Consider the following 57671-nt stretch of genomic DNA (forward strand, 5'->3'; position numbering starts at 1 on the left):
TTCAAATTTGTAGAACAATTATATGATTATGGAAGTGATGTACGACGTATTATGTATACCACTAACGCGATAGAGTCGATCAATTCAAGTTTTCGCAAAGTAACGAAAAAAGGCGCCTTTCCAAATGAAAACGCCTTATTCAAATTATTATACTTACGCTGTATAGAGCTAGAAAAGAAATGGAATAACGGAACCATTCACGATTGGTCAAAAGTGTTGAATCAACTTATGGTTAATGAAATTTTTACATCTCGTATTGAAAAATATCTTAAATAGATGTCTTAATCAATTTTACTTACACACTTTTCTTGACAAACCCAAACAATACAAAACGTAAAAAGCGCCCTATCTAAAGGCGCTTTTCTTCATAGTACACTATTCAAACTCTCCATTGCAATCATTATATTAAACTCATTTGTTTAATATTTTATGTATTTTATTCCTTTTTCTTTATTATTTTATGTCTATCTTTTATATTATACAACCAATTGGTATCAATTTGGTATCACAATATGGTATCAATTTTAAACCTTTTTTTGCTTCAAAAGTTATTCAACTACATCAACAGAATTATGTATTGAGTAAATAAGCTTCATAAATTTTACTTACTATTTTTTGTTGTAAATTATTAAAACCTGCCAAAAAATCCAACGCCAAAACTTCCATAAAACCGAATAATTATTCACTATTTTATCGTTATAGAAAAATTTCTATTTGCGACAGCATTATATGATTTTATAAAATTCTTTTTAAATTCTTCTACAAGTTCTTTATTATCGGTAGCCCAAAAATCATACAACTTCGTTGAATCAAAAATTGCCTGATGATCCTCAAACCACTTTTTATACTTTTCTCTATCCTTTTCTAGGTTATATCTTGATGAATCAGGGCCATTCTCTTTAAAATAAATCCAGTTCATATCAACTTTAGCAGCATTCTCCCAATATGGATGCTCTGGATCTAGTGCCGTTATATAATTATATATTACTTCCTCTGGTCTTACATCTCCTGGTAACTTAATTATATTATTTAAACGCTTTCTTAATTGTTCAGGGACGATTTGTAATTTTTTATCTCTCACGTCACCATCAAGTACAATCAATACATTTCCAAAATAAGATATGTCACCTGTATACAAACTTAATAATTGATCACAACCGATTTTAATATCTAGTATATCCACATATGGTATATATTCTGGCACTAGTTTCCTTATAAACCACCTATTTTCTGCATCTTCTGAATATACTTTTACTTTATTTGAATTTTGCAACATAGATTCCACCAACAAATCATTTTCAATTGTTGAATAATCGGGATTTCGTTTCATTTCTAAACGTCTATTTCCATTTGTAAAATAATACAATTCAACATCATTAATCTTATTGTCATTATTATACATAGTCTTTTTGCAAATATGCTTCAATAAATCAGAGCTATGCGTTGTAACTACAACTTGTATATCATTTATCTTAGCTTCCTTTATTAATAAATCGACCAATCTTTTCTGTGCAGCTGGATGAAGAGTTGCATCAATCTCATCAATTAGTAAAAGGCCTCCTGTCCACTCTTCTCTTTGCTTTTTTAATCTTTTGAAAGAAAGAATAGACATTAAAATCTGCCCTAAATTATCCTGTCCAGATGAATTTGTAAGGTAGTCATATTTATCGGTTTCTATTCCTACGCCCTTTTTCTTATCTGTTTCTCCAATTGAATAATTGCTAATATCCGCAACAGTATCATACAACGATAGTATTTTGGTGTATTGTTCAACGAACCATTTCTTTTGTTCATCATCCATAAACTTTATCTTATTTTCAGTTATATTATCTTCATTTGCTTCACCTATAGGAAACAATCTAGATAGTCCTAAATAAATTACTGGTATTTGCATTTTCGCTTCTGTTTTTTTACCATCGTCAAACTGTTTTAATGGGATAACTCTAAACCGGTTCTTTCCATTGTCGTTTTGCCAGGCAGTTCTAAATTTTCTATAATCTATTCTATTATCATTTTCATCAACTATATCGATTTGTATTCTATCTGAACCTGATGCATCATATTTTTTACTTCCATGAAAAATCTCGCTAAATTCTGCTCTGAATTTTCCATCTGAATATGTAGTTCCATCTTTTTTCTTCAGTTCACCACTATTGGCCAGAATACCTAAAATTGTAGATTTGCCTGTTGAATTTCGTCCAGCTAAGCCAGTTAATCTTTTCCCTAGTAAAATTTCCATATTTTTAAATTGTCTAAAATCATTCAATTTTAATAGCTTATACATCTCCGTTCTCCTTTATCGTAAATTCACACAAACTCCACTACGTTGCATCTGGCTTTTTGTTGGTATCATATCCTGACTTCTAAATATTATAATCTCACTTGCTTTTCTCTTTACAGAAGCACTATAATTCAAATCAAATCTTCTCAAAATATGATTTTGGTAAATATCTGCAATTTCTTGAACATCATCATATGTAATAACCCAATCGCAATTAACTTGATTGTTTATCATCCTTTCGATCCTTACATGATCATCATATGAAAAGAAATTTAAATACAATTGCTTACCTTTACCAAAATACGGTGGATCAAAATACACAAATGCGTTTTGCTGATACTTCGGCAAGTAATGTAGAATAAAAGAATTAACATCCTTATTGTATAAATGAATATTTTTTTTTCTTTTTTTAATTTTTATGATACGCTCAATTAAGACTTCTCTATTAAACCTCGCATCCATTCTCCAATTACCTGACTGTTCAGTACCGCCAATTACTCCTCCCTTTATTATTCCTGATCTATTCGTCCTATTCAAATAAAAAGTTGCAAACCCAAGTTCATAGCTATATCGATTACAATTATCAATTACTTGCCGCTGCCTATCCCATTCGTTAATTGATAGTTCCACATTTCGTATATCTTCTATAAATCTATCTGTTTCTGTAAGAATTGCTCGCCAAAATGAATAAATGCCTTTATCCAAATCGTTGATAACTATATCATTCACAATTTCTTTTTCCAATAATTCTAACGCGATTCCTGCACCACCAGCAAAAGGTTCCACATAAGTTCCACCCAAATGTCCTGTTTGCCTAATCAATAATTCCATAAACGGCTCCAATTTTCCTTTACCACCTGGATATCTCAATGGAGAATAAAACATATACTTTCTCCTTCCCAAGCATATTGTTAAAGTTTTCTTCAAACAACAGCTACTCTCATCTCACTTATAAGTATACAACATCTTTCCAATAACTTCTACCTCTATAAAAAAGCCAATAACAATGATTACAAAAAATATTTAAATTTAACACTTTTCAATATTTCTCTTCATATTAGTATCTTTATTTGAAGCGTTCATTATCTTTTTTTATATTATACAAGATATTGATATCATAACATGGTATCAATACTAAGCTTTTTTTTATGTTTTGAAAGCTATTCAACCACATCAACTGAATCAATAAGATTCTGTATCGAGTAAATAAGTTTCATGAATTTTACCTTTCTACCATCACTCAACCTCTCATAAAAGCTTATGATTTCATCTATATTACTATCGCCTGTCTTATTAGCATAATACTCCCCATAATCATACATCTTCATGCTTATATGTTTTGCAATACCTAGCAGATTAGAAATAATGCACTCTACATCATCATCTTCCTCTACATCTAATCTTTCACACACCCTTCGGTTTGCATCATATACTTCATTATAGGCACTATCACAATACATGCCTTCTTCAAATTCATTTGTCACAACTTCGCTTTCTTTCACTGGATAATCTTCCAAATTCCTTGAACCCATCATTAAATCATAAATCAAACATTTGAATTGTTCTTTATCTTTTTTCATACAACCTTCATCCTCCTTGAATAATCAATATGGTTTTAGCACAAAATGTTCTAAAATATAATAGAACATAGTGTTCTAATATATAATTTTTGAGGTGATGGAAGTGACATATAAAAGACTACGAGATTTACGAGAAGATCATGACCTTTCTCAAGCGGAACTTGCTAAATTTCTAAATGTTTCACAAAGAACATACTCCTATTATGAAACTGGAGATAGAAGTGTTCCAGTAGAAATCTTAGCAAAATTAGCCAAATTTTATAATACAACAATCGAATACCTTATAGATAACAAGAACTCAAATTAAATACAGACCACATTAGAACAATATGTTCTATAAGCGATATCAATCACTCTTTTCATTTTATAATTTTTAAGAGGTGATATAAATGGTGTTTGTAAGATTGAAAAATTTAAGAGAAGATCATGATTTATCCCAAAGTGATATTGCCAAATACCTAAATATATCACAAAGAACATACTCTTATTATGAAACAGGTGGTAGAGATATTCCAATTCAAATACTAATTAAACTTGCCGATTATTATAATACCTCTATTGATTATTTAGTTAATCGAACAAATTCCAAATGACCTATCTGAGTCATTTTTTTATTGCCCACCATAACGAAAAAAAGAGCTTGTTTGCTCTTAATTGTAAATATATTCATCATAGATAATTTCATTAATACAGGCATCGATATTATTCATCTCCTGTATCCATAACATTTGATTTTCTTCTTTTAATTCTTCTGTAATATTTCTTTGCCTTTTCATATCAACCAACAGCTTATCATATAATGCATTTGCTTGATGATCAATCGTTTCAACATATTCATACAAACCACCACTTGTAAGCAAATTTGTATAAAGTATTTTTTGATATTTCTTCATATACTGCAACTTCATTCTGCCATATTTTGATAAATTTATTTTCTTTTCCTTTACCGTTAAATTTGGAAAATAATATTCGCCTACTTTATCATATTCTATTTTCATGCTTGCTCCTCCATTATCTTTATTTTTTTAACAGGGTATTAGGGATTGCCCTAAATCTTGGATTGGCTATCCAAATCCAGTGCTTGCTGGTACTGTGTATCAGCAACAAGCGAATTGTGTCCCCACAATTCAGTGCTTGCTACCATACAAGACATAGTCTTTAATGACGGTATGACGATTATAACGTATCATCCTCAAACACTTCCTCAATCGTCATTACCAACATACACCATCTCAATTAATCTTGCCATTGCTTTTCTAGGGGGATAACTTATTTTAATAAAATTATCATCAAACACGCTCTTGTATTTCTTTATTTTACTTGATAGTTTTCTACTTGTAATTTTCAAGTTTAAAACTGCACATAAGTTTTCATGCGTTCCAGAATATTTCTTTTTCTTAACAATGTAATGAATAACTTTAGTAATATCTTCATCATCTGCTTTTTCATGTTCATCATTTTCAACAACAAAATACGTTAAGTGATTGTCTTGTTTTAAAGATAATTTTTCTTCAGGAATATCTTTCCCTATGGCATATAATTTTTTACTTTCCAATACGTCTTGTTCTTTTAATATGACCATCATGCCATCTGCTGCAGCAGTTACTCCTCTGCTCCCATAAATACTGTCAAAGGGATTTAAATAATCAATATGTTTGTTTACATGAGTTACTAGAAGAATTGCCAAATGATATTTAAGTGCCATATCATGGATTTTTGACACTTCATCATATTCTAAAAGATATTTAGCTTCCGTATTTTTATCTCTTATCTTAGCAAATGTATCTATAACAACAAGCTGTATATTCTTATGTTTTGAGGTGAAATAGTCAAGTTCATATTTAATATCAAAACTATAAATACCATTGTTAAATATGAAATCAATTTGTTCACTCGCTTGAAAACCATATAATTCATAACGCTTCTTAATCTTTTCCTTTGTATCTTCTAATGCGCAATATAACACTCTACCTTGCTGAACAGTATGTCCTAGAAACTCATCACCACTAGCTATTGCATTACTTAACTGTAAACAGAAGAATGTTTTGCCAATCTTCTGTGGTGCACCTAATATTGTTACACCAATGGGTAGAAAATCTTTGACAACTTCTTCACCTGTTGTTGTAACTACATTTATAAGCTCACTGCCATTAATATATTCAGACATTTGAAATTTCATCGGTTAGCCCACTAATGATTTTCAACATAAACTTCATAACCTCATAGTCATAATTCTTCAATTCTATAAAGCTTTGATTTTCCAACAAGTCAATAAAATAATGTAATTGTTTTGATAAGCATTTATGAACATAAGGATTTGGTTTCACAGTAATATCTTTTTGTAAGACTCTTTGAATTAAATATTCCTGTTTGCTCAATCCTGATAATGAAACAAGTTTATCAAGCATCGCATTCTCTTCAGGTGACATACGAAAAGCAACAATTTTATTTCGCCATCTTCCTTGGCTATCGAATACTTTTTTACTCATATTTGGATTCTCCCCTTTCAATATTTAAACGATTTGCTATTTTACCTTGTTTAGATGGGAATAAGTGTGCATATCGGTAAGTAATATCAATGCTTTCATGCCCAACACGATCAGCAATTGCTACCGCATCAAAACCCATCTCAATAAGTAAGCTTACATGTGAATGTCTTAATCCATGGATACGAATTCTTTTAACTCCTGTTTCCTTACAACCTCGATCCATTTCATGATGTAAATATGATTTAGAAATCGGAAATAATCTTGAGTCGTCCTTACACCCATAAAATCGTACTATATAATCTTTCATTTCTTCTACAAGAAAATCAGGCATTAATACGATACGATTACTCTTGTCTGTTTTAGGTGATGTAATTAGATCCTCACCTTTGATTTTTTGATAAGATTTTGAAATCGTCATTGTTTTTTTATTAAAATCAAAATCATTTGGTGTTAATGCCAATAATTCACCTAACCGTAAACCACACTAATACAGGATTTCAAATGCATGATAAGAAGCGTCCTTATCTTTCATTGCTTCTGAAAACTTCAAATATTCTTCTTTCGTCCAAAATTCAACTTCCTTGCTTTTCTCTTTGCCCATGTTCCCAGCAACCCTTGCGGGATTATTTGGTAGATTATAGAGCTTTACAGCATAGTTGAAAATGGCACTTAGCTGATTATGAAGTGCTTTTAAATAGCAAGGTGAGAATGCTTCTCCCTTGTCATTACGATACATCAACATTTCATTTTGCCAATCTTTAATATCTGATGGCTGGATTTCATTTATTTTCTTTTCTCCTAAATAAGGTAGAATTTTCATTTTTATGATATATTCCTTCGTATTCAATGTATTAAGTTTGACACGATGAAAACAATCTTTTAAATAAATATCTACAAAATCTTTGAATGACATATCTAAGTTTTTAGATTCCTTTAATAGGAACGTACGCTCATACTCTTGTGCTTCTTTTTTTGATTTAAATCCTCTTTTTAGCTTTCTAGTATGTTCACCTTTCCAATATAAATATCTGATAGATACATACCAAGTGCCTTTTTTCTCATCTTTGTATACAGGCATAATCATAAACTCCTTCCTACTCTGTAATTCCATAAAAACGTTCTTCAAAATACTGCTTACTAATTCTTCCACGAATTGTGAAATAGCCTTTTGCTTCTAATTCACTATTTAGCTGTTTAATCAGCTTATAAGCGTACTGTTCAGACATGCCCGTAACTCGAGCAATATCTTCAGCACTCATGAATAAGTTGTCTTTTTCCATCTTTCACACCTCCTATTTTTATGTATATAGGAAGTAATCACTAAGCATATTTGTTTAACACCAGCAACCACAGTATACTAAACATTTTTGTTTAAGTCAATATTATATTAAACTTTTTTGTTTAGTTTTTAATTTACACATTATATTTGCTTTGCTATAATGTATTAGAAAAAGGATTTGAAAGGAGCAAGCTCATGCCAATAGGTACTAGAATTAAACGTATAAGAACACTTCGTGGTATCACGCAAAAAGAACTAGGAGTAAGATTAGGCTATTCCGAAAGGAATGCTGATATTAGAATCGCCCAATATGAATCAGGTAAGCGCACTCCAAAAGAAGATGTCATAAATGGTATTGCTTCTATATTAGAAGTATCTCCTGAGGCTTTGAAGATACCTGACATCGAAAGTTATCATGGCTTTATATTTACTCTTTTTGAGCTGGAAGAACAATTTGGATTAACTATAGATATGACAGAAGGTATGCCAAATCTTCATCTTGATAAAAACCCTACCAATTACGACCATAACATAAAAGGAATGCTTGATGATTGGTATAAGTATAAATCAAAGTTAGCGAGTGGAGAAATTTCCATCGAGGAATATACCAATTGGAAACTAAATTATCCTGAAAAATCTGATCTATTATTAGACAGTAAACCGTCTGAAAAATAGTCAAAAGAATCGTTCAATTTTTATTTGTGGTATCAAAATGGTATCAAAAGCTCCTATAAACGCAAAAAAATGCCCTGAAAAAGGCATTTTTTTAGTTCTGTATACTATTCAAATTCTATCGTTGCAGGCGGTTTGCTCGTCACATCATACAGCACTCGATTCACATGCTGCACCTCATTTACGATACGTGTCGATATCACATCCAACACCTCAAACGGTATCTTCGCCCAATCCCCCGTCATGCCATCAATGGAAGTCACCGCACGAATCGCCACCGCATAATCGTACGTTCTCTGATCCCCCATGACACCAACTGAACGCATATTTGTCAAAGCCGTAAAGTACTGCCAGATTTCTCTTTGCAGACCCGCTTTACGAATCTCCTCACGCAAGATATAATCTGAATCACGCACAATTTGCAGTTTCTCCTCCGTAATCTCACCCAAGATACGAATACCCAAACCAGGTCCTGGGAATGGCTGTCGCCACACCATCTCATCCGGCAAGCCAAGCTCACTACCCAACGCGCGAACCTCATCCTTAAACAACGTATTCAACGGTTCAATCAGCTGAAATTGCATATCCTCAGGCAATCCACCAACATTATGATGGCTCTTGATCGTCTGCGCCGTCTTTGTACCAGATTCAATTACATCCGTATACAACGTGCCCTGCGCCAGCCATTTGATATCCTCACCGGCACTGATTTTCTTGACCTCTTCATCAAAGGTATACACAAACTCATTACCAATGATCTTACGCTTCTTCTCCGGATCACTTACACCAGCCAGTTTTGATAAGAAACGCTCCTTCGCATCAATCTTCACCAAATGCACATTCATCTCACGACCAAACGTTTCCATCACGCTCTCCGCTTCACCTTTTCTTAACAATCCATGATCAATAAACATACAAATCAACTGATCACCAATTGCTTTATGTAACAAAGCTGCCACAACAGAAGAATCCACGCCGCCGCTTAGTCCCAGCAATACCTTGTCTTTGCCAACCGTCTTACGAATCTGTTCCACCTGCATATCAATAAAGTTATGCATAGACCAGTTATTTTCTGCATGACATACTTCAAATACAAAGTTACGCAAAATGTCATTACCATATTCTGTATGGCGCACTTCCGGATGAAACTGCAGCGTATAAATCTGCTTTTCCTGATTGCTCGTAGCTGCATACGTACACGTTTCACTATACGCATCACGCACAAAGCCATCTGCCATCTGATCCACCTGATCGCCATGACTCATCCATACAATCTGCTTCTTAGGAAGATTCTTAAACAATAAAGAATCATTCTCTACCGTAATTTCCGTTCTTCCATATTCCTTGGCTTCACATGCCTTCACACTTCCACCATTCATATGATGTGTCATCTGCATGCCATAACAGATTCCCAATACCGGAATACCTGCTTCAAAAATGGCAGGATCACACGTAAATGCATCTTTGTCATAAACACTGTTAGGTCCACCACTGAAGATGATACCTTTGACATCACCTAAAGCCTTGATTTCATCCAGCGTCATCGTATGTGGGTGCAGTTCAGAGTAAACTCCAAACTCACGGATACGACGTGCAATCAGCTGGTTATACTGACTTCCAAAGTCCAGTACGATAATCTTATCAGCCATAACATCCTCCTTGAATTAAGAAACCGATACTGTTACCTGTAGTACCGGTTTTTTACGTTTACTATAATAGCATTAATCGCCTAATTTTAAAATATTTTTCCTAAAATTTTCTAAGTTTTCACTTTTCTTCCTTAATGATCAAAGATATGTTGTTGATGAAGGGGGCTCTGCCTCTTATCAGCATGTACCTTATACATCCTATTTCATAATCATCATTATCAACACCTATTTATAAGGAAGAAAAACTTTTTATACTATATATAAAACGACTTCATTACTAAGACAACTACATCACTACATTAAATAAGGTAAAGCAAAGTATAAGACAAAGATACAAATCAATCCCCAAACGGTTGGATGCACTTCTTTTGCTTTTCCATTTGCTAGCATTGCAACAGCATAAGCGATAAAGCCAAAGGCGATTCCATTGGAGATGGAATAAGTTAAGATCATAGCGATGACCGTCACAAAGCCAGCAGTGGCAAATACCATATCATCCCAATCAATCCCTTTTAACTGCTGTGCCATCATAATACCGACTACAACTAAAGCCGGTGCAGTGACCGCATTGGTAACAGCGGATAAGATAATAGGTGCAAACAGAATAGAGATGAAGAATAAAACCCCGGTTGTACAAGAAGTTAATCCGGTTCTTCCGCCAACTTCTACACCAGATGTTGATTCCACAAAAGAAGTAACCGTAGAAGTTCCTAAAACAGCACCTGCTACTGTACCTACAGCATCTGCCAATAAAGCCTGTTCAGCATGTTCTAATTCCCCATCCTCATTGATTAGTCCTACGCGATTACCAACTGCTACTAACGTACCGGCAGTATCAAAGAAATCGACAAACAGGAAAGAAAACAGTGCGATGAATGCCTGGAATGGATCGGCAAATAATTCACCAAAGCCGGAAGCAAAAGCGCCAAAGCCATCCAGCTTCAGATTGGTTTCTAATATGCTAGATGGTAAAGCTGGCATACCTTCTATACCACAAGCACCACAGATGATACCAACAATTGCCGTGATGACCATACCAACAAAAACAGCTGCCGGCACTTTCTTTACTACAAAGGCAATTGTAAGCAAGATACCAAAGATTGCTAATAAGACAGAAGGTGTGGAGAAGTTTCCTAAAGTCACAAAGGTAGCTTCACTACCGGCAATAATACCGGCATTTTTTAAACCAACAAAAGCAATAAAGAAACCGATTCCCGCACCGATAGCCAGTTTTAACTGTTTTGGAATAGCATTAATGATGGCTTTACGGATACCGGTAACAGAAATTACCACAAAGATAACACCGGATACAAAAACGGCTGCCAAAGCTGCCTGCCAGCTCATGCCCATCTGTCCGCAAATCGTATAAGCAAACAATGCATTGACACCCATACCGGCTGCTAAGGATACCGGATAGTTAGCCAATAATCCCATTAAGATTGACGCAAAACCGGCAGAAATGGCAGTTGCCAAGAAGACACTGGATACATCCATGCCGGCATCCTTTAATACTAATGGATTCACGCCTAGGATATAGGCCATAGCCAGAAACGTTGTCAAACCTGCGATAACCTCAGTTTTCACATTGGTATGTTTCTCTTTTAATTTAAATACTTTTTCAAACATAAGTTCCTCTCTCTTTCTTTTGTTCATTGTAAAAGCTATGAAAACATCTTTTACTTGCAATCATTACTTCAAGAACTTCTCTATTATATAAAAATTATAATCACATGACAAGTTTTCCTCCTTTTGTAAGCTTACCTTCCATTAATTTCCAGCATATTTATAAATTTTTGCTGATTTATAATTGACATTCCAGTTTATGGAACGTTTATAATAACACTAGAAAGAGGTGGAACTTATGTTGATTCGTGAAGTAGAAGAGCGTTGTGGCATTAGTAAGAAAAACATTCGTTTTTATGAACAGCAAGGTTTGCTGCAGCCTAAACGTAATGCATCCAATTACCGCGAATATGAGGAAGCAGATCTTATTGTGTTAAAGAAAATAATCTTACTTCGTAAATTAGATTTTTCACTAGAGGAAATTCATCAGATCTTACAAGATGAAACAGCGTTTGCCCCATTGTTAGAGCAACGCAAAGCTTCCCTTATAGAAGCTGGAGAACAGGTAGTTACTATGAAGAAAATCTGTATGCAATTGGAAACCACAATTACTGGGGGAAACACGCTCACAGAAGAGCTTTGCGATGACTTTTTGACCCAAATAGCGACAAAAACACAATCCACTGCTACCTTTTATGACTTGGCTCAAGATGCACAGCCTTTTCCTAAGATAGATCCGGTAGTGGCAAGAAGAGAAGCGTATGTCCGCAAATCGCTACAGCATAGCGCTAAAAAATCGCAACAATATATGAAGGATTGGAATTCTCTTGGAAAAGGTATGATCCTGCTTCCTCTTCTTCTACTTTGTTTTCTAGGCTATCGCTATATTGACCATAAACAGCATATAAAAAATCCGATTGCTGCAAAAATCAGTTTTACGATTGCCGATGCGACATTTGATGATCATGATACTGTACAAAAATATTTAGACGTTGACTTCTACATTGAGGATGAACAGGGGAAAAAGATATCACCAACCACTTCATATGCATCGTTAAAGAAAAATGACATGGAGAAACGTTTATATCTAAAGAAAGGCAATAGCTATCTTGTAATTACTTGTGACTCTGAAAAGGATACTTCTTTAAAGGACATGGTACCTAACAGTTTTACCTTCTATCCGGATTCTCATGTAAACCGGCTTCCCGATGGTGCTCAATTAACCTTTACTATTGAACAATTCCAGCTTTTTTATCAATCCTATCAAAATGCAGGCGGCATGTTTTCAAAAGTAGAGCCATTAAAACCATACTGTGAAACTTCAACAACTTGTTTTGTTGAAACAAGCAAGTATCGCATTGAAACCCATTATGAACAGGAAAAGATGCAGTTTCTTCGCTACGTGATGGCATCTTCCTGATGAATTTGACATGTTGTCACGATCCTTGTTAAAACTTTTCCTTTACAGTAGTTATGCATTGTTTATTCATTCTTATACTTTATAGTATTTATGCATTACATATTTTTTCTTATCCTTTATAGCATTCCTGCATTGCATATTTATTCTTATCCTTTATAATATTCATACATTGCATATTTATTCTTATCCTTTATAATTTTCATGCATTGCATATTTATTCTTATCCTTTATAGTATTCATGCATTACTTATTCATTCTTCTCCTTTATAGTATTCATACATTACTTATTCATCCTTATCCTTTATTACAAAAAAAGACTCCGCTACTTGAATAGTGCCATCTGCATGATACAGGTGTCCATTCATGGTAGGAGCCTTTTCTTATTTTCGTAATAATGAAAAATCAATTCCAATGCTTCTCTCAATGTTTCTTTGCTTATTCCCTTAGCCTGTCTTCACCGATGTTACCTGGTGTTGTTTTCGATCATCATAGGATATAGAAAAACAGAGCGCAATATCTTATCACATATAACGCACGTTATCATCTTCCACACAATAAGCATGCTGATCTTCACAACCATAGGTAGCATACGTTGGATATTGTTCACTGGCTTGTTGAAAACTTTTGCGTTCTTCTTCTTGATAATGCGGACAAAATAAGCCTTTTACCAATTCACAGCCTTTTATAAACCGCAAACCATCCGCACAGGCACTATAGCCATAGGAAAATAATACATTTGCTCCTGCACTGTATCCACAAATGACGATACCTGCTTCATATGCCTGCTGTAATACACTTACTAACTCATGCAGCTGTAAGGCTTCCATCAACATCTGTGTATCGCCGCCGCCAAGATAGACAATATCCGCAGCAAGGACTTTTTGGGCAAGTGTTTCTTTATCCAGTTTTGTATGCCATAAACGCAAAGCTTCTACTTCACAACCCAAACTGCGATAATATTGTTTAAATCGTTTGGCATAACCCTGATCATCATGTGAAGCAGCCGGAAGAAAGAGCACTTTAGGATGCGTCTTGTTCACTCGTGCGATTGCGTATAAATCTAAATGGCGAGTTTCCGCTTTTTGAAAACTGCCTCCACCAATTGCCAATAAGGTTTTCATGAAGTAAAGAAGCCCGATTTCTGCACTGCCTGCAAAGCTTTTTCGATGACCTCTTCGCTTTGCACAAGCGCAATACGCACAAAACCTTCTCCATATGTTCCAAAAGCACTGCCCGGTGTTACCAAAATACCCGTCTTTTGGAGTAAGGCAATCGCAAATTGTTCACTATTCGCATAGGTCTTTGGTATTGCCGCCCACATAAACATGGTTCCTTTAGGGGAAGCAACTTCCCAGCCAGCTTTATGAAAGCCTTCTACAAGCATATCTCTTCGTTTTTGATATTGTTCCCTTGTTTCTTCGACAACACTTTGATCTTGTGTCAATGCCGTGATAGCTGCCTTTTGGATTGGCAGAAACATCCCATAGTCGATATTACTTTTCAATTTTCTAAGCATGCCGACAATTTCTTTGTTACCGACACAAATACCGATACGAGCACCGGCCATGCCATATGTCTTAGAGAAAGAGTTAAATTCTATACCGATATCCTTTGCCCCTTCATAATATAAGAAGCTTCTTCCTTCTTCCCCATCAAAGACCAGATTACTATAGGCGGTATCATGAAGAACAATAATATCATTCGCCTTCGCAAAACGAATCAGCTCTTCATAAAAAGCATCCGGCGCCGTAGCTCCTGTTGGATTATTTGGATAAGAAATAATCATCATTTTCGCCTTACTGGCAATATCCTTAGGTATTTCATCAAATTGAATCAGATACTCATGTTCCTCGCGCATGGGCATTTCATAAATTTCTGCTCCGGCAATCTTCGGTCCATTGGCAAAGACAGGATAGCTAGGACTTGGAATCATTACAATATCCCCTTCATCACAAATAGCTAAGGCAATATGAGCCAAGCCTTCCTGTGATCCTTGCAGCGACAGGATTTCCGTATCTGCATCCAATTCTACTTCATAGCGTGTTTGATACCATTTTTTGACTGTTTGACGTAACTCATCAATATCATGCAGTGCATACATGTAGCTTTGCGGTTGTTTGGCGGCATCGATCAAAGCCTGAATGATTTCCTTTGATGGCGCTATATTAGGGCTGCCGATCGTAAAGTCATATACTTCTTTCCCTTGTTTCAGATAACGCTGTTTTTCTTCATCTAATGTGGAAAACACTGATGTTTCTAAGCGCTCCATTCGTTTTGAAAACTGCATGTGATCCCTTCTTTCATTTGCCCTCATTATAGAGGAAAATATGCATAACGGCAATAACTATTTCGCTTATGGAAAAAGAATTACACATCTTCTGCCATTAAATTTACGCTTCTGCTTTTTGCATGCAGAATGCATCTATCACTCAAAGTATCAACACATCCTTTTCATTAATACCGCTATTTTGCATATATAAAAACAACATAGACTATGGAAACGATTTTATTTTCTGCAATAGAAAATAGATATAGAGGATATCATTTGCGCTTTCATAAGTTAAAGAGTACAATAAGCATATAAAGTAAGCGTTTACAGAAAGGAAATATACTATGAGTAAATATATTTGTGAGATTTGCGGCTATGTCTATGATGAAGCAAAAGAAGGAACTCCTTGGAGCAAGCTTCCCGCTGATTGGGCATGCCCCTTATGTACAGCACCCTACGGCTGTTTTAAGAAAGTAGAGGATGATGCAGCAAATGAAGAAGATAAAGTGACTGGTGATGAAGGTGGCTCGCTCGCTATTCAAGAACATGCCAGAACACGTGATGATTTAGAAAGTAACATGGAACTGATTCATGAAATGGCACAAGGAAAAGGCAGTCGCATTGAGGCCATGCGGACAAGAAAATACGTGGTAGGTTTTGATGATATCTTGCTGCTAGGTGGACAATTGGCTCATCCTCCTCTGCCTGATAAAGCTGAGGTCAGCACAACGACCATCATAGGTAAAAAAGCAAAGAAACCTATGGTTTTAGAACATGCTGTCTTAGTTTCTCATATGAGCTTTGGGGCTTTATCAAAAGAAGCCAAAACTGCCTTAGCTATGGGAAGTGCTGCTGTACAAACGGCACAATGTTCAGGAGAAGGCGGCATTCTTCCGCAAGAACGTGACCATGCGTATAAATATATCTTTGAATATGTGCCTAATAAATACAGTGTAACGGATGAAAACCTAAAGGCTGCGGATGCGATTGAAATTAAGATCGGGCAAGGCAGCAAGCCGGGTATGGGTGGCCATTTGCCTAAAGAAAAGGTAACAGAAGAAATCGCTACAATTCGCCAAAAACCATTAGGACACGATATTATCTCTCCTTCTCGTTTTGAAGAAATTACCTCAAAGCAAGCTCTCAAAGCATTAGTAGATGAGTTACGCAGCCGTAGTGAAGGCAGACCGATTGGCATTAAGATTGCCGCTGGACGTATTGAAGATGATTTGTCTTGGATTCAGTATGCGGCGCCAGATTTTATTACGATTGATGGAAGAGGTGGAGCAACCGGTGCATCTCCTAAGTATTTAAAAGACAATGCTACCGTACCAACTGTCTATGCCCTGGCAAGAGCAAGAGCCTATATGGATGCGCATGACATGCCACAGGAATTGATCATGACTGGAGGCTTTCGTACATCCGGAGAAATGATGAAGGCTTTAGCGATGGGAGCCGATGCCATAGCAATTGCCAGTGCAGCGATGATGGCGATTGGCTGCCAACAATATCGTATCTGTCATAACGGTAAGTGTCCGATGGGTATTGCCACGCAAGATCCCGCATTGCGCAAACGTTTTGATATAGAAAAAGGCGCAAAGCGCTTAGCTTGTTATCTGGATACATTGAAAGAAGAATTAAAATCCTTTGCCCGTGTCAGTGGTCATGATAATATTCACGATGTAACCCTAGCTGATCTTTGTACAACCAGTGAAGAGATTGCACGCTATACCGGCATTGCCCATTGCGGTTTTCATGAATAACCATTGACATCAGCATAAGAATTGCCTCACTGTGAGATTCAAAAAAAATGATAGACATCCTTTTAAGGTCCTTCTTCATCATCCGCAAACCATGATGAAGCAAGAACCTTTTTTTCGTACCCTATCATCTTTTTCTTCACATTACATTATCTTGCTTTTATATCTCTTAGCGATAATCCATAAGGCATGCTGCCCATTTGCTCTATTCACCACATTAACCATCTTATGTTCATACATATCCTAGTCAACTTTTAAAGTTTCTTTACTAAGGCATTCATACTTTGTTTACAAGCAATGAAAGGCAGCTTCATCCTATCCATTCGTATAGGATTTTTATGCAACTTTTTTATTTAAGATGCTGTTGCATCCAATCGGTAATTTCTTCTAAACGTTTCACGCGATGTTTTGGTTTCCCACTGCGGCTTAGCTCATGATTTTCTCCTTTAAACATACAAAGTCTGGCTTCTATGCCATGCTCCACAAGCGCACTATACATTTGCAAACCTTCACTGTATGGGCAGCGATAATCCTCATTGCTATGAATAAACAGCGTTGGTGTTTTTACCTGATTGGCATACTTCAAAGGAGAATGCCACCACAACTCTTCTACGCTTTCCCAAGTATCTGCTTGCTGCTGATCTTTAGTGAAAAATTCCCCTATATCAGAGGTATGCGCAAAGCTGATCCAATTCGCAATCGAACGCTGACTTGCTGCTGCCTTAAAGCGATTGGTATGGCCAATGATCCAATTGGTCATGAAACCACCATAGCTGCCACCGGTTACCCCAACACGTTGTTGATCGATTGCCGGATAACGTTCTAAGACAACATCCGTAAACTTCATGAGATCTTCATAATCAATCGTTCCATATTTCCCATTGATATCCGCAAAGCCATTGCCTCTGCCATCACTGCCACGTGGATTCATAAAGAATACAAAGTAGCCTTGATTTGCCCATACCTGCATTTCATGATAGAACACCGTACCATAAACCGTTCTTGGTCCACCATGAATATCCAAGATTGCCGGATACTGTTTTCCATCTTCATAGCCTACAGGTTTCATTACCCATCCATACAAGGTGATATCATCCGATATGAAGTTACATTCTTCTAATGGACAAATAGTCTTTGTTTCATGCACCCACATATTGTAATCAGAAATGCGTTGGTAGGTTTTATTCGTTATATCCATTTGGTATAACTCTTGCAGTAAGTCCTCTTGCATACCGATAAAGATAAGACCTTTATCATGGATATCAAAAGCATCCACACTGCCGCTAAGTTCTAAAACCGCTTGGATATCACCCTGCTTATCCAGTGCATAGATGTGTGCTTCATGCCTTCTGGTCGTAATAAAGTAATACTTATCTTGATATAAACAAGAACTCTTGCCACCACCGAGGCGACAGTCACTGCCAACACTTCCCCATAAGGAATCTTCATTTGCCGCAAACAATTCCAGCTTACGCTTCTTTAAGAAATAGAATTGTGCATTTTCATTGATTCCATAACGTCTGCCATCACTGGCAATCACCAATAGCTCTTCTCCCCATGGTTCAATGCCGGAAATCATATATTCCCCTTGTTCAAGGATACACTTTGATGTGCCGGCCTTCCTATCATAAACATAAATACCTTGTCGACCTGTCTGTTTATGTTGGATTCTTACTTCACCGGTATAATACAACAGCTGCTTTTCTTTATCCCATTTCACATCCATTACATCCATGATATCCGTGCTGATGCGTGTCAGTGTATCACTATTTTCTTCATATAGAAATAAGCTATTTCGTTTCTTATTAGTATAACCTAAACCATTTCCATAAAAAGGAAGCTCATCCAGGATCTCATAATCCTCCATGTCTTTCTTTTCTTTTAATGCCTTGACTTTTTCTTCCTCATCCAACGAATAGCAATATGAGTAATTCAGATCGTAATCTACCGTACAGGCATAACAGCCATCACTTACTTTCTGGATGCCGGTTACAACTAGCGGTATTGTAAATGCTTTAATTGCTTCTCCTCCATGTAAAGAAATACGATAAAAGACCGTACGTTCTTCTCCATTTTCCACAGCTTCTTGATCTTGTTTATCACGCAAAGAGGAAAATAATAGGGTATCTTTATCTTCCCATAGATACATACTTTCCTTACCCCCATTGGTAAGCTGTTTATGTGCTTTTCCATCCCATACATACAAACGTCGTTGATACGTATTATGTTTCTCATCACAAGTTGCTATGACATACGCCGCATGTTCCCCATCGGGTGCATAGGTTACATTGGATACAAATCGATACTTCAAAAAATCCCTTAACTGTAATGTTTCTTTCATACAAGCTCCTCCTGTTACATAGTATCATTATAAGCTTTTAATTCCAGGAAGACAATCAGAAGATGCCTTGATAATACAGTGAAAAGCTAACGAAGTTATCTTTCCCAGACGTATTTGTAAGTAGGAAAAAGAAGGTGTTTTTATGGTAACATTTTTTTCATCCTACCCTTCTTACGTAAGCCATCAAAGCTCCTCAACCTAAAAAAAGCTTCTCGTAAAACACAATCTTTTACTAGAAGCTTTTTAAGCTTTATTTTAATAACCGCAAGGGATGTATTGCATGCAGGCTACGCATCAATTGATAACTGAATTCTTCTAAATTTTTTTCGGTATTCGTTATTGCGTCAGGAAGCGTAACTACGCCGGGTTGAATAGAGAAAACACCGTTAAAATATGTATCAAAAGATGAGACTTCTCCTTTTTTCTGTCCACAGACTGCAATTACCGGTACCTGCATCTGCTTTGCGATGGACGCTATACAGACCGGCAGTTTTCCTTGTAAGCTTTGCTCATCCATTCGACCTTCTCCGGTAATTACTAAGTCCATATCTTTCATGCTGTCTTCAATATGTAAATAAGTATTCAAAAGCGTGAATCCAGAACTTACGCTTGTCGCAAATAGTGATAAAGCTGCTGCAATACCTCCACCAGCACCATAATAAGGCTGTTTCAGATCACGTTTTAGTAATTTCGCAACCAATTGTAATTGATTATCTAAGAAAACAATCTGATCATCTTGTGCTCCCTTTTGTCTTGCGAACATAACAGCCGCACCTTTTTCGCCATATAAAGGAGCATCCACATCGCATCCTACTGCTATTTCTACATCCGCAAATTGTTTTAAAACAGTATCCAGACTGTTTTGATCAAGCGTTTTAATCTTTAGCAAGGGATTTTCGTTTAAACCAAGTTCGCGATGATCCTTATCATGCAACCGGACACCTAATCCCTGAAGCATTCCTAAACCACCATCGGTTGTAATTGTGCCACCTATAAAAATTATAATTTTTTTATAATCATCCATTTGCAGCTGCTTTAATAAAGTGCCTAATCCAAATGTAGATGTTTGCTTCACTGTATCACGTGATACCTTTTTATCATGCAATCCGAAAATGGCCGCTGTTTCAATTGCACAAGTTTTTTTACCATTGTCATAAAAACTCAATACTGCTACTTTACTATCTTCAAAAAAAGCATTTTTACATGAATACCAAACCCATTCATAATCTGAAAGTGCATGAGCTAACGCCTGTAAACTATTCTCCCCTCCATCTCCTACCGGAATCACCACTGTGTTATCGGCATGATATTTCTTAATACCTTTTTCTATGGCAGTTCCTGCCTGGATAGAAGATGTAGCGCCTTTAAAAGAATCTATTGCTATTACAATCTTCATTGTTAATCATCACCCGACCTTTTTCTAATGATCTTAAAAGGAAGAAGTGAAGTGGAACGTAAATTGATCTTGATCATTCACTTGTAAAATGTCAATTGCATCACACTGCCCCTTTTCCTTGCAAGAGGTATTATTATCTGAATCATATAGCCACCAAGGACCCTTTTTAAAATCTTCTGTTCTTACTCCCAGCATTCCCATTAAGGTTGTACCATACTGTCCTTTTGTTGTTTCTACAGCTAATTCATCCGCATGTTGTAAAAAATCCTCTAATGTATGAATATTGCCCTTTACCGTGATATCTTTGTTCATTAATTCTTTCTTTTCCACTTCATGAATGACTTGAATATGCAGAGTGATTTCTCGTTCTTTTTGATCAGATTTCACAATCTTTTCATCTTTTTTCATACATCCGCTTACGCATAGGAAACAAATAATAAGGAATATTTTCCACATCTTATTCATATAAAAACCTCCTTTCGATTCGCTCTAATACCGATAAAACCGGTCTGGCACACACCAAATATAAACAAAAAGATAAAATGAACTGGATTGTTGAAGCCTTGAGTCCAACGATGAAATAAGCAAGCGCAAGATGCTTCGAAAATAACATAAATGGCAATTGCAGAAATTGTCCAGTGAGAAAAGAAAATAGTCCGCATAAGAATGCCGCAAGCAGAAAATGCTTCTTTAAACACTTAGCAAATACACTGATCACTAAGCTGTATAATGGATATAACAACAGATACATGAATGACCAAGGAGTCACTCCCTGTATCATCATGTTTAGTGTCGTAAATACAAATGCTGCCAATACCGCTTGTTTACGTGGGAAGATCAAGGCAAATACAACAAGTGTAAACGTGATACATTCTAAATATAGGATGTAGGAAAAGGAAGTAAAAATCAGCAGTTCCAATGCAGCCATAACCGCTATACAACTAAGATTTCGTGCATGCATAAGATTTACTTTCAAATACTATTTCTTCCGTATCCGCTTGCTGATTCTCATATAAACACATCATAAAAATGATATTTGATAAAAAATTCATAAAGTCCCATAAGATAGGATTTACTGGGATTCCTTCTTGTTTTACAGCATTTAAACAGCGTATGACGACCTTTGTTTCTGTTCGAAGGGTATGCAGCCAGCATGCTTGAAGACTTCCGCCGGGCAATACAAAGCACTTCATTTCAACATAGTACTTTTCATATAATCTCTCCAATTGTTGCATATCTTCTTGCGTAATTGCACAATTTCCGCGAATAGATCCATTCGCGTGATAGATCATAGATGTCAGCAGTTGAAGATCATCGCTATCAATTACTTTGACATAATGGGCACATAGCGCTGCTAAAGATGCCAACTTATCGGTCGCTACTTCATAATCACATAATGATGATGATTCATCTAAATAGCTGTATGCGCAATATTTCATCTGCATGCACATTCCTCCTCTTGATGTACTTCTTGTAATTGTTTGAAACAATACTCTGGTTTAGGATAATGTTGGCCAATACTCTTTGTTCGCCTCCATTAACTCATCAAGAATTTTCTTTGCTACAGAAGCACTTGGCACCGTTTTACTAAGTGTAAGCGCCTGCCACAATTTTCCATAGCTACCCTCGATCCAAGCTTCTACAACAAGTTTTTCCACATATAATTGTTCATTGATCAACCCTAATTGAAAGGATGGAATTTTACCTACCGTTAATGCTTCCGCTCCTGAAGATCCAACTAAGCACGGTATTTCAACCATTGCCGTATCATCCAGATTCGCTATCGCACCATTATTTTCAACAATTAGCAGCATTCGTTCTTTGGTGTTATAACGAATGGCACAAGCTAAATCGACAATAAAGCTTGCATGAACACCAACGGCAAACGTATCCTCTTTGGCTGTTCCCTTAGCTATAATGCGCTCTGCGATTCCGAAAACTTCCTTTTCTCTTCCTTCCATGACTTCATTTGCTCTTGTATAAGCTGGATTGCTATGTGCAACAACTTCATCCGGGAACAGATAATATTTTAAATATGTCGATGGAATCGTGGTAGGATCTAAGGCATAAATATCTTTTGCTTTCTGATATGTTTCTTTCCAGCTAGCATCTTTATGCTGAAAATCCTTCGCATTTGTCGCAAAACCGTTTTCTTTGATGTAGTCTTTCAAAATCGGCATCACATCTTTTCCATCTTTTGTATGGATATCTGTCCACCATCCAAAATGATTTAAACCATAATAGCGAACTTCAAAATCTTTTCTGGTATATGTTTTTCCTGTACGTTCACTAAGTGCAGCAGCCATCATCGTCTCTAAAGCAACCGGCATATCACATATATTGATAATATGTTTTCCCGGACGTAAACGTCTTGTAGCTTCAGCGACAATGGATGCCGGATTTGAGTAATTCAAGAGCCAGGCATTTGGTGAATACTTTTCCATGTAATCTGCTATTTCAATGACTGGTCCAATCGAACGCATGCCATAAGCAATTCCTCCGGGACCACATGTCTCTTGACCGACTACGCCGTATTTCAAAGGAATTTTTTCATCCTTTTCCCGCATTTCATATAGACCTACCCGAATATGGGCCATTACGAAATCAATTCCGGTAAAAGCGGTTTGGGGATCACTTGTCCAATTAAATACGATATCAGGTGCTTTCTCTTTCATCATGATCGCACATGCTTTCGCAAGTTTCGCTTGCCGTTCTTCATTATTATCATATAGCGTTATGCGTGAAATCGGAAAGCGATCTAAATTATCTAATAACATTAATACAATACCGGGCGTATACGTACTGCCCCCTCCTGCTATACAAATTGCTGATGATTGTTTCATTTTTATCTTCCTCCTTACGCAGAAACTTTTGTTCTGCTATTAACAATTTCTTTTGGTGATATGATCACGGAAACGCCATCAGGAATGACGTTAATGCTAAACGTTTCGTTCGGTAACATTGCTTTTGCCAGATTCATTGCCTCATCTAAGCTATGTGCCGGTACCATATGAAAATTGCGTACAGTTTTATCGTCTAACGAGGATACTAATATTACACGAGCTTTTAATAATACACGCACCAACACCTGAACTTGCCATTGATCAGGTACAGTATCTTCCGCCTTTATCGCCAAGATTTTCTCCATTAAGGCTGCTAAATCACGTTCTTCTTCAAACATGCGATAAAACATTTCGCCCCCATGCCCATCAATGGCTTCTGCTAATAAAAGGATTACCCCACCTTCTTTCACGGCTCTTTCGGCAGCACTTAGTCCTTTGACTGCCTGATAAAGATTTTGATCGAGTGGATAACCGCCATTTGTTACAATGACAAGGTCTGTTGGCTGAGCATATACCTGATTATACTTCCTTACAAATGCCACACCGTTTGCATGTGCTTTCTGCACATCGCCGGCAACCGCATGAATAATCTTTTTCTGCTCATCTAGAACAACATTCACGATAAATGCCAAACGTGCCTTACGTGCTGCATATAACATATCTTTATGAAGAGGGTTGTCTTTTAAAATGCCACATCTGGCATACTCGCTGGAAATGAAGAAAGAATTATGATTATACATAACACTTGCCCTTGAAGCTACCCCAGGCAATACACTTTTCCTTCCTCCTGAAAAACCGGCAAAGAAATGCGGCTCAATAAAGCCTTCCGCGAGCAATAAATCCGCATCTGCGGCTATCGCATTGATCCATAGCTCACCTTTTGATGGTAATATACCAAGAAAACGCATGTGTTTTTGATCATCACAGTCATGTATGATGATTGTTTCTTTCTCAACAATTTCTTCACCAAACTTCGCAATCAATTCTGCACGTTTTGTTTCTCTATGTAAACCAGTCGCAATTAATATCGTGATTTGCGCATGTGGATTGCCTTTTCGTATCTCTTTAAGTATGAGTGGCATCAAGATGCGGCTTGGCACTGGTCGTGTATGATCCGATGCTATGATCACAATCTTTTCTTTATGCTCCGCCAATTTATCCAATCTGCTGGAACCGATTGGATTTTGCAAAGCTGTTTCCACTATAGCCGCTTCTGTCATTGTAGGTGTCACCCTCATTTGGGCAGATAGTATCTGCTTAACACATGCATTTTCGATATTGAGTTTTTTATATCCTTTTCCATAAGGCAATGATAATTTCATAGGTGCTCCTTTCAATTAAGGTGATAGCCTCCTTGCAATAAAAGATTACATGCTTGATCAATATTCCAGCCTCTGTGATATTCTGTTTCATTGCACTCATCTCTTGGATTACTTCCACACTCTGCATACAATTGATTAACACCGGCAAGAATTCCGAGAGATCTTGGTTCATGCATATTCATGGAAATTGATGGATTACATACCAATCTGGTAACTGCCGCAATTTTAGCAAGCTCAAAATCATCAATTTCTCCATACTTCTTCAACGCACAATCTGAAGTGTTCACACGCGCCATTACCGCCATCACCTTGACATCATATTCTCTGGCACGTAACATTTCTTTTACTATTTCCTCATAGGTGTGTTCCGGTCCTATTGGTTCAATACAATAATATAATTCTAAACCGACGGATTTGATTGCATCCAATGTTTGAATTCGTTTTTTCACTGGTATTGCCGTATCAATTCCTTCACGAAGTCTGACTATATGATAAGCACCGTAAAATCCTGCATCCTTTAATGCTTGAGCCTGTGTTAAAGTAAAATCTTTGATATTCGCTATCAATTTGATATGTGATGGCAGCAAACACTTCACAGCTTTTCCGATATCAAGAAAACGCTGAAAAGGATAGTCTGCCGTTGTCATTAAAAATAAAGAATCAAGTTTATGAAAAGGTAAGGATACTACCTTTTCAATGACTTCTTCTTTTGATAGTTCCATTTGCATGTCATCATGAAATCCATCCATCCGCATTGAACAAAATTTACAATTTCCGGAACAAGGTGCAGCATTCAAACCAATTTGCAGAAATACATATCCCTTGCTTTGATAATGTGCTTTCGAAATTGCATGTGCTGTTGATAAAAGTTCAAAATAAGATGTAGATAAATTCGTTATGGATAAAAGTTCCAACGCTTCTTTTTCATTCAAAACCTCATTGTTTGTTGCTTTTTTCAGTATTTGTCGAATCATTCTCACGCACCTCCCATATCTTTGAATGTAATGTAGATAAATTCGTTATGGATAAAAGTTCCAACGCTTCTTTTTCATTCAAAACCTCATTGTTTGTTGCTTTTTTCAGTATTTGTTGAATCATTCTCACGCACCTCCCATATCTTTGAATGTAATGTTGTAGCTATTTCAGAACTTGATGTGAAACGTGCAGAATACAAAATGACAAGCAGATTATCTTTCTTTCCATCTATGCTTTTCCAAGATAATTGATCCCCTGCAAGTTCTATATAGAAAGCACCCTCAGCTAAATGTAAATAACCTTTTGCTCGAAAAATTTTATCTTGTAATGTTTCCAAATATTTAAGTAATTTACTTAAAGACATATCTTTAGCAATTAGGCACACTGTAGAAGATAAATCCATATATTTCTGATGAATTATTTCTTCATTTGCTTTATTTGTATAATGATCGGTTAAGATTTGTAAAGGAATTTGACAATAATCCGTTTCTATTATTGGTGTCTGATAGATACTCTCTAAATGTATATGTAATGTTTGCTTTTTTTGCTTAGTCACGAAAGATATTTTATTTATTATAATATAATCCGACTGTTGAAGTTGACGATGTAATAAAGGCACTACCCGACTCCATTTTTCAAACGTCACTGCATCTACAACAGTAATATTGCATATTGAGAATATATATCCCTGTTTCCTTAAATAAGCAAACGTTGATTTTTGCGTACTTGGATCACTGAAACCGCTCGTTTCAATTACAATATAGGACAAATCAAAAGACAACATCTGTTGCAACTTATCTAGAAAATCATATTGACGACAAGTACAATAGATAGAACCATGATGAATCTCTGTCATAGGAATCGACATCCCTTTAAATTCTTCTTGATCAATGTTCACACTACCAAACTCATTGATACAAAGACCGATTCGTTGTCCTTGTAAAAGATGGATGATGTGCTTGATCAAGGTTGTTTTTCCACTTCCTAAAAAGCCATGGACACAAATAATTTTCATATATTTTCTTCTTTCATGACCTCTACCATATCATAAAGACAACATATCTTATTTCCCTTTCGCACATGGAGAAGTCCTTGCCCATCTTTTGGTAATAATATATTTTTCAGCTTATCCAATGTTCCCTCTATTACTTCAACTTTATGAGTTTCCTTTAAGTTCGCTATATTCTCATTGTCTTTTTGAGTATGAAACGTGACGTACAATAACGTTTGCTCATGATACAGCATATGCATTACATAATCTGCCATTTCTTTTCCATAGCTTTCAATATAAGATGCATATTCCTTATTTTGATCATTGCCATCCATATTTGATAAGCATCTCCAACATGCATTTTTAACCTGTAAATCCTCAGCACAGTTATCATCACATAAGAGCGCAAAACAGTCATGTACCCTTGGAACATACATATCACAGGTTCTGGCACAAAGGCCTTCAATTGCATTTCCACAAATGCCATACAACAAAATAATTTCATCTGCATCGTATGCTTCATCACAAAGACTCTGTAGTTTATCGTGAAGCAGTGAAGGATGATTATGTGATGCGATGGTTACATAAGTTACCGTATAGGCATATGGCAGTTGCTGCTTGATCTTATCAAAAAAAGGACGAAAAATTTCACATGCTATGATTTGTTTCATAAGAACCACATATGCTCCATATAGGTATCCATGAAGCCTTCTTGTTGTGCCAATTCCACACAGACACCTTCTTTCTGTAAAGTTTCTGCTTTTGACAGCGCATTTGTTTGCATGATTTGAATAGTTCCTTGCAAAGCACTGTTACCAATTATGGAGCAACGTCCAAGAAATGCTGCCGGTAAGATACCCAGAGTAATCAATGTCTGTATCTTTAATGCTTTTCCAAAACCACCTGCGATATAAACATGTTGAATATCCGATGCTGTTAATTGACATATGGCTAATAAGCTTTCGATACCGGTACGAATGGCCGACTTAGCCAATTGAAAATTGCGAATATCTTCTTGTACAATGGAAACATTTGCAGTTAATTGACATGTTTGTTTTAAATAACCGGTTTCATCCATATCTTTCATTCTTAATAATTCAGCAATTCCTTCCATATAGCCACTACCGCAAATACCGATTGGTTTCGTATTTCCAATTGTGTTAAAGCACCAACCGTTTTCGTAACGAATTTGATAAATCGCACCATTGGTTGCTGCCATTCCATGTTTCATATTCCCACCTTCAAAGGCAGGTCCGGCAGCCGTTGACGTCACATACATCTTCCCGTGATGACATAAGACCAATTCACCATTCGTCCCCAAATCAAGCAGCATCGTATGCTCCTTCATACGCGTACTTAAGGAAATAATACCGGCTAAAATATCGCCTCCGACAAAGGCTGAAAAATGGGGTAAGATCGTGATAGGTACCGTCATAGGTAATTGAAACCAATTATCCGTAAGGATCTGTGTTTCTGTAATAGGACAAGTATATGGATATTCACTGATTTTTCTGGGATCAACGCCTTGAAAGATATGCGCCATGGCAGGATTCCCGCAAACATACATGCAAGATATTTCTTTTTGAAAGCAGCTTTGAAATGTTTGAATGCTCTTTTTCATCCGCTGCAAGAGAATACTTTGTAATGATTCTACCCCATGTTCATTACAATATTGAATTCTCGTTATGACATCAGCGCCGAAACTACGCTGTGGATTTACAAAGGCATCTTCCCATAAAACCTCCCCGGTTTTGCGATCGATATATGCCATTACAACAGTAGTAGTTCCTAAATCAATCGCAATGCCGATGCCCTTTTGTGTTTTATTCGCAAATACTTGTTTTTGCAAAGAACCCAGAATGCGAAATCCGGTTTCTTGATTAATTGAAATTGCTATATCTTCTTCAGCTTTTTCATGACAGCACGCCAAACGTATTCCGGCCTTAATTTCCTCTTTGCTTAACAGCCTTTTTTCCGTATCCGTTATTGGCATCGCTCCTTGTACAAGCGTAATACGGCATTTCCCGCATGTCTGATTTCCAGCACATGCCGCAGACAGACAAGAATTTTCTGACAACGTTGACCAAAACGGTTCCGCTTTTTTAAAGCTTAGTTTCATCATACTATCTTTCTTTATCTTATGATGATAAGTCAAGCAATCGCTGCGCTAAGGTTATCGCATCGGGTTCATAAATATCGGCACCAATTTGTTGGCAATATGCCAAGGTGACGGGTGCTCCCCCTACACAAATCTTAACGCTATCGCGTAATCCGGCAGCAATTAATGCTTCCACCGTTTGTTTCATGGATGGCATTGAGGTCGTCAGCAAAGCCGACATGCATACATAATCGGGCTGATAGGTCTTTACCGCTTCAACAAATTTTTCTGGCGCAACATCTACCCCCAGATCAATCACTTCAAAACCTTTTGATTTCAACATCAATCCTACAAGATTTTTACCAATATCATGTAAATCCGTCTTAACAGTACCTAATACAATGATTCCTTTCGTCTCAACGTTATGTTTCAATAATTCAGGGCCAATTAAATCCAATCCTGAATTTAAGCATCTGGCAGCAATTAACACTTCGGGAATAAACGCTTTGCCCTGTGACCATTTATCAGCAACATTTTGCATAGCTACTAAAAAGGCGTCATTTAATAATACGGTGGCCGGGATTTGTTCACGCAATGCCTCTTGGACATGCTCATTAAAATCCTTGATCTTTCCTTTTTGCAATTCTGTAATAATTGCCTTTAACAATTCTTCTCTTGTCATTGTTATCTCTCCTATTCATCTGATGTGGTAGTTGCTTCTATCCCATACCATTTTTCTTTATCTGCATAAGCGGGAGATGCATGCTGTCCATTTCCCTTTTGTTCAATCTGTGATCCATAGCGATATGCTTCTTCCACAAATGCCAAATAGTTTTCCAAAGGTACATTATCCCCAATACGGTTACTGATGGTATAAATCATCTTACCTTTATGCGGCTGCCAAAAGGTATCTGCTAAGAATCGTGTTTCTGCACGAATATCTTCGACATTGCCAAATGGAAATAAACGCTGCAAATCAAATCCACACCAAAAGGCCAAATCATCTCCATATGTTTCCACGATTTCTTTTTCATCCATGCAATATTTTTGAACAGGATGCAATACATCAATTCCGGCTTCTACTAATGATGGTAATAATTCACGGATGTCTCCACAGCTATGGAACCAAACATCAATACCTAATTCATGGGCACGCTCACAAACTTTTTTATAGTAAGGTAAGTAAAATTCATCAAATAATTCTTTGGACATAAACGGCCCTGTCTGCATTCCGATATCATCTAACACCGTGATCCCGTCAATATTAGCTTCCTGTACCCCACGTTCCATCGTCCGTAAAATGTATTTCAAGCGTTTCTGATTCAGTTTATGAACACGCTCGGGTTCCAAATACATATCCAACAGCGTATTTTGTAACCCTCGGAATTTTACCTGATACCACATGAAGAAAGGCGTGATTGACATTAAGCGATATCTTCCATCTTCTTGTGGCGCTGTTTCAAATAAATCAGGATGTTCGGCATCCGGACAATTTTCGGAAATCTGTTCAATTACATCCCAATCCAAAGCATTTTCTTCATCAACGGCAACGGATTCTCCCGGCTTTCTTTTCAATGATGGATCTGCCCCTTCTACATCACAGTAGCAAAACTCCCCCTTTTTCCCAAAAATGGCCGGTTTTTTCATATAAAACGGAGCGGCATCACAAGGCATACGTTCATGCAAATCATTGATTGGTTTATGTTTATACTCACTTAATTCATCAACATGAATCCAATGACCATGGATGATAACAGCAGGGCGCAAGGCACCTTCACCCTTAATCAGACTGCGAATTTCTTCCCTGGATAATGGCGGATATTCGGCATTAGGGAATTGTTTATATAATGGCATTTACTTACCTCCTATTTTTTTAATGGTACTTAAAAATTCATCTACTGTAGGTATCCGTGAGGACCATATACAGTTTCCATTTACATAAATACAGGGCAGATGCTCTACATTCATTTTTCGACAACGCGCTATGCTTGCTTTATCTACATACATATATTCGATGTAATCAAAAGCATCACTTTGGCGATGATATGCTTCCTTAACCATATTCATCGTGTAGGTACATGCTGCACATGTTCGTGAATCTAATGTAAATACTTCGACGATTGGCCGTTGCAAATCATCATAGTGTAAAAGCTCTATTTCGACATCATCGAATGTCTGTTCAGGATCATAATATTGTAAAGCTGTTTTAACATTCTCATAATCAGTGACTGCCTGATAACAAGCGATGCCATTCTCTACCGGAACATCAAAGGGCATATCACAGCCCGGTGATATAATCAAATCATCTGTACCTTCACATTGCTCAATAATATCAATGACCGCCTTCATATTGTCCTGTGAGCTACCATGCAGCATAGTAATCGTAAGCTGGATATTTCCTCCTAAAACCACATCATATTTTCGGCATACTGCCAAAGCATCCTTCATACACACGTTTTCATCAACCGAGAGACAATCTGGTTTCATTCGACATAAGACTTCCAGATTCGCCGTAGCATCCCCACAGACAAACAAGCAGGAAGGAACATGACACGTTTTTAAATGTTGAAACAACTCCGCATATGCATCTAGCAAAAACATTTCAATATGCTCAGATGATATTTGCGATAATAAAGGATCGACATAACCGATAATATCCATACCATTTTGCAGATACATCTGTGCAACAGATGCACAAACCTCTTTACAAAAAGCGATTAATTTATGAACATAATCCGCATCATCATACATATCCATAAAGAGCATTTGTCCTCGTAAATGTGATGCCAAGGTAAATGGTCCGCAGATCAATCCATATAATGCCGTATGTTCAGAAACAAGTTCCTTCATTTTCCGCATAGCTTTAAGAACAATCGGAAACCGTCCATCTTCTTCCTTCGGTATCATGCAGCGACATGGTATCTTTTTTTCATTTTCAAAAGGATGTGTACGGACAGTGGGAGGTACTTTCCCTCCCTCGTCCCAGTACAGTTCACAACCTAAAGCTTCCGCTTCTAATTGAAGATCGAAAATAACAGGCTGTCCATCCGGATGATAATATGTGTTAACACTCATCAATGCCTCAACAAGCTTATCTGCATCATGTAAGATTTCATTGGCATCATAGCCACATAGCGAACCTGCATGTACTCCTGCAAAGGGCACCCACGGCGCTCTTGCGAATCCTTTTTGATGTTGCAATACTGACATCAACAATTGTTTATCACTCATATTGCCTCCTTTGACTTAATCTTCTAATCCTAACGCTTCACAAACCCTTGTGCGATGATCTCTTGCGGCAGGTCCATAAATCACTTGAATGTATTTGCCATTCATGGCGATTCCACTATTGCCTGTTTTATTCAGCATCTCTTTATTTACAAGAGTTTCATCCTTCACATCAACACGCAAACGTGTAAAACAATTGCTTACTGCAAGAATGTTATCCTTGCCTCCCAAACCTTCAATAATCAATCCGGTAATCATATCTTTATCAGAAATAGTCACTTCACCATCTGTGTTTAATGCCAATTGAGAATCACTAAGATCTTCTAAATTATCGGTACGACCAGGTGTCTTTAAATTGAATTTCACAATGAGGAACTTAAAGACAAAGAACCAGGTAATCGTCGCAATCGGACCTAAAATCAATGCTAAAGGCCATTTGGTCAATCCAGCTCCTAATACAAAATTCTGTAAGATGGTTTCTAATAATCCACGCCAGTATACTTGTATACCAATCAGATAAGCAACTGTCGCAAATACCCCGGTAAGAACGGCATCGACAACCCATAATAACGGCGCACAGAAGATAAAGAGGAATAGCATCGGCTCCCCAAGTCCAGCCATGACGCAAGCAATACATGCCGGAATCACCAATTTCTTAATCTTTGCTTTATTTTCGGGTTTCGCAGTCGCAATAATAGCCATTGCAATTCCAGGGAAACCAAAGATAACGGAAATATTCGTCTGGAAGAATCGCATGGATTCATGCAAAGAAGTAATACTATTAGCATTTGCTAATTCTGCTAAAGCGATTGGTTGTGCTCCTGCATATACCTGTCCTGCTATTTCAGCAACACCACCTAATTCAGTATAGAATAATGGTGTCCAGATAAAATGATGCAAACCGGTCGGAATTAATAGACGTTTCAAGAAGTCGTAGAGGAATACACCGATACCACCGGATTCTCCTAAGAATTGTGTAATACTATAGATCACGCCGGATAATAACGGCCATACATAAACAGCAATTAGAGAAAAGGCAAAGGCTACAAAAATTAATAAGAAATAGGTAAATTTAGCACCGCCAAATGGCTCTAGCAACCCTTTAAAGGAAGTTGAACTAAACTTATTATGCATATAACCGACTAGGCAACCTAAAATGATTCCAAGGAAGACACCCATATCGGTAATTTGCATGCCAAGCTCCATTTTCTGACCTGTCCCCATCAGCATTTCAGCATCTGACAGTTTTCCAGTCACATTCAACATGGCATTGTTTAAGGACATAAAGGTTAAATACGTTAATACAACAAGAATGGCTGCTTCCATTTTGTTTCTTTTAGCGAAATGTGTTGCCAAGGCAATGGCAAACAGAATGCTCAGGTTTCCAATGATATATGTCATTGCTCCAGATATTTGTTTTGCGAAAGTGCTTACGATGTCTGGCATAAAATCAAACTGCAAAATCTGACAAATAGCCACTACAATTCCCATAAGTGCCGCAAAAAATACAGGCTGTAAAATACCACGAGCAAAGCTTTGCATGGTTCTTGATATTTTTTCTTTCATAATGCTTTTATAACGTTCAATATTTGAATGTTAATCTCCTTTCCAAGTTTATTTGATAAGATTGTTGTTGCGTTTTGTTACTTAACATTGTTAGTGTTGGTTTGTAATCATCCTTTCTTTTCTTGCATCATGTGGCCACTTCTGATTCCAAGGATCTTTATTTCAAAAAAACAAGACCCGATGATAAAGTAGCGCAACTCTTTCCTGTGCGTACTTATCACCGGGTCTGCCTTTTCAGTAACACTCCCAGTACCTATTTCTTTTTCACGTTTCGGTTAATATGGATAGCCAAATAGATACGTTCCTGTTCCGAAATCGTATACCCGAAATTTTCTTTCACATATTTGACTATTTCATCCACACATTTTTGAGCCTCCAGATATTTCCCTTGGAGTAACTCAATAACTTCCTGATCATTTTCTTCCATTTGCTTTAACACGATCCGTTTCGCAAAGAAGTTCAGATGTGTTAATAAGCGTAAATAATCTAAACTATTTTCTTCAAATTCGATTTGATAATACTCTTTTATGATGCGTACAACACCATTGACGATAACCATGACATCCAATGTCTGATTGATGTCAGATGTACAGTTGGTAGCGTTCATAATGTGCATGGCAATAAATCCTGCTTCACTGGAAGGTAAGCGAATATGCAATTTCTTCTCGCAGTAATCCAATACCTTTTTCGCAACATTGTATTCATTCTTATAGATAATCTTAATCTCTGCTAACATAGGACATGATAGATTTAAATGCTCTTTTGCTCTTTCAACAGCAAAGGAAAGATGATCCATAAGCAGTACATAGATTTGTGGATTCAGCTTAATACCCAAATCCTTTTTTACTATTTCTACCGTATAATCGACAATATCAACATATTCTACAGATACACGTGTTAATGTGTTAAAAAGTTTTTTATATAAATCTTCACTGTCCGCGGCAATGAATTTCTTTTCCATATCCTCATCTGAGATATATTCACCGCGTTTCTTTCCAAAGCCTACACCGCCACCCAGAGCTATGAGCTCTCTATCCTTTTCATCACATACAATAACAACGTTATTGTTTAAAACCTTACTTATTTTATAATTACCCATTTTTATTGCTTCTTATTGCAAATACTGGCGATGGCTGTCTTCCCCTGCGTGACTAAGTTCTCACTGTACAACTGAATACGCTCACTTTCGCAATCCATGAAAATTAAAATGGTATCTGTATTTATGTTTTTTTCTTTAAAGAATTGTCTGTCAACCTTGATTAAAGGATCACCGACCTTTACTTCTGCATTTTTTGTCGTCAGCACCTGTAGACCCTCTCCTTTATACATGCATGTATCAACACCTACATGAACAAGTATATTGACACTTTCATTTTTCACAATGACTGCATGCTTCGTATCTGCAATCATCTCAATTGTTCCTGATATTGGGGAAAAAACGTAAGCGTCATCGGTTTTGATAGCGATTCCTTCTCCCATCATCTTTGTGCTGAAAATATCATCCTTCACCTGTTCCAGCGCATATAAACACCCGGAATTCGATGAATAAACCTCAATTTTTTGATTTTTTGGCTTAAAAAAACGTAACATAATTACCTCCATTAAAAAGTATACAAGTTATTACTATAACTCATGCCTGTTTTTAACAGTAACACGTTACAAGTATATTATAAGCCATTTATGGCCATTGTCAAGCGCTTACATAAATTACCATTTAAAATTTTTATAACCTGTTCATCTTATGGGAGTAGCTTCTGTCGATCATTATGATTTTTTTAATAGTGTTTAGACATAGCTAGCTATCGATGTCCTACTTTATAACCGCCATATAAATTCATGTATATGCTCTACAGAAAAAGGACTCTTCTCAATGAAAAGTCCTTATAAGAGTGAAACTTATTTCTTTCCGTTCTTTTTTGGCAGACGTTTCTTTTCCGTCTTTTTCTGAGGTGCAGGCATTGGCTTCTGTTTTCTTTTTTGCTGCTCTGGTTTAGGTTTCTCTGTTTGTCTTGGCGTATCCTTTTTTACTTCCTCTTCTTTTAAAGCTAATACAACTTTTGTTCCCCCAATGTAATCATGCAAAGCACGATGACTCGCCGTATAGATTGCTAAAACGACCGATAGCAATGTAAAGGCAATCCCGATATACTGCCAAATAGCATCAACATATACCCATGTTACTAAAGTCACCAGCTGACGAATATACGTAGATATGATAAATAAGGTTCCTTCCATCAGGAAGATAGCAATTCCTTGACGTAAGATCAATTCCTTTACTCCGACAGCTTCCCCATCTTTGCGTACGATACGCAGACCAAGCAGATGCTTACCAAGCGTCTGTCCCCTCCAAATCTTACATGGTACGACAATATAGTACAGAATGGCTGCCAACAGGCATAAGATACCTGCTATCATGCCCCAATAACGTTCAAAACCTAATGCCTCAAACACATACAAATCAGAAAACATGTCACTTTTACCGGTAATGACACCATACAGCAAGACCGCTGGAAAACCACTGATGATACCGCCTAAAGACCAATCGATAAAATAGGCACCTAAACGTTTCCCCATAGGGATATCATTCGGTGTATGATCCAGCTTGCTGCTTAATTTACGAAAGATACCAGTTGTTTCACTCATATAGTTAACCTCACTTCTTATTTGTTTTTTGCATATAGCCAATTCATGGCTTTTTTAAATCTTTGTAATCCATCCTCTAATTTTGCTCTTGGACAACCACAGTTCAAACGCAAATATTTTTCACCGTTTGTACCATACGTTTCCCCTTTCATGATGGCTACCTTGCCTACATGTACCAAAGCCTCCTGAATCTGCTCACTGGTAAATGGCACATCCCTGCCATCAATCCAAGCTAAATAGGTAGCATCCGGTGCTTTGAAATGGAAATCCGGTAATTCCTTAGCAAGGAAGGTTTCCACATAATGCATATTATCTCTTAAGTATTCCACCATCTGATCGATATAATCATCACACTGTGTATAGCCAACCATGGTTGCATACATCCCTAAGATACTGACAGAATTCAGGAAATCTTTCTTTCTTGTCTGAAAGAGGAAGCCATCTCTGATTTCTTTGTTAGGGATGATGACATAAGAACCAATCAATCCCGGTACATTTAAGGTCTTGGAACAGGAGGAAGCTAAATACAGCTCATCGTATTGATCCAAAAATTTCAAGATCGGGGAATGACGGCGTGCACCGATTTGAATATCCATATGAATTTCATCAGATATGATCTTTACCCCATAACGACGACACAAGGCAATGAGCTTACGTAATTCTTCCTCGCTCCACACTCTGCCAGTTGGATTATGCGGAGAGCATAATAGGAAGAGTTTCGCCTGTGCCAGCTGTGTTTCTAGCTTCTCAAAATCAATTACAAAGCTGCCATCCTCATGTATGAGATCATGCGAAATCAATACACGCTCATTATCCTCAATCACGGTGAAGAAAGAATCATACATCGGATTAAAGGTCACAACTGCATCGCCTGGCTTTGATAACAAGCGAATCAATAAGGATACAGAATACATGACACTAGGACTGTACAGCACCCAATCTTCTTCCATGGCGGTAGCAAAACGGCGTTGAAAGAAACCTGTGATAGCACCTTTGAAATCATGATGATTCCATCGGGTATATCCATAAATTTCATGCTGCGCCACAGCTAAGATTTTTTCCGTGATGGGTTTGGGAATCTTAAAGTCCGTATCGGAAATGGAAAAAGGCAATAAATCTTTTTCTCCAAAACGATCTTCAATATAATCCCATTGCGTACAATACGTGCCTAAACGATTGTTGACTTCATCAAAATTATATTTCATAGCTTATTCCTCTTTTAAGATTATCATATCTTTTGTAGTCTTGTTCATTGGTCTGCCAATACCATCAATAATGACAACATCATCCTCAATGCGAATACCACCGACATTTGGCAGATAGATACCCGGCTCACAGGACATCATCATATGTTCATCCAGGATGACATCCCCCTTCTCATTCAGAATCGGATATTCATCTCCATCACCGATTCCTAAACCATGTCCTAAGCCATGATCGAAGTAATCGCCATACCCGGCTTTGGTGATAATATCACGAGCTGCTTTATCTACATCACTCGCCAAAGCACCTGTTTTCATAGCGGCAATTCCTGCCAGCTGTGCTTTCAAGACGATATGATAGATCTTTTCAATTTCCGGCTGTGGTTTGCCAAAGAAAGCAACGCGTGTCATATCAGATTGATAATTTTTATACTGAATACCAAAATCCATAAGAATCGGTTCATGTGCTTTGATCTTACGTCCGGTTGGACGACCATGTGGCATAGCACTGCGTTCTCCTGTTCCTACGATGGTTTCAAAAGACATCTGCTGCGCTCCTGCCTTGATGGCAAAGTATTGTAACAGTGCACTGATTTCATACTCACTCATCCCAATGTATAACTCTTTTAACACACGGGCATAAATTTCATCCGTGATATCCACTGCTTCCTGCATGATGGCAATCTCTTCATCATCCTTTTGGATACGAATCTTGGCAATTTCATCACCAAGCAGACGAATGGTAACACCTAATTCTTCTACCTGACGATATTCTTTGATCAGCATTTGACTGGCTTCAACACCAAGTGAAGTACAGCCATGCTGTTTCAGTAACTCTTCAACCGTTCCTAAATAGTTACGACCAGTTTTATGGGGAGCATGAAGAAGGATGGTTAGATCATGTTCACGTTGTTTTGCTTCGGTGATATAACGACCATCTACGATCAGATATGCCGCATCTTTTAAGATTAATACCTGACAGCCACTTCCGGTAAGAGTATCCATATACTTCTTCATGGTCTTGCTTTTGATAAGCAGTGCATCTAACTTTTCGTCTTCCAGAAACTTTTGTAATTTCTTTAATCGTTTTGCCATGTTGCACCTCCTTGCTTTCTTTTTAGGGTAAAGTAGTAACTGTTTCTAGGATGCTAGGTGGTACCAATACAACTTGGTAGTTTTCCTCCTGCCTATAATTTTATTCTACTTAACCTTTTTTATCTCTTTAAAATACGTAAGGCAAGCGAAATGCTTGCCTTTGCTCGTAAGATTTTCGCTTTTTACGTAATTAGAAGTCCAAATCTAAATCATTTAATAATGCTTCATCTTCTGCAGAGATGACTGATTTCTTCTCTTCATTTTCATGTTCTTTTTCAAGCTCACGTTTTTCAAATAACTTGAAGAATGGATACCAGATTAGAATTGAAAGAATCAACTGAATACCGTTTGCCACAATTGACATGTAATCGCCATTGGTTAAGAAACCTTCTAGGAAGACACCAACGTATGGAGGGGTAAAGGTAGAACAGCTTACCCAACCAAAATGCATCATCCAGTGTGGAATCGTACCAATGATACCACCACAGATTACGTAAGGAATAAAGAAGATTGGATTTAATACGATAGGTGCACCAAATAGAATTGGTTCATTGATACCAAACAATGCTGGAATCAAGGCAACACGGCCTACCTGTTTCTGCGCTTTTGATTTTGATAATAAGCACCAGAATACCAAACCGAAGGTTACACCGGTACCGGTAAAGTTACCAAATGCAGATTCTACACCAGGTGTGAAGAAGTGCATAGCTTTTCCACCGGCTTTTACCATTTCCATATTTTCAGCCAAGAACTGTGTAGAAATTGGGCTTGTAATAGGGCTTAATACAGATGGATGGATACCGAAGAAGAACAGTAAACAACGTAAGATCTGTAAGAAGGTAACAGCAAATGGGTTATCCATAGAACCAACAAGTGGGGCAAACAGATTCGTAAAGATCATTGGTGGCACAGTGTGTAAACCATTGACACAAACCACGCGGATGATCAGGAAGAAACCAATTACAATAACAGAAATAGGAATCATTTCAAAAGATCTGGATACGAAATCAGGTACTGATTCCGGCATCTTGATCGTAAAGTTTTTCTTTTTACACCAGCGGTATAATTCTACTGCGATAATAGAGGCAAACATTGCCGCAAACAAACCTTTTGGGCCAAGGTAAGTTGTCATGATACCGCCATCTTCAGTATAATCAACGGCCATCATCAAGAAGGCAATGACACCCATGCTTAAGGTACCAGGTACATCCAGCTTATAAGACTGAGCTAGATGATAAGAGATAACAGCGGCTACATATAAAGACATCAACGCCATACCGACATTGTATGGAATATAGATAATGTCAAGGTTTGCTAAGATCCACTGTGAAATAGGATTGTTTTCTCCAATCATGTTTGGAATCGCTTCTGGAATCAAACAGAAACTACCGATGATCAACAATGGTGTCATTGCTACCATCGCTTTTTTAACGGCACTTAAGTGTCTTTGTTTATCCATCTTATTGGCGATTGGAGTCAGGTATTTGTTCATAAATGCTTCAAATTTGTCAAACATACGTTCACTCTCGCTTTCTTATGTGTGTGTATTTCCCCCGATGGAAATTATTTGTTCATGTCAGCTTTTTTTCTTGCGATCAAAGCCATTTTCATGACGGTTGCCCCATCCATTTTTCCATAGGTTTCCTTGTCAACGATGACATATGGAATCTTATATGGATCAATGATTGGTTTGATGTAATCAATCTTGTGGGCAATCTGTGGACCAACAACCAGAACATCCGTGTTTTCTACTTCGGCATTCAGTAAATCTACTGGAATAGCTTTAAATTCAAAATCAGCTTCATTCAGTTTAGCACTGTCTTTTACCGTCTTTTTCATACTGTCCATCAGCATGGTTGTGGAAAATCCACCAGCGCAGCATAATACGATCTTCATCTTACTTTCCCTCCTTTGCTTCAAATACGTTTATCATTTCCTCAATCAGATCTCTTGCCAATTGAGATGTCATGTAATGGTCCTGTGCATGAACCATTAATAACCCAACTTCCGGCTTGTTTTCGCCTCCGGACATTTCCGCTGTAATCAGCTGTGTCTGGATCTTGTGCGCTTCCAAGTCAATCTCTCTTGCTTCCTGTAACAGCGCTCTAGCCTCGTCATACTTACTTTCTTTCACTTTCTTTAAAGCTTCAAATGCTTTTGCTTTGCTGTCCCCAGCGGCAGATATCATTCCTACGATCTGCTGTTCCATTTCATTCATACTTCTTACCTCCTTGAAAATCGATGAATGTTTCGTAACGTTTTTTATCGATTGCCAATGCAAGTTCCCTGACGAGTGCAATGGCATGTTCCAAATCTTTTTGATGCACCAATGACCATGCACCATGGCAATAGCGCAATGGAATACCAATAACGATTGCGAGTTTACCATTTCGTGTTAAATGAGCATTTCCTGCATCGGTTCCTCCACCGCTGAACATATCGCATTGATAAGGAATCCCATGCTTGTTTGCCGTGTCTTTCACAAATTGCAATAGTTTGGCATTCGGTGCCATCGTTTTATCATAATGGACGATCATACAGCCTTTTCCAATCTGCCGATGATTCGTATAGTTTTTTACCAGTTCCGGGTTATTGGCAACATCAATGGCAAATACAATATCCGGATCTATTTGATAGGTTGCCGTCTTTCCACCGCGTACGCCAACTTCTTCACTGCTGGTTGCGGCCATATATAAATCACAGCGATGTCCGCATGCATGTAACTGTTTGAGTGCTTCTGCGATGACATAACAACCACTTCGATCATCCATTGCTTTTCCTGCGATGATCGCATCACGATTTAAAATATCACAGTCACTGGCAAAGCACACCATATCACCGATGGCTACACCAAGTGCTTCGACTTCTTCTCTGGTATCGCAGCCTACATCGACATACATTTCTTTTACAGCTCCCTGTTCATTTTTCGTAACATTCAAGATACCCTGTACTTTCTTTCCCTCTGCGGTTGTGATGCGTACTTTTTGCATCTCTTTGCTTTTATCCAAAACACCACCTAAGGCAATCAAATAAACAAACCCAATATCCGAAATATGCCGAACCAGAAAACCAACTTCATCCATATGTGCCGCAAACATCAGCTTTACGCCATCTTTTTCACTGCCCTTATCATGAAACAGCATGCTGCCAAGATGATCATAAGAAATATCATCACAAGCATCCATTAACTCTTCATAAAGAATCTCACGTACTTCATCTTCCTTTGATGCAACTGCATCCGCATTGCTTAAACGTCTTAGTAAGTCTTCTTTCATAGCGTTCCTCCATCCAACTCTTTCATCACGATCAACAATTCTTCCAATGTACGATTGCGCAATACCCATTGTAAACGTTTTTCATCATTCATCAACTGGTATAACTTTTTCGTAATATCCTTATGCACCTCATAATCCTCTTTTGTAAGAGAAACCATGAAGATGATGGAAGCTTGTTTATCCTCATAGCAAATTGGCTCTTCCAATATGCATACGGAAATCAAATTGCGGTTTGCACATATCTCAATCGGATGTGGGATACAGACACCATTCATATAAATGGTACTCATATACGATTCGCGTTCCATGACATATTGTGCGTAATGCTCACCGCCATAGCCACTCTCTTCAATCTGCTGTGCCATTTCCTGCAATAAGGCAAGGTAGTCATCACTCTTGCGAATTTGAAAGAAGTGTCGATCAAAGATAGAATACAAATAGGAATCCGCATCTGCGATGGATAGAGAATCACAGTTATCATACTGTAATACCTGTCGGATGCGCATGAGATCTAAATCATCCAGAAGTTCTTTGATATAGATGACAGGTGCCGCAAAATCACGATCCAGCGGCATAATGGTAAAGATTAAATCGGGATGATAGCGTTCCAGCTCATCCATTTGCAGGAAGCTAAAGGTTTCCACATCCGCTTGTGAGAATAACGATTCGATTTGCAGCTTGATTAGATATGCACTGCCTCCACCGGAGGAACAGACAACGCCAATGCGATTAAAGCGCAATATCCGCGATTTTCGCTCGCGTTCCATATGAGCCGCAAAATGAGTGGCAATGAAACCCGCTTCATCATGGGTAACCTCCACATTGTACTTTTCCTTAAGCATATCGCTGAAGCGAATGGCAATGTTGAAGATCATTGGATAACGGATACAGATTTCTTTAATTAAAGTATTCTTATAGGAAATCTTTTGATGCAGACGCTCAATCAACAAAGATACATGGGTCAATAAGGATTCCTTAAAGTCCTGATCTTCACTGAAAGCCGTGTTGTACAATTTGTCAATATCCAGTAGGAAGAGATCAACATCTTGACGCAGCTGATCAGAGAAAGAAACCGTTGGCTGTTTTGCCCTGACATTCAAGCGGAGAACGACTTCCATTTCCTGCAAGCTTTCTGCACTGATTGCAATATCGAAGCAGGCTTCCATCATTTCCTTCATCTTCCAGGCGATGCGTTGTATCGCATTCACCGGTTTGCTTGTCATAAACATTTGTTTTTCCACATGGATACGAGCATAAAAGACCGTGATCTGCAGCCAGACTATGACATTCTTTAATTCATTGTAATTGATGTTTAAATCTTCTTTTTCAATCTGATTCACCAGTAAAGAATTCACCTGAGCAAAATCCTTTAAGATATCTTGCATAGCATTTTCTAAGAATGGATTATTTTCAAAGAAGAAGTCCGCCAACATCTGTTTGCAGTCATGAGCAGCACCAATCAGCCGTATGCCGTAATGGCTTTTTTTCTCTAGCTGTAAATGAAAGCTTTCTAATAGCTCCTCTACTTCCCGCATTTCCTTTTTAACGCTTGTTTTGGATATCTGGAAAGTTTCAGCCACCTTGTCCATGGAAACATAATCACTTTGCATAGCTAGATACACAGCAATACTTTTGTTGCGATCTTTGGTATCTATGAGCCGATCACTTTCCAAGGATTTGATAAAATCATTTAACAGCTCTCGATTGGTCACCTCTAATAGGTAACCCCTACCGCGGCGCATATGCAGCTGATACCCTTTCCGTGAAGACATCTGCATCAGATACGATAGATCGTTTTGTATCGTTCTTTTTGAAACCTCATACGTTTTTATGAAATGATCCAGACTCAAATAATCTTTTGCTTCAAGTAAATCATTCATAATATGACAAAGCCTCATAGCAGGTCCTCCTTTCTATCGGTATCGCTTACATTGCCATTATAAAAGCTCAAAGTGTGAAAGAAAAGATTAAGAATTTCACGCTAATGTGCAAAAGCGAACTTAATATTAAAATCACTTGTTTTTATTAATGTTTTACTACCTATGCTAGTATGCTCCACATTTCAATTGTCATGATGATATAGCAATTACTCTCGATAAAAAAGCACTCAATCAAAGTGCAAATTCGTGAATCCATCTATTTTTCGTGTTTATTCTGAAGGGCAGTATTTACCCTTTATGCGCTTTATTGCTGGTACCGGTTTGAAAATCAAAATCAACCATCAAATGTTCTTTTGCTTCTTGGTGCGAACAAGAAAACGCATCCACCGACATAGTTTACATTACCCACAAGAATGCGTCAACTAGAATCAATATCGTTTATGACATTCAATGTTTTCTATCCAAAAAGCAAATGTGTTCATGTTATGTAAGATATTAAAATCTTTGATCCTTTTCCTATTAGGCAACTGTTATGACAGTATGTTGAAGAGTATATAGAGCATGTATCATACCATGTCATGCAGTGCTTTTTCATAGTAGTAGCAAGGTTTCCCATCTTTTATAAAGGTTTGTTTACGTAAGAACCCATTAAATTCCAGAATCTGCATAGAGCCAAGATTATCTGCATAAAGATAAGCGCTTATAAAGGACAGAGTACAATGCTTTTTACAATCAGCTAAAAACATTGCCACAGCATGTTTCCCAATGCCTTTTCCCCAATAGGCTTTAGCAAAGATGCAACAGCTTAACACAGCTTTTTCATCTGCCATATCATGACACCAAATATCACCTATATATTCATTCGCTATAAAAATCGTCTTGCGATATGTTTGAGAATCCTGTGCATCATAGATATCCATTGCTTCCTGTAAAGAAGTCGGCAATTGGTACATATGTTTTCGTACTTCCTGCTCTTGCGTGCATGTAAAAAATATGCGTACATGTTCTTTGGTTTGTTCATGCAAAGAGATGGCATATGCTTTTGTTTCATAACGATTTCCATAAGCTGTACGTGCTATTGCCGTTATATGCTTCACAAAAGCCGTTTTCCCTTCGGTATAAGCATCACGATGATATGGATAAGCAAGCGCTAATTTCATCTTCAATTGTTCATACGCTTGAGCGTGCTCTTCATGCTCCTTCATATAATCACGGAAGTACAATTCATCATGATCATTGCGCTGACGTAGGTGCAAATGAAACACTTTTTCCGCAAAACCTTCTGGCGTATATCCCTTATTAAATGAAATACGTGAGGCATCTTCTGACATACACAAATAGCCCAGCTTCTTTAAGATTGCTGCAATTTCCATACGTTTTTCCCAGGGTGCTATTTCCACCAGGATATCAATGATCGCCTTTGCCTGAATTGAGCCAAATGAGGTAGAACCTATATGGGCAATACGTACCACATGTTCCATAGGAAGGCATTGTGTTATTAAGCTTTTTTCTTGTTCATACCATGTTAGCCATACCTTTTGGTAGGGTTGTAACGCAATCGGGAACAAATGCCATAGCTCTTCTAATGTCATATCTTCCAAAGCTTTCATCCATAACCGCCTCCTCATCTCTTCTTTATTTCCAAGGAAATACATAAGGCAAAACTTTACCTTCTTTTATTCTACTTCATCTTATAAGATGTTTCTACTTGTCATAATACATATCTTTTCCCATGGGAAAATAGCACCCCATCTGTTAACTTCACACATAAAATAATCGTATTCTCATCCTCAAAATCATTATGCCCATTGTCAATCCATTCGGCAAATACATTTTTCAATTTTTCCGCAAGTTGCTGATTTTCCTTCTTTCGAAAATAGCCTAAATTCACAGCCTTTCCATGCGCATTAAACCATTCTCCAGCTATCGCAACCATCGTATGATGCTGCATCTGTCGCATTTTATTTGAAAGGGCATGAGTTATTATATAAAATGCGCCTTTTTCATAATAAGCATTTACATATCTTACATAAGGCAGTTCGTTTTCAACGGTTGCTAATGCAATTACCGTATCTTGTCCAAAACGTTCTGCCATAATTTTTTCAACTTCCGCTGTGCATGGTTTCATAAAATATCCTCCTTGCTTTTTTTCATTGATATTTTCCACATGATCCTATCCTATACCATACTTTTAGAATACCACAGATCATCATGAAATCCTATGTAAAAAGAGGATCTATAGAATGATGGATCCTCATGATTTCAGTGTTTTATCAAAAATTAATTTGAAAGATCAGCTTCCATTATCCTACTCATCTTTTTATAAAGTATCGTATTTGCTTATCACATACAATCAACTTTCTGTTATCTCTACCACCGATGCTTCCACAGCTTGATAACTTTTCATAGCAACCGCGTTCAGTAAGATACATAAAATACCAAACACCAAACATGCGATAGCGATAAAGCGAATAACTTTCCACACTTTACGACTGCGTTGATTCCGCTGAGCAAGCTGTAAATTTAATTGTTCAAGCTTCTCTGCCAATAACGTATTCTCTAATGTATCTTCTTCATTAATAGATCGGTTCAATAACGTACTTACCGATACCTCAAACATCTCACTTAGTGCAATCAACATATCTGCATCAGGTACAGATAACCCTCTTTCCCATTTTGAAATTGTTTGTCTTGTCACATGTAGCTGATCTGCCAAAAATTGCTGGGACATCCCTTTTTCTATACGTAAAGTCTTTAAGTTTTCATGAAACATAACTTAACCTCCTCATGTCTCGTATACTCTATCATAAATCGTTTTGTTTTCCTAGCAACCATAACAAACATTATGTAACATATCGCATACATTGCGCGTATATCCTATCTTATCAACGTAAAGTATCGTATTTTTCTTAACTGAGTTCTTTCATTCAAATCCTACACTTCATCAAGAAAGTGATAAGGCGCAGACATTGGTCTTCCTAATCCTTTATAAACCTTCTTAAATATGGTGCAATGACACTTTCGTTTTGATGTAAGAGTGCTAATGGACTTCCTTGAGCAATCAACTGTCCGCCATGAACGCCGCCTTGAGGTCCTAACTCAATAAGATAATCACAAGCTGCTAATAGCTGCTCATTATGCTCAATCACCAGAATGCTGTGTCCTTCTTCTACCAGCTCCTGCAATAACTTAATAAAGTTTTCCACATCCTGCATATGCAGACCTACGGTTGGCTCATCTAAAAGATATAGATTATGTTTTCCTTTGGTTTGCAAAAGCTCTCTTGCCAGCTTCAAACGTTGCGCTTCTCCTTGGGATAACGTGGTTAAAGATTGATTCAGCTTTACATACCCTAGCCCGATGTGCTCTAACAGTCGCAAGATTTTCTGTATTTCTTTTTCCTCTTTAAAAACAGTTATCGCCTCTTCTACACTGAGCTGTAAAACCTCATGAATCGAATATCCATGATAGGTTACGCGTAATACTTGTTCCTGAAACTGTTTGCCATGACATTGCGGACAAATAACCTCCTGATCTTGAAAAAACAACATATGGCTTTTTATCGTTCCCATGCCTTCACAATGCTCACAACGTCCTTTTTTTGAATTAAAGGAAAAATAAGCATCTGTGAATCCCAATGCTTTTGCTTGCTTAGTTTTGGCATACACCTTGCGTAAAGGGTTGGCAAGATTGGTGAATGTAGCAATATTGCTGCGTTTCATACGTATCGGTGGTTGTTGGTCGATACAAATCGTTTGATCAAACTGCGCTAAACCTTCTACACGATTTACTTCTGTTTGCTTGTTCCCTTTTGCCAATACATCAAATACAAGCGTAGATTTTCCAGATCCAGAAACACCGCATATTCCACAGAGCAAATGTATTGGCAATTGCACATCCACATGTTGCAGATTATGTCGGCAGGCATTTGTGATTTGGATATATGATGATGGTTTTCGATATGCATGTACTTTCCTGGTAAGATGTTGCATGGCATAGGCAGTAGCACTATTCTTACATTTCAATACTTCCGCAAAACTTCCATGCGCCACAATTTGCCCACCGTGAATCCCTGCTTTAGGACCGATATCAACAAGATAATCCACTTGTTGTAAAACACCTGCATCATGTTCAATCACAAGTACGGTATTCCCTAAATCACGCATATCCTTTAAAATCTCTACGATGCCATCGGTATCTTTCGGATGCAGCCCGATCGTTGGTTCATCTAAAATATATAATAAACCAGACATGGTTGCATCTAACAGCGATGCTAAGTGTAAATGCTGTGCTTCGCCATTGGATAGACTTATCATACTGCGATTCAACGTTAAATAACTTAAGCCTAATTTTTGTATACGTCGAAGCTTTGTTTCCATATCCAAAAGATAAACATCACAAAGCGCATGTTCATTTTGTGTTAGTGATGCTCGTACAGCTTGCAGCCAATAAGCTATTTCTTCCAATGTCAGATTTACAATATCCGGTAAACGTTTGTCAAGAACCGTAATTGCTCTGGATGCTTCCTTTAAACGTTCCCCCTGACAGCTTGGACACACAGAACGTTTATAACAAGCCTCAAGACTGGTTGGTACTCCTTCATGCTCTTTTAATTTTCTCCATAAATAAGGGAATACTCCTTCAAAATGTATAGCTGTTGTTTCCCTGTTTGTTTCATCCTTAACATACGATAAAAATTTTTCATCCCCACTGCCATATACAAGTAAACGATATGCCGCTTCTTCATATTGCGCTACTGCTGCTTTTAAATCTTGTTTAATACCATAATATGCCAATGCATTTGCATATTGACTTATCATATACGCTTGATAGCGATGCTTCCAAAAAGTCACTGCACCCTGTGATAAGCTTAGATCAGCATGCAACACCTGTACAAGATCGATTTCCCAGACACTGCCCATGCCCTCACAATCCTTACAGGCGCCTTCTCTGGTATTAAAGGAAAAGTCTGTATGCATCAATTTTTGTACTTTCTCATGACAATGAGGACAATATTGATATGTCATATATTCATCCTCTATGCGTATCGTTTCTTCTGCACAGACGCTGTTTTTATAAAGCTGATGACAATTTGGACATTCTCGAACACCTAATTTTTCATACAACATACGCAGATCCGTGTATAGATTTGTCGCTGTTCCCACACTAGAGCGCGGATTGCGATTACCGCTTTGAGCATTAACACATACAGCAGCACATGCATGTTGAATCCTTTCCACACCTGGTTTTTGTATGCCTTGCATACCTAAAGCTTCTAAATATTGTCGTTGACACTCGTTGAATAAAACATCGATGACTAATGTTGATTTCCCAGAACCGGAAACTCCGGTAACAGCAATTAATTTATTCTTAGGAAGACGTAAAGAAACATCCTTTAGATTCCCTTGATTGGCATGCTCAATGATGATCTCATCCATGATATCCACTTCCTTAACTTTACATGTGATTTCATTTTAGCTTACTTTTTGCTATCTGTATACTTTCGATTATATTTTCAATGGTATCATCCTAACATTATCTTCTTCAAGTACATAAAAAAGTAATAAAATGTTGTTAACATAAACAATATAAAAATAAAGAAATAGCCATCTTATAGAAAATATTCTCCTGTAAGAATGGCTATCTCTTTTGTATCTGGTTACATGTTTTTATAGTCTTGATAATCTGCGGTATGCAGCAATGCATTTGCTCGCTCTATCGTTTCCTTATCTGGAGGTTCAATGCCCTCTAAAGGGTACTCCATGCCAAGCTCTTTCCATTTGTAAGCACCGAGTGTATGATATGGCAATACCTCAAAACGTTTGACATTATGCAATGTCTTCACAAATGCATCCAAACATTTCAGATCTTCTTCATCATCACTGCGCTGTGGGACTAAGACATGACGAATCCAAACCGGTTTATCGATGCTTGAAAGATAACGTGCCATATCTAAGATATTATCGTTGCCCCAGCCGGTTAACTGCTGATGTTTCGCTTGATTGATATGCTTGATATCCAGCAATAAAAGATCCGTATACTGCATCAGTTCTTGAAACTTAGAAAAGAAAGGTTCTTCTCTGGTAAAAGGATTGCCGCAGGTATCAATTACGGTATGTACGCCTTTTTGTTTCGCTAACTTAAAAAGTTCCAATAAGAAATCAATCTGTAACAGCGGTTCTCCTCCACTCACTGTAACCCCACCTGAATGCTTCCAGTAAGGTTTATAGCGCAAAGCTTTCCGCAAGACTTCTTCTGCGGTTTCACTGCCTTCCTTGATTTTCCAGGTATCTGCGTTATGACAAAACTGGCAACGCATGCGACATCCCTGCAAAAAGATTACATAACGTACTCCTGGCCCATCTACTGAACCAAAGGTTTCAATTGAGTGAATGGCGCCTTTTCCATTTTCCATATGCATATCCTCCATAAAGAAAGGTCTGCAGTCAAACGACTTAAAACAGACCTCCTTCTTTTTTATAAATGATCGTGGCAAGTTCTGGAGATTACATCCAGCTGCTGTTCACGTGTTAAGTCGATAAACTTCACGGCATATCCGGATACACGAATCGTAAAGTTAGCGTATTCTTCTTTTTCTGGGTGTTCCATAGCATCCTTTAATTTTTCAATACCGAACACATTCACATTCAGATGATGTGCTCCCTGATCAAAGTAGCCATCTAAGACATTTACCAGATTGTCGATACGTTCTTTTTCATCATGACCTAAGGCATTTGGGTTGATTGTCTGGGTATTACTGATACCATCCAATGCATATTCATATGGCAGTTTTGCCACAGAGTTTAAAGATGCCAATAAGCCATTCTGTTCTGCACCATAAGCAGGGTTAGCACCTGGAGATAATGGTTCTCCGGCTTTTCTTCCATCCGGTAATGCACCGGTTGCTTTACCATATACGACATTTGAAGTAATTGTCAGGATAGAAGTTGTTGGTTCTGAATTACGATATGTGTGACGTTTTTCGATTTTTTCCATAAACGTCTTTAACAACCATACAGCGATTTCATCTGCACGCTCATCATCATTACCATAACGAGGGAAATCCCCTTCGATTTCATAATCCACAACCAAGCCGTCTTCATCACGAATCGTTTTAACTTTCGCATATTTGATAGCACTTAAAGAGTCTACAACATGTGAGAAACCGGCGATACCTGTCGCAAAGGTACGACGTACATCGGTATCGATCAATGCCATTTGGCTTGCTTCATAGTAATATTTATCATGCATATACTGAATCAGATTCAGGATGTTGACATAAAGATCTGCCAGCCATTCCATCATATTGTCATATTTATGCATAACTTCATCATAATCTAAGTATTCACTGGTAATACCGCGATATTCTGGCCCTACCTGTGTTTTTGTCTTTTCATCAACACCACCATTGATTGCGTACAGCAAACATTTTGCTAAGTTTGCACGCGCACCAAAGAACTGCATTTCCTTACCTGTCTGCGTAGCAGATACACAGCAGCATACAGCATAGTCATCGCCCCAAACCGGACGCATAACATCATCATTTTCATACTGCACAGAGCTTGTATCAATGGAAATCTTTGCAGAATAATCCTTGAAGCTTTGTGGCAGCTTGCTGGAATATAAAACAGTTAAGTTTGGTTCCGGTGCAGGTCCCATGTTTTCCAAGGTATGTAAGAAACGAAAATCAGATTTTGTGACCATGTGACGGCCATCCATACCCAAACCGGCTAAATCTAAGGTAGCCCATACTGGGTCACCGGAGAACAGCTGATTGTAGCTAGGAATACGCGCAAATTTTACCATACGGAATTTCATTGTCATATGATCGATTAATTCCTGTGCTTCTGTTTCTGTTAAGATACCTTTGGCCATATCACGTTCAATATAAATATCTAAGAAAGTAGATACACGACCAACGCTCATCGCAGCTCCATTTTGTGTTTTAATGGCAGCTAGATATCCAAAATACAGCCACTGTACAGCTTCTTTGGCATTTGTTGCAGGACCACTGATATCATAGCCATAGCTTGCGGCCATTTCTTTCATGCCCTTTAAAGCTTTGATCTGTTCTGCCAATTCTTCACGCTGACGAATAATATCATCGCTCATGGTTCCACAGCCACAGTTTGCTTTATCCTTTTGTTTCATGGCAATCAGATAATCAATACCATACAATGCCACACGACGATAATCACCGACGATACGACCACGTCCATAAGTATCTGGTAAGCCGGTTACAATCTTATTACGACGTGCCAAACGCATCTCTGGTGTATAGCAATCAAAGACAGCATCGTTGTGTGTCTTATGATATTCATGGAAGATCTCATGTAATTTTTCACTTGGCTCATAGCCATAAGTCGTACATGCCTCTTCACTCATCTTGATTCCGCCATAAGGCATAAAGGCACGTTTCAAAGGTTTATCTGTCTGCAAACCGACAACCTTTTCTAAATCTTTTAATTCGTTTGATATATATCCTGGGCCATAGGATGTCAAGGAAGAAACAATCTCTGTTTCCATATCCAGAACGCCGCCTTTGGCACGTTCTTCTTTTTGTAATTTCTGTAATTCGCCCCATAGCTTGTTTGTAGCTTCGGTTGGTTCTGCTAAGAAAGACTCATCACCATCATAAGGTTTATAGTTGTTCTGGATGAAATCTCTGACATTGACTTCTTCTTTCCAGATACGTCCTTCAAAGCCTTCCCATTCTTTGCGTTCGATGCTCATTTCACATACCTCCTTATTACCGTTTCATTATACGGATTTTTACGTGGATTTGCAATTGAAACGATAGGCTTTTATCGCTTTTGTTGCTATCCCAAAAATAAGAAAAAGAGCCTATACACATCCTGGACTCTTTCGCCCAGACGGTCGGCCCTGCTTTACCATTATACTCCATGTGGTCAATTCCACTTCCGTCAGTCATATAACTGTCTACACTTTATCATGTTCTTTTTGTGCCGTCAAGATATTACATATGTTTTTTTATCATAGAAAGGATGTTTGTTTGCGTTAAACATCATGTGACACCTTTCAACATGTTTTTGCTTCTACTACCAGCCTGTCAGACACCCCATCCCGAATCATTCATATTTGATTCTTTCATAAGAAATTTAATCTTTTCTCGTTAAGTTATCTTTACAAAAAGATTACTATTTTAATGAATTTTCCCTTTCTGCTAAAATGAAAAAAGATCAGAAAACCATAGGTAATGTCGTCTGATCTCTTCATGATTTGGTAACGGAAACACTGTTTATCAATGAATATAAATAAATTGTCGTGCAATATCATCTGTACGTAATGCATCCATTGTTTTGCATAATTCATAATAAGGCTCATTATCCAAGGATATCATTACACAATCACTGCCACAAGCATAAACCTTTTCAGCTAATCGTAAGGCAGGATCAAACTTCTGATACAATAAGATCATTTCGGCACCATGTCTTGCCAGAATGCGTGTCATGCGCTGTCCCAATGTACTATCCGCATGCGATATGACAACCGTCAATCCTTGTTTCTTCATGAATGCCACCTCCTTCATCAGCAATTCGCCATCTTGATGGTTTTCTGCTTCACAGTTTACCTTTTTCTAAAAGAAAAAAGCAAGCGGCTTCACGAAAAATTAAGAAATTCATGACAATTCTCATGGATATCCGTCAATACTATACAACAATGTCAACCGTACCATCTTCATTGTATGTAAACCCTAAAGAAATTATGTTGGTTATAGGATAGCACAGATAATTATATACTGCTATGTTTTATCCATACCCTTATCCTATCCCTTATTGAAACAACCTATAACACAACATAGCGCACATGAGAATAGTAATCGGCAACTGTTTTTAAGGCAAAGCGTAGTTTTGTTTTCACCTTTGCGCCTTCATCGTCTTTTGTTGTATCCTATTTGTAAGCTTTTGATATACAAAAAGGCATGTACATAGAAACAAGAAGAAGGCAAACACCGCCATGATATAGTTTTTTCTTTCATAAAACAAATAGCTAAAACCACCAAGGGCAAAGGGCGCAAAGATATAAAACAGGAATAGATCCACATAATAAAATGCATAAGCCAACAAGCATATTAACGTAGGATACTGCTTAGAATGTGCTATTTGATATAGTTTTTCTGCTATATTTCCTGTAACAAGATCTTTGATTCGACTTTTTTTCATGCTCCTGCCTCCTTATCATTTTCTTCTATACGTCGTTTTAATGCGGTTAGGAATGGTTGATAATCAACTTTCGTAAAATCGCTGACATCAAATTCGTGCAGTTCACCTAGCGCAAAAGCATTGTACTGACGTTCTTCGATTATGGCTTTAAACGCTTCTTTGGTGATCAGATCATCAGCCAAACGATGATCCTGTAATGTATCCTGATATTGATAATGCGTCATGATATGACACAAATGAATATCAGAATACAAATCGCGGTCTCTTCGTCGCTGCCATAATATTTCAAAATCAGCGATTAACCGTATTGTGATTACTTGATAACCATATAATTCACTCAAGGCCTGTAAGCATGGTTTTTGTTTATCACTGAATGGATATTCACTTACGATTATTTGTTTGCCAGCTTCCATATACGTATCTAAGACACGATAATAAAATCGCCATACTCTTTTTTCTAAAGCTTTTTTTTCTTCCTTTGAATGAAACCCTATCGCATCAGCCAGCATTTCCTTACCTTCGTCCGGTGTAATCGTAAATACCGTAGGAAGCATGGTTTTTATTTCCCGAATAAGATAGCTTTTCCCTGTTGCCGGACAGCCGGCAATCAAAATCAAATACTTTTTCATATCATTTGCTTTGCAATGGACGATATAGATTCATGAATAATGCCGCCTTATGCTTCACTATTTCCTTGACTGCCATGTTTGCTGGTATGATGTTATGACGCAAAGATTTGTTTACTTCCGTTTCTTGAAATTTTTCCTTAGCAACACGTGTCCAATTCACAAGCAATTCAGTTCCGACATTAAACTTACGGATTCCATTATCAATCAATTCCTGATAATCTTCTTCTTTCACACCGGTTCCCCCATGAAGAACAAGCGGAATATCGACTGCCGCATGAATCTTCTTCAATAAAGGTATATTCACTTCTGTTTTTGATTGATATTGCCCATGATTGGTACCGATGGCTATCGCCAAAGCATCAACATTTGTTTCCTTAACAAAGATGGCTGCATCTTGTGGCCGTGTATACTTTTTATCATCCTCACTGACACAAATGCCCTCTTCTGTACCGCCAATGGTTCCAAGTTCACCTTCTACAGATGCACCATGGGCATGGGCATACGCAACGACCATTTTCGTTTTCGCAATATTTTCTTTAAATGGCAGTGTAGAACCATCAAACATCACACTGGAGAAGCCTGCATCAATCGCCGCTTTAATTTCATCAAAATCCTTGGCATGATCCAGATGCAAACATACATCTACCATTTCATCTTCGGCCATTTCTTTCGCTACCGTCACCATCACTTTATATCCGATATATTTTGCCGTAGCAATGCTTGTTTGAATGATAATGGGAACGCCTAATTCTTTCGCTGCGCGGATCATCTCCGGCATCATTTCCAGATTATGTGTATTAAAAGCACCAATGGTCATATTTAACTGTGTTGCTGTCTGTGTTACTTCTTTTAACGTTTTATACATAATGCTCCTTCCTTTTCCCCTCGTATGAATTGGCGCTTGTTTTACCCCTTACAATAACAAGCGCCATCGTTATTTTATAAGGGAGAAATGATCTGTTCGATCGTTTCGGCAATGCTGTGTATATAAAACAGATGCAAAGCCTCAGCAAGCATTAATTCATCTGTGTTCACAGGAATCCATACATCAGCTAGCTCCTTTAATTTCCCACCGTTTTTACCCGTAAAAACGACTGTTTTCATCTGTTTCTCTTTTGCTTTATTGACAGCAAGCAGAATATTTTGTGAATTACCGCTGCCACTAAAAGCCCATAACACATCCTTTGGTTTTCCTAAAGCAACTACCTGTTTCGCAAATACTTGATCATAACCAAAATCATTTGATAATGCCGTTAGCACGGAAATATCAGCGGTTAATGCAATTGCCGGATATCCATCACGCTCCCAGTTTTTCATATGTCCTATAAAATCGTTGGTAATATGAGATGCTGTAGAAGCACTGCCGCCATTTCCACATAGTAATAGCTTATTCCCTTGCAAGAAAGCCTCAGCTGTCAGACGTGCACATTGTTCTGCTGGTTCATAATATTCTCTTCCTGCTGTATTCACACTTTCTTTTAATCGTTCAAAATTGGTTGCAAATATTGTTTTTTCCATAATCTTATCCTTTCCTTACACTATGGTTATGCTAATCCAAACATTTTACCAATTGAGTAAATCAATAAGCCGATGATGGAGAAGTCTGTATCTGCGAAGGTTGTACCTGAGAATCCCAAAGATCCGAAAACCGGGAAGAGCATAGAACAAAGAATGTTATTCAAGATACCGGCAATTAAGGCACCAAAGAAAGCTCCGCGTTTTCCACCAGTCGCATTACCGAATACAGCTGCTGTACCACCCATAAAGAAGCTATGTAATAAAGTAGGAACAATGACGGTCATGCCCAATTGCAAGAAGATAAAGAAAGCAATCAGCTGACCAATTGTATAAGCGAAGAAACCAACTAAGACCGCATTTGGTGCAAAGGTAAAGACGGTTGGACAGTCCAAAGCAGGAATAGCATCCGGAACAATTTTTTCGGCAATCCCTTTGAAAGCCGGAACAAGTTCCGCTAAGATCATACGCACACCGGTAAGAATAACCGTAACCCCGGCACTGAAGGTGAAGCCTTGAATAAAGGCCCAAACGACCATGTTGGTATCCCCGGCATACTTCGCTACAAATGGGGCGCCGGCAAAAATACAAGAGATAACCGTTACTAAGAATACACCAATGCCCATTAACAAGACAGGTTCACGGAAGAAACTCATCCATTTTGGGAACTCTAGTTTTTCTGTTGAAGTTGTTTCAGGGTCCCCACCGAGAAGTTTACCTGCAAATCCTGCTACGACATAGCTGGTTGTTGCCCAATGTCCCATAGCAATCGTATCTCCCCCGGTAACCTTACGCATAAATGGCATAGAAATGGCTGGCGTTATGACACTTAAGACACCGACGATAATGGTACCGATTACGACAACAACAACCGGCTCTAATCCTAAGGCGCTCAACATAACGGAAGTCAATGCACCCATGAAAATCGTATGATGTCCACTTAAGAAAATATATTTAAAGCGAGTAATGCGAGCTAATATCATATTCAAGATCAAACCGAAGAAGGCGATTAATGCCATTTGGGTACCAAATTGTTCTGCCGCAATCGCGCTGATTGCCTCATTGACAGGAATGACCCCTTGAATGTGAAAGGCTTCCATCATAATTTCATTTAATGGATTTAACATACCAGTAATAATCGTGCCACCCTGTGACATTACCAGAAAGCCCAGAAATGTTTTAAGTGTACCGGTCATGACACGTTCAAATGGTGCTTTTTGCGCAATCAAACCGATAAAGCTCATTAATGCTACCAAAACCGCCGCTTGTGAAATCAGCGAAGTCAGAATATTCATCATTAAGTCCATACAAATCCTCCTCATCCCTTATTTTCGGGTTTTTGACTTATCTGAAAACAACTACGCACAATGGTAATTGTTTTGTTGAAGATAATGCAATCATCATCTTACTATTTTGATGATACCATTTGTTTTATACTCTTATACGAGTTACAACACTCCCCCCATGATTACGAATGTATATGCATATACGTTGCTTTTTTTTATTGTGCAGACAATATCTTTTGC

Annotated in this window: 55 protein-coding genes, 1 pseudogene and 1 riboswitch (1 of these 57 running past the window's edge); of the genes and pseudogenes, 6 read left to right on the plus strand and 50 right to left on the minus strand. The window is 37.7% G+C overall.

Annotation, left to right across the window (positions count from 1 at the left end; genetic code table 11):
• A partial coding sequence (locus EDD61_RS04630; RefSeq protein WP_207900977.1) for a transposase occupies window positions 1–276 on the plus strand: 276 nt, incomplete at its 5' end.
• 409 nt (window positions 277–685) lie between these two features.
• On the opposite strand, the gene EDD61_RS04635 is transcribed toward EDD61_RS04630, so the two are convergent.
• The 3 genes from EDD61_RS04635 to EDD61_RS04645 form a co-directional block, all read right to left on the minus strand.
• Window positions 686–2284, minus strand: a complete 1599-nt coding sequence (locus EDD61_RS04635; RefSeq protein ID WP_132224280.1) for an AAA family ATPase — start codon at window positions 2282–2284, stop codon at window positions 686–688.
• A 12-nt stretch (window positions 2285–2296) separates the two neighbouring features.
• Window positions 2297–3166, minus strand: a complete 870-nt coding sequence (locus tag EDD61_RS04640; protein ID WP_132224282.1) for a DNA adenine methylase — start codon at window positions 3164–3166, stop codon at window positions 2297–2299.
• Window positions 3167–3441: 275 nt separating this feature from the next.
• On the minus strand, window positions 3442–3861 hold the full coding sequence (locus EDD61_RS04645; protein WP_132224284.1) for a hypothetical protein: 420 nt from the start codon (window positions 3859–3861) through the stop codon (window positions 3442–3444).
• A 97-nt stretch (window positions 3862–3958) separates the two neighbouring features.
• On the opposite strand from EDD61_RS04645, the gene EDD61_RS04650 reads away from it, so the two are divergent.
• Both EDD61_RS04650 and EDD61_RS04655 read left to right on the plus strand, forming a co-directional pair.
• Window positions 3959–4168: a helix-turn-helix domain-containing protein gene (locus tag EDD61_RS04650; protein ID WP_230327033.1), complete on the plus strand. Its 210-nt coding sequence runs from the start codon at window positions 3959–3961 to the stop codon at window positions 4166–4168.
• Window positions 4169–4250: 82 nt separating this feature from the next.
• Window positions 4251–4454, plus strand: a complete 204-nt coding sequence (locus EDD61_RS04655; RefSeq protein WP_008979147.1) for a helix-turn-helix domain-containing protein — start codon at window positions 4251–4253, stop codon at window positions 4452–4454.
• A 57-nt stretch (window positions 4455–4511) separates the two neighbouring features.
• On the opposite strand, the gene EDD61_RS04660 is transcribed toward EDD61_RS04655, so the two are convergent.
• The 5 genes and pseudogenes from EDD61_RS04660 to EDD61_RS04680 all read right to left on the minus strand — a co-directional run bounded on the left by EDD61_RS04660 (window position 4512) and on the right by EDD61_RS04680 (window position 7630).
• Window positions 4512–4859 (minus strand): TnpV protein, encoded by a 348-nt coding sequence (locus EDD61_RS04660; protein ID WP_132224286.1) that lies wholly within the window; start codon window positions 4857–4859, stop codon window positions 4512–4514.
• A 206-nt stretch (window positions 4860–5065) separates the two neighbouring features.
• Window positions 5066–6040 (minus strand): AAA family ATPase, encoded by a 975-nt coding sequence (locus EDD61_RS04665; protein ID WP_132224288.1) that lies wholly within the window; start codon window positions 6038–6040, stop codon window positions 5066–5068.
• Window positions 6021–6350, minus strand: a complete 330-nt coding sequence (locus EDD61_RS04670) for a plasmid mobilization protein (protein WP_132224290.1) — start codon at window positions 6348–6350, stop codon at window positions 6021–6023. Before EDD61_RS04670 ends, EDD61_RS04665 begins: the two co-directional genes overlap by 20 nt.
• A pseudogene (locus EDD61_RS04675) lies at window positions 6343–7428 on the minus strand (site-specific integrase). The gene EDD61_RS04670 and the pseudogene EDD61_RS04675 overlap by 8 nt, the downstream one beginning before the upstream one ends.
• A 16-nt stretch (window positions 7429–7444) precedes the next feature.
• Window positions 7445–7630, minus strand: coding sequence for a hypothetical protein (locus EDD61_RS04680; protein ID WP_008689422.1), 186 nt, complete (start codon window positions 7628–7630; stop codon window positions 7445–7447).
• Between the two features lie 194 nt (window positions 7631–7824).
• On the opposite strand from EDD61_RS04680, the gene EDD61_RS04685 reads away from it, so the two are divergent.
• Window positions 7825–8304, plus strand: a complete 480-nt coding sequence (locus EDD61_RS04685; RefSeq protein ID WP_132224292.1) for a helix-turn-helix domain-containing protein — start codon at window positions 7825–7827, stop codon at window positions 8302–8304.
• A 104-nt stretch (window positions 8305–8408) separates the two neighbouring features.
• Here the strand turns inward: EDD61_RS04685 and guaA are convergent, their stop codons facing one another.
• Window positions 8409–9950 carry a glutamine-hydrolyzing GMP synthase gene (gene guaA / locus EDD61_RS04690; protein ID WP_132224294.1) on the minus strand — a complete coding sequence of 514 codons (1542 nt, stop codon included), beginning with the start codon at window positions 9948–9950 and terminating at the stop codon, window positions 8409–8411.
• 294 nt (window positions 9951–10244) lie between these two features.
• Window positions 10245–11576: an NCS2 family permease gene (locus EDD61_RS04695; RefSeq protein ID WP_008979161.1), complete on the minus strand. Its 1332-nt coding sequence runs from the start codon at window positions 11574–11576 to the stop codon at window positions 10245–10247.
• A 235-nt stretch (window positions 11577–11811) separates the two neighbouring features.
• On the opposite strand from EDD61_RS04695, the gene EDD61_RS04700 reads away from it, so the two are divergent.
• Window positions 11812–12933, plus strand: coding sequence for a MerR family transcriptional regulator (locus tag EDD61_RS04700; protein WP_132224296.1), 1122 nt, complete (start codon window positions 11812–11814; stop codon window positions 12931–12933).
• Between the two features lie 521 nt (window positions 12934–13454).
• Here EDD61_RS04700 and EDD61_RS04705 read toward each other — a convergent pair.
• Window positions 13455–14054 carry a Type 1 glutamine amidotransferase-like domain-containing protein gene (locus tag EDD61_RS04705; RefSeq protein ID WP_008689427.1) on the minus strand — a complete coding sequence of 200 codons (600 nt, stop codon included), beginning with the start codon at window positions 14052–14054 and terminating at the stop codon, window positions 13455–13457.
• On the minus strand, window positions 14051–15220 hold the full coding sequence (locus EDD61_RS04710; protein ID WP_132224298.1) for an aminotransferase class I/II-fold pyridoxal phosphate-dependent enzyme: 1170 nt from the start codon (window positions 15218–15220) through the stop codon (window positions 14051–14053). The genes EDD61_RS04705 and EDD61_RS04710 overlap by 4 nt, the downstream gene beginning before the upstream one ends.
• Window positions 15221–15546: 326 nt before the next feature.
• Here EDD61_RS04710 and EDD61_RS04715 point away from each other — a divergent pair, with 326 nt between their 5' ends.
• Window positions 15547–16965 (plus strand): glutamate synthase-related protein, encoded by a 1419-nt coding sequence (locus tag EDD61_RS04715; protein WP_132224300.1) that lies wholly within the window; start codon window positions 15547–15549, stop codon window positions 16963–16965.
• Between the two features lie 346 nt (window positions 16966–17311).
• Here the strand turns inward: EDD61_RS04715 and EDD61_RS04720 are convergent, their stop codons facing one another.
• The 38 genes from EDD61_RS04720 to EDD61_RS04905 all read right to left on the minus strand — a co-directional run.
• Window positions 17312–19303: an alpha/beta hydrolase family protein gene (locus EDD61_RS04720; protein ID WP_132224302.1), complete on the minus strand. Its 1992-nt coding sequence runs from the start codon at window positions 19301–19303 to the stop codon at window positions 17312–17314.
• A gap of 250 nt (window positions 19304–19553) precedes the next feature.
• Window positions 19554–20699 (minus strand): glycerate kinase family protein, encoded by a 1146-nt coding sequence (locus tag EDD61_RS04725; protein WP_132224304.1) that lies wholly within the window; start codon window positions 20697–20699, stop codon window positions 19554–19556.
• Between the two features lie 33 nt (window positions 20700–20732).
• Window positions 20733–21164 carry a DUF4430 domain-containing protein gene (locus tag EDD61_RS04730; RefSeq protein WP_132224306.1) on the minus strand — a complete coding sequence of 144 codons (432 nt, stop codon included), beginning with the start codon at window positions 21162–21164 and terminating at the stop codon, window positions 20733–20735.
• Window positions 21157–21660 (minus strand): cytochrome B, encoded by a 504-nt coding sequence (locus EDD61_RS04735; RefSeq protein ID WP_119983457.1) that lies wholly within the window; start codon window positions 21658–21660, stop codon window positions 21157–21159. Before EDD61_RS04735 ends, EDD61_RS04730 begins: the two co-directional genes overlap by 8 nt.
• Window positions 21641–22144 carry an ATP:cob(I)alamin adenosyltransferase gene (locus tag EDD61_RS04740; RefSeq protein ID WP_132224308.1) on the minus strand — a complete coding sequence of 168 codons (504 nt, stop codon included), beginning with the start codon at window positions 22142–22144 and terminating at the stop codon, window positions 21641–21643. Before EDD61_RS04740 ends, EDD61_RS04735 begins: the two co-directional genes overlap by 20 nt.
• Before the next feature lie 54 nt (window positions 22145–22198).
• Entirely contained in the window at window positions 22199–23542 is a 1344-nt protein-coding gene (locus EDD61_RS04745) for a 6-phospho-alpha-glucosidase (RefSeq protein WP_132224310.1), read from the minus strand.
• Window positions 23543–23556: 14 nt separating this feature from the next.
• Window positions 23557–24864 carry a nickel-dependent lactate racemase gene (gene larA / locus EDD61_RS04750; protein ID WP_132224312.1) on the minus strand — a complete coding sequence of 436 codons (1308 nt, stop codon included), beginning with the start codon at window positions 24862–24864 and terminating at the stop codon, window positions 23557–23559.
• Between the two features lie 11 nt (window positions 24865–24875).
• Complete coding sequence (locus EDD61_RS04755; RefSeq protein ID WP_017144590.1) at window positions 24876–25838, minus strand: biotin synthase BioB; 963 nt, start codon at window positions 25836–25838, stop codon at window positions 24876–24878.
• Window positions 25839–25924: 86 nt separating this feature from the next.
• Entirely contained in the window at window positions 25925–26854 is a 930-nt protein-coding gene (locus EDD61_RS04760) for a CobW family GTP-binding protein (protein ID WP_132224314.1), read from the minus strand.
• Complete coding sequence (locus EDD61_RS04765; protein WP_132224316.1) at window positions 26851–27501, minus strand: DUF1638 domain-containing protein; 651 nt, start codon at window positions 27499–27501, stop codon at window positions 26851–26853. Before EDD61_RS04765 ends, EDD61_RS04760 begins: the two co-directional genes overlap by 4 nt.
• Complete coding sequence (locus tag EDD61_RS04770) at window positions 27498–28952, minus strand: ASKHA domain-containing protein (protein ID WP_132224318.1); 1455 nt, start codon at window positions 28950–28952, stop codon at window positions 27498–27500. The genes EDD61_RS04765 and EDD61_RS04770 overlap by 4 nt, the downstream gene beginning before the upstream one ends.
• 16 nt (window positions 28953–28968) lie before the next feature.
• A complete protein-coding gene (locus tag EDD61_RS04775) occupies window positions 28969–29610 on the minus strand; it encodes a cobalamin B12-binding domain-containing protein (RefSeq protein WP_008689458.1) in 642 nt (213 codons plus the stop codon).
• An 11-nt stretch (window positions 29611–29621) separates the two neighbouring features.
• Window positions 29622–30782 carry a uroporphyrinogen decarboxylase family protein gene (locus EDD61_RS04780; RefSeq protein WP_008689459.1) on the minus strand — a complete coding sequence of 387 codons (1161 nt, stop codon included), beginning with the start codon at window positions 30780–30782 and terminating at the stop codon, window positions 29622–29624.
• Window positions 30783–32159 (minus strand): uroporphyrinogen decarboxylase family protein, encoded by a 1377-nt coding sequence (locus tag EDD61_RS04785; protein ID WP_132224320.1) that lies wholly within the window; start codon window positions 32157–32159, stop codon window positions 30783–30785. It abuts the gene before it with no gap.
• A gap of 15 nt (window positions 32160–32174) precedes the next feature.
• Window positions 32175–33722, minus strand: a complete 1548-nt coding sequence (locus EDD61_RS04790; protein ID WP_017144588.1) for a PTS transporter subunit EIIC — start codon at window positions 33720–33722, stop codon at window positions 32175–32177.
• A 253-nt stretch (window positions 33723–33975) separates the two neighbouring features.
• A complete protein-coding gene (locus EDD61_RS04795) occupies window positions 33976–34821 on the minus strand; it encodes a PRD domain-containing protein (protein ID WP_008689462.1) in 846 nt (281 codons plus the stop codon).
• A 2-nt stretch (window positions 34822–34823) separates the two neighbouring features.
• Entirely contained in the window at window positions 34824–35312 is a 489-nt protein-coding gene (locus tag EDD61_RS04800) for a PTS sugar transporter subunit IIA (RefSeq protein ID WP_008689463.1), read from the minus strand.
• Between the two features lie 306 nt (window positions 35313–35618).
• On the minus strand, window positions 35619–36365 hold the full coding sequence (locus tag EDD61_RS04805) for an RDD family protein (protein WP_132224322.1): 747 nt from the start codon (window positions 36363–36365) through the stop codon (window positions 35619–35621).
• A 17-nt stretch (window positions 36366–36382) separates the two neighbouring features.
• Window positions 36383–37570: a MalY/PatB family protein gene (locus EDD61_RS04810; protein ID WP_132224324.1), complete on the minus strand. Its 1188-nt coding sequence runs from the start codon at window positions 37568–37570 to the stop codon at window positions 36383–36385.
• Window positions 37571–37573: 3 nt separating this feature from the next.
• On the minus strand, window positions 37574–38662 hold the full coding sequence (locus EDD61_RS04815) for a M24 family metallopeptidase (RefSeq protein WP_132224326.1): 1089 nt from the start codon (window positions 38660–38662) through the stop codon (window positions 37574–37576).
• 190 nt (window positions 38663–38852) lie between these two features.
• Window positions 38853–40178: a PTS sugar transporter subunit IIC gene (locus EDD61_RS04820; RefSeq protein ID WP_119983461.1), complete on the minus strand. Its 1326-nt coding sequence runs from the start codon at window positions 40176–40178 to the stop codon at window positions 38853–38855.
• 47 nt (window positions 40179–40225) lie between these two features.
• A complete protein-coding gene (locus EDD61_RS04825; protein ID WP_008689469.1) occupies window positions 40226–40558 on the minus strand; it encodes a PTS sugar transporter subunit IIB in 333 nt (110 codons plus the stop codon).
• Window position 40559: 1 nt separating this feature from the next.
• Window positions 40560–40880, minus strand: a complete 321-nt coding sequence (locus tag EDD61_RS04830; protein ID WP_008689470.1) for a PTS lactose/cellobiose transporter subunit IIA — start codon at window positions 40878–40880, stop codon at window positions 40560–40562.
• Window positions 40873–41937 carry an aminopeptidase gene (gene ypdE / locus EDD61_RS04835; protein WP_132224328.1) on the minus strand — a complete coding sequence of 355 codons (1065 nt, stop codon included), beginning with the start codon at window positions 41935–41937 and terminating at the stop codon, window positions 40873–40875. Before ypdE ends, EDD61_RS04830 begins: the two co-directional genes overlap by 8 nt.
• Window positions 41934–43835, minus strand: coding sequence for a BglG family transcription antiterminator (locus tag EDD61_RS04840; RefSeq protein WP_132224330.1), 1902 nt, complete (start codon window positions 43833–43835; stop codon window positions 41934–41936). Before EDD61_RS04840 ends, ypdE begins: the two co-directional genes overlap by 4 nt.
• Before the next feature lie 548 nt (window positions 43836–44383).
• On the minus strand, window positions 44384–45427 hold the full coding sequence (locus EDD61_RS04845; protein WP_132224332.1) for a bifunctional GrpB family protein/GNAT family N-acetyltransferase: 1044 nt from the start codon (window positions 45425–45427) through the stop codon (window positions 44384–44386).
• 101 nt (window positions 45428–45528) lie between these two features.
• Window positions 45529–45945, minus strand: coding sequence for a pyridoxamine 5'-phosphate oxidase family protein (locus EDD61_RS04850; protein WP_132224334.1), 417 nt, complete (start codon window positions 45943–45945; stop codon window positions 45529–45531).
• A 225-nt stretch (window positions 45946–46170) separates the two neighbouring features.
• On the minus strand, window positions 46171–46590 hold the full coding sequence (locus tag EDD61_RS04855; RefSeq protein WP_008689516.1) for a helix-turn-helix domain-containing protein: 420 nt from the start codon (window positions 46588–46590) through the stop codon (window positions 46171–46173).
• A gap of 205 nt (window positions 46591–46795) precedes the next feature.
• A complete protein-coding gene (locus tag EDD61_RS04860) occupies window positions 46796–49255 on the minus strand; it encodes an ATP-binding cassette domain-containing protein (protein ID WP_132224336.1) in 2460 nt (819 codons plus the stop codon).
• Between the two features lie 221 nt (window positions 49256–49476).
• On the minus strand, window positions 49477–50232 hold the full coding sequence (pflA, locus tag EDD61_RS04865) for a pyruvate formate-lyase-activating protein (RefSeq protein ID WP_132224338.1): 756 nt from the start codon (window positions 50230–50232) through the stop codon (window positions 49477–49479).
• A gap of 62 nt (window positions 50233–50294) precedes the next feature.
• Entirely contained in the window at window positions 50295–52550 is a 2256-nt protein-coding gene (gene pflB, locus EDD61_RS04870) for a formate C-acetyltransferase (protein WP_119957557.1), read from the minus strand.
• A 127-nt stretch (window positions 52551–52677) separates the two neighbouring features.
• A riboswitch (ZMP/ZTP riboswitch) is annotated at window positions 52678–52759 on the minus strand.
• Between the two features lie 320 nt (window positions 52760–53079).
• The gene (locus tag EDD61_RS04875; RefSeq protein ID WP_008689523.1) at window positions 53080–53349 is read right to left on the minus strand and encodes a short-chain dehydrogenase; all 270 of its coding nucleotides are present in this window, start codon (window positions 53347–53349) and stop codon (window positions 53080–53082) included.
• Window positions 53350–53695: 346 nt separating this feature from the next.
• Window positions 53696–54001, minus strand: coding sequence for a hypothetical protein (locus EDD61_RS04880; RefSeq protein ID WP_119957556.1), 306 nt, complete (start codon window positions 53999–54001; stop codon window positions 53696–53698).
• Window positions 53998–54630, minus strand: a complete 633-nt coding sequence (locus EDD61_RS04885) for a zeta toxin family protein (RefSeq protein ID WP_008978695.1) — start codon at window positions 54628–54630, stop codon at window positions 53998–54000. The genes EDD61_RS04880 and EDD61_RS04885 overlap by 4 nt, the downstream gene beginning before the upstream one ends.
• A 1-nt stretch (window position 54631) precedes the next feature.
• Window positions 54632–55495, minus strand: coding sequence for a class II fructose-bisphosphate aldolase (locus EDD61_RS04890; protein WP_132224340.1), 864 nt, complete (start codon window positions 55493–55495; stop codon window positions 54632–54634).
• A 74-nt stretch (window positions 55496–55569) separates the two neighbouring features.
• Window positions 55570–56148, minus strand: coding sequence for a D-sedoheptulose-7-phosphate isomerase (locus EDD61_RS04895; RefSeq protein WP_008689532.1), 579 nt, complete (start codon window positions 56146–56148; stop codon window positions 55570–55572).
• 26 nt (window positions 56149–56174) lie between these two features.
• Window positions 56175–57452, minus strand: a complete 1278-nt coding sequence (locus EDD61_RS04900; RefSeq protein ID WP_008689534.1) for a PTS ascorbate transporter subunit IIC — start codon at window positions 57450–57452, stop codon at window positions 56175–56177.
• Window positions 57453–57646: 194 nt separating this feature from the next.
• Window positions 57647–57671, minus strand: the final stretch of a protein-coding gene (locus EDD61_RS04905; RefSeq protein ID WP_008689536.1) for a PTS sugar transporter subunit IIB. It continues 251 nt past the right edge of the window; the window shows 25 of its 276 coding nt (coding positions 252–276); its start codon lies off the right edge, out of view; the stop codon is at window positions 57647–57649.

Source organism: Longicatena caecimuris (genome assembly GCF_004341945.1).
Taxonomy (GTDB): Bacteria; Bacillota_I; Bacilli_A; order Erysipelotrichales; family Erysipelotrichaceae; genus Longicatena; species Longicatena caecimuris.

Coding starts and splice junctions, on each gene's coding strand:
- EDD61_RS04635 (WP_132224280.1), bottom strand. CDS start 2,284: ATGTATAAGCTATTAAAATTGAATGATTTTAGACAATTTAAAAATATG.
- EDD61_RS04640 (WP_132224282.1), bottom strand. CDS start 3,166: ATGTTTTATTCTCCATTGAGATATCCAGGTGGTAAAGGAAAATTGGAG.
- EDD61_RS04645 (WP_132224284.1), bottom strand. CDS start 3,861: ATGAAAAAAGATAAAGAACAATTCAAATGTTTGATTTATGATTTAATG.
- EDD61_RS04650 (WP_230327033.1), top strand. CDS start 3,959: ATGGAAGTGACATATAAAAGACTACGAGATTTACGAGAAGATCATGAC.
- EDD61_RS04655 (WP_008979147.1), top strand. CDS start 4,251: ATGGTGTTTGTAAGATTGAAAAATTTAAGAGAAGATCATGATTTATCC.
- EDD61_RS04660 (WP_132224286.1), bottom strand. CDS start 4,859: ATGAAAATAGAATATGATAAAGTAGGCGAATATTATTTTCCAAATTTA.
- EDD61_RS04665 (WP_132224288.1), bottom strand. CDS start 6,040: ATGAAATTTCAAATGTCTGAATATATTAATGGCAGTGAGCTTATAAAT.
- EDD61_RS04670 (WP_132224290.1), bottom strand. CDS start 6,350: ATGAGTAAAAAAGTATTCGATAGCCAAGGAAGATGGCGAAATAAAATT.
- EDD61_RS04680 (WP_008689422.1), bottom strand. CDS start 7,630: ATGGAAAAAGACAACTTATTCATGAGTGCTGAAGATATTGCTCGAGTT.
- EDD61_RS04685 (WP_132224292.1), top strand. CDS start 7,825: ATGCCAATAGGTACTAGAATTAAACGTATAAGAACACTTCGTGGTATC.
- guaA (WP_132224294.1), bottom strand. CDS start 9,950: ATGGCTGATAAGATTATCGTACTGGACTTTGGAAGTCAGTATAACCAG.
- EDD61_RS04695 (WP_008979161.1), bottom strand. CDS start 11,576: ATGTTTGAAAAAGTATTTAAATTAAAAGAGAAACATACCAATGTGAAA.
- EDD61_RS04700 (WP_132224296.1), top strand. CDS start 11,812: ATGTTGATTCGTGAAGTAGAAGAGCGTTGTGGCATTAGTAAGAAAAAC.
- EDD61_RS04705 (WP_008689427.1), bottom strand. CDS start 14,054: ATGAAAACCTTATTGGCAATTGGTGGAGGCAGTTTTCAAAAAGCGGAA.
- EDD61_RS04710 (WP_132224298.1), bottom strand. CDS start 15,220: ATGCAGTTTTCAAAACGAATGGAGCGCTTAGAAACATCAGTGTTTTCC.
- EDD61_RS04715 (WP_132224300.1), top strand. CDS start 15,547: ATGAGTAAATATATTTGTGAGATTTGCGGCTATGTCTATGATGAAGCA.
- EDD61_RS04720 (WP_132224302.1), bottom strand. CDS start 19,303: ATGAAAGAAACATTACAGTTAAGGGATTTTTTGAAGTATCGATTTGTA.
- EDD61_RS04725 (WP_132224304.1), bottom strand. CDS start 20,699: ATGAAGATTGTAATAGCAATAGATTCTTTTAAAGGCGCTACATCTTCT.
- EDD61_RS04730 (WP_132224306.1), bottom strand. CDS start 21,164: ATGAATAAGATGTGGAAAATATTCCTTATTATTTGTTTCCTATGCGTA.
- EDD61_RS04735 (WP_119983457.1), bottom strand. CDS start 21,660: ATGCATGCACGAAATCTTAGTTGTATAGCGGTTATGGCTGCATTGGAA.
- EDD61_RS04740 (WP_132224308.1), bottom strand. CDS start 22,144: ATGCAGATGAAATATTGCGCATACAGCTATTTAGATGAATCATCATCA.
- EDD61_RS04745 (WP_132224310.1), bottom strand. CDS start 23,542: ATGAAACAATCATCAGCAATTTGTATAGCAGGAGGGGGCAGTACGTAT.
- larA (WP_132224312.1), bottom strand. CDS start 24,864: ATGAAATTATCATTGCCTTATGGAAAAGGATATAAAAAACTCAATATC.
- EDD61_RS04755 (WP_017144590.1), bottom strand. CDS start 25,838: ATGATTCGACAAATACTGAAAAAAGCAACAAACAATGAGGTTTTGAAT.
- EDD61_RS04760 (WP_132224314.1), bottom strand. CDS start 26,854: ATGAAAATTATTTGTGTCCATGGCTTTTTAGGAAGTGGAAAAACAACC.
- EDD61_RS04765 (WP_132224316.1), bottom strand. CDS start 27,501: ATGAAACAAATCATAGCATGTGAAATTTTTCGTCCTTTTTTTGATAAG.
- EDD61_RS04770 (WP_132224318.1), bottom strand. CDS start 28,952: ATGATGAAACTAAGCTTTAAAAAAGCGGAACCGTTTTGGTCAACGTTG.
- EDD61_RS04775 (WP_008689458.1), bottom strand. CDS start 29,610: ATGACAAGAGAAGAATTGTTAAAGGCAATTATTACAGAATTGCAAAAA.
- EDD61_RS04780 (WP_008689459.1), bottom strand. CDS start 30,782: ATGCCATTATATAAACAATTCCCTAATGCCGAATATCCGCCATTATCC.
- EDD61_RS04785 (WP_132224320.1), bottom strand. CDS start 32,159: ATGAGTGATAAACAATTGTTGATGTCAGTATTGCAACATCAAAAAGGA.
- EDD61_RS04790 (WP_017144588.1), bottom strand. CDS start 33,722: ATGAAAGAAAAAATATCAAGAACCATGCAAAGCTTTGCTCGTGGTATT.
- EDD61_RS04795 (WP_008689462.1), bottom strand. CDS start 34,821: ATGGGTAATTATAAAATAAGTAAGGTTTTAAACAATAACGTTGTTATT.
- EDD61_RS04800 (WP_008689463.1), bottom strand. CDS start 35,312: ATGTTACGTTTTTTTAAGCCAAAAAATCAAAAAATTGAGGTTTATTCA.
- EDD61_RS04805 (WP_132224322.1), bottom strand. CDS start 36,365: ATGAGTGAAACAACTGGTATCTTTCGTAAATTAAGCAGCAAGCTGGAT.
- EDD61_RS04810 (WP_132224324.1), bottom strand. CDS start 37,570: ATGAAATATAATTTTGATGAAGTCAACAATCGTTTAGGCACGTATTGT.
- EDD61_RS04815 (WP_132224326.1), bottom strand. CDS start 38,662: ATGGCAAAACGATTAAAGAAATTACAAAAGTTTCTGGAAGACGAAAAG.
- EDD61_RS04820 (WP_119983461.1), bottom strand. CDS start 40,178: ATGTTTGACAAATTTGAAGCATTTATGAACAAATACCTGACTCCAATC.
- EDD61_RS04825 (WP_008689469.1), bottom strand. CDS start 40,558: ATGAAGATCGTATTATGCTGCGCTGGTGGATTTTCCACAACCATGCTG.
- EDD61_RS04830 (WP_008689470.1), bottom strand. CDS start 40,880: ATGAATGAAATGGAACAGCAGATCGTAGGAATGATATCTGCCGCTGGG.
- ypdE (WP_132224328.1), bottom strand. CDS start 41,937: ATGAAAGAAGACTTACTAAGACGTTTAAGCAATGCGGATGCAGTTGCA.
- EDD61_RS04840 (WP_132224330.1), bottom strand. CDS start 43,835: ATGAGGCTTTGTCATATTATGAATGATTTACTTGAAGCAAAAGATTAT.
- EDD61_RS04845 (WP_132224332.1), bottom strand. CDS start 45,427: ATGAAAGCTTTGGAAGATATGACATTAGAAGAGCTATGGCATTTGTTC.
- EDD61_RS04850 (WP_132224334.1), bottom strand. CDS start 45,945: ATGAAACCATGCACAGCGGAAGTTGAAAAAATTATGGCAGAACGTTTT.
- EDD61_RS04855 (WP_008689516.1), bottom strand. CDS start 46,590: ATGTTTCATGAAAACTTAAAGACTTTACGTATAGAAAAAGGGATGTCC.
- EDD61_RS04860 (WP_132224336.1), bottom strand. CDS start 49,255: ATGGATGAGATCATCATTGAGCATGCCAATCAAGGGAATCTAAAGGAT.
- pflA (WP_132224338.1), bottom strand. CDS start 50,232: ATGGAAAATGGAAAAGGCGCCATTCACTCAATTGAAACCTTTGGTTCA.
- pflB (WP_119957557.1), bottom strand. CDS start 52,550: ATGAGCATCGAACGCAAAGAATGGGAAGGCTTTGAAGGACGTATCTGG.
- EDD61_RS04875 (WP_008689523.1), bottom strand. CDS start 53,349: ATGAAGAAACAAGGATTGACGGTTGTCATATCGCATGCGGATAGTACA.
- EDD61_RS04880 (WP_119957556.1), bottom strand. CDS start 54,001: ATGAAAAAAAGTCGAATCAAAGATCTTGTTACAGGAAATATAGCAGAA.
- EDD61_RS04885 (WP_008978695.1), bottom strand. CDS start 54,630: ATGAAAAAGTATTTGATTTTGATTGCCGGCTGTCCGGCAACAGGGAAA.
- EDD61_RS04890 (WP_132224340.1), bottom strand. CDS start 55,495: ATGTATAAAACGTTAAAAGAAGTAACACAGACAGCAACACAGTTAAAT.
- EDD61_RS04895 (WP_008689532.1), bottom strand. CDS start 56,148: ATGGAAAAAACAATATTTGCAACCAATTTTGAACGATTAAAAGAAAGT.
- EDD61_RS04900 (WP_008689534.1), bottom strand. CDS start 57,452: ATGGACTTAATGATGAATATTCTGACTTCGCTGATTTCACAAGCGGCG.